This window comes from Streptomyces sp. NPDC030840, assembly GCF_055572015.1.
In genome coordinates this window covers 56,206-111,033 of record NZ_JBVIEE010000024.1, presented here as the reverse complement: position 1 = coordinate 111,033, position 54,828 = coordinate 56,206, and the positions used below count along the sequence as shown (strand labels likewise).

Genomic DNA, 54,828 nt, shown 5'->3' with positions numbered 1-54,828 from the left:
CAGCGCCGGGTCTCCGTCGACGACGCGGGCAGCCCCCCACTCGGGCACTCGTCCCCAGCCCGGCTCTCGCGCTGGGAAGGGCGCCCACTATCCGAGCTTCTCGCCGTTCCGGGCGTAAGTGACGTTGTTTGAGGTCAGCACGAAGCGCTCGATGCGCAGCAGAACGCTTCCCGGTGCCGGATCGGGCAGCAAGTCCGGTGTACAGAGCCACCACCGTGAGGATCCTCGCCACGCTCCTGAAGGCCGACGCGGGGACGGCGAGCGCCAACGGCTTCGACGTCACCACGCAACCGGCGAACGTGCGGGAGTCCATCAGTCTCACCGGTGTGAATGGAGGTACGGCCGGAGGAGCGTCTCGGCAATCGAGCCATTGACTGGATCAGACGGCGACGAGCTCCAGGCCGAAGTAACCGTTACCCACGGAGTACGTCCTCGACCGGCGCCATCCCGAGGCCGCGAACAGGGCGTCGAACTCGGCCAGGTCGCGTTCCATGCCGTTCGTCGTGGTGAGCATGGCCATGTCCGACAGGGTGGCCAGGTCGGGTTTGCCGACCTCGCCGACGACCATCTCGACGACCAGCGCGCGTCCTCCCTCGTGCACGGCGGACCGGCAGTTGCGCAGGATGGTCGTGCACTGGTCGTCGTCCCAGTCGTGCAAGATCGTCTTCACCAGGTAGAGGTCGGCCGGGGGAACCTCCACGAAGAAGTCGCCACCCACTGCGGAGAAACGGCCGGACAGGCCCCGCTTGTCGGCCTCGCCACGGGCGGCCTCAACGACGTGCGGCAGGTCGAGGACCTGCCCGCTCAGCCCGGGGTCGGCCTCCAGCAGCGCGAGGACGAAGTCACCGTTCGAACCGCCGACGTCGACGACGGTGGACACACCGGCGGTGGACACGGCGGCCACGGCACCCTGCGTCACCAGGCCCGACAGGTCTCCCATCGCCTGGGCGAAGAGGGCTGCTTCCTCCGCGTTCTCCGGCTTCGCGTAGTACTCGAAGATCTCCATCCCCAGCGCCTTCTTGGTCTGGGTCTTGCCTTCCCGCACGGCCTCGGGGAAGGTCGCCCAGGACTGCCAGAGCGCCTGGCCGGTCTGGGCCAGCACCAGGGAGCGCATGGAGCCGGGGACCCCGGAACGCAACAGGCGGCCCCGGCCGGTGAGACCGAAACGACGGTCGCCCTCGTAGCTCAGCAGGCCGATCGAGGAGGCCGCGCGCATCAGACGGTACGTAGCCTGCGGATGACTGCCCTCGCGCTCGGCCACCTCCTCGGCCGTCATCGCTCCGTCGGAGAGATGGTCGGCGATGTGCAGCGCCGCTACGCCCCTCAGAACCTGGGCGCGGACGAGGCCGACCAACAGGTCGAAGACAGCGGCGGCATCGGCAGCGGGATCGGCTACGGGACCGCTCGACTGAACATCGGTGCCGAGATTGGTGTCAGACATGACAGCTAGAACCCTTCAGTACTCACCATGGACGGAAGCAATGGAAGCAAGCGCACTGTCTGTGTCTCCGCGCGTTGCGACATCGTTGTCCGCATTGCTCACCTTAGGGAGACCGCGGCGGCGTGCGCTTGTACAACAGCGTCACTCTGATGGAACGTCGGTGCCGGGCGATGCGGGCCGTGGTGGAATCAGGGCGCGAGGGTGCGGCGGTCGTCGGCAGGACGAGGCGAGGTGTTGAGATGAACGACACGGAACACACCGAATTTCAGCCCGACGGACCGGCACCGGGAAGGAAGTTCTTCGTCGACACGACGGCCCCGACTACTGCAACTACACCGACTACCGCGCGGAACGGCTTCGACGTCTTCCGGCGGGCGTGGGAGTCGCAGATCGGAGATGCGCTCCCGCTGCCCCCCTGGGAGCCGGTCGGATCGGGTGAGTTCCGGGTCCGGGTCCGAGCGTCCAAGGTGCACGACACGGTGATCTCGGGCGTCTACGGCGAGTCGATGGCCGGCGGCACCCGGGGCGCCTCCCACCACCTTGAGGACCGGGTCCTGGTGCATGTGCTGGGACGCGGCGAGTGGCGCTTCGTCTCTCCGCGCAACCGGGGCGAGACCGCCGTACCTGCCGGGCAGTTCATCGTGCGCCACAACGGCCCTCCGGCCCGCTTTGAGGTGGCACCGCATTCGACCGCGAAGGTACTGATCCTGCCGGCCACGCCGCTCAGTCCGCTGATCCGCGACCGGGCGACCCTCGGCCCGGCCGACTCGCCCGAACTACGACTGCTCATGGCGTACACCGAGATAGTCGAAACGACGCTCGACGACCTGACCCCCGCCGGTGCACGAGCCGCCCGCAACTCCCTGCTCGAACTGGCCAAAGGGGTGCTCATGCAGGCATTCGACGATACCGAACCCCTGCTGGCCCCCGCGTTGGCCCAGGCGGCCAGGGACATCGCGGACAGCCGCCTCACCGACCCCGACCTCTCCCCCGCGACTCTGGCCCACGAACTCAATGTCTCAGTACGGACGTTGTACCGGGCCTTCGCCGAGACCGACGACTCGGTGGCCGCGTACATCCGCCGCAGACGCCTGGAGCAGTCCCGCCTCGAACTGACCGCGCCGGGCACCCCCTCGAGCGTCTCGGAAATAGCCGCACACTGGCAGTTCGCCGACAGCAGCCACTTCGTCCGCGCCTTCAAGAAGGAGTACGGCCAGACACCCGCCGAATACGCCCGCAGGCAGAAGACCGCGCAGGTCAGGACCGCTCCGCCGACGGGGCCCTCATGACAAGGTCGCGGTAGGGCAGCGTCACCAAGTCGAAAGCGTCCAGTCCCAGTTCCTCCTCCACCTGGTTCAAGCGGTCGGCTGCCTCGTCCCTGTCCTCACCCGTGATCTCGACCTCTGTGAAGATGCCGTCAACGGCCGCGGCGTTGATCGCAACGACCGGGTCGTCCTCACCAGAGCGTCGGCAGACGGTGCGGCTCTTGACCACCCTCACCAGCTCCACCATGCCCAGCGCAGCCGACAGTGAGCGGTGTGCAAGCTGAAGTTGCTGGGCACGGGGCTGGTGTGCGTGTGCATCGGGATGCTCGTGCTGGTCGCTGGCAGGTGACTTTGGTGGCGATCATCGGTGGAAGTGACGGCGCCGGTGGTAAAGCCGTGGCGCCCGCGGCTTCCGGTGCCGGTCGACAGCGACTGCGACAGCGACAGCGGTCTGATCACGGATGCATCCGCGCCCCCTTCAGCACCTTGTCCACCGCGTTGCGCGGGCCGTACACGGACAAGCCCACCAGGTCCAACTCCCCCGTGCCCACGGCCCGTACGGCCGCGCGGTTGTCGCGGTCGTTGCCCGTGGCGAAGAGGTCGGAGGTGAAGAGGGCGCGGGGCAGGGCACGGGACAGCGCGCGTGTGTGGGCGGTGCGCAGCGTCTCCTTGGTGCCCTCGAAGATCAGTACCGGCTGGCGGAACATCGGCAGGTACGAGGTGCCGTCCGCGTCCTCGTACGGCTCGCCGATCACCTCCGGGAGCTCCGAACCCAGGCCGCTCACCAGGAACGCGGTCACGTTCAGGCGCTGCCAGGGCTCCAGATCCTCCCTCAGCAGCACGGCGATCTTGGTGTCGAAGCGGACGGGTTGGACGGGTTGGACGGACGGGACGGAAGGAGCCGGCGGGACAGGCGGGGCAGGCGGGACAGGCGCCAGGTCGTTCTCAGTGGTCATGCGACGACAGTGCCGATCGCCGTGCCGCAGCGTCTTGTACGTTCTTTGCATGCCGCCACAGCACCGGCGGATCCGGCAGATCCGTGACGTCACCGCCTGGCACCCCCGCGTCCCCGGCATCGTGGAGGTCTTCCACGCCCACTACACCGAGTACGCGTACCCGATGCACGTCCACGACGCCTGGACGCTGCTCGTCGTCGACGACGGCGCCGTACGGTACGACCTCGACCGGCACGAGCACGGCACCCCGAACGGCACGGTGACGCTGCTGCCGCCGCACGTGCCGCACAACGGGGAGCCGGTCACGGAGGAGGGCTTCCGCAAACGGGTGCTGTACCTGGAGCCGGGCGCGCTCGACGCGGGCCTCATCGGGGCGGCGGTCGACGGGCCCGATCTGCGGGATCCGCTGTTGCGGCTGCGCGTGGGCCAGTTGCACGCCGCGCTCGCGCACCCCGGCGACGAACTGGAGGCGGAGAGCAGGCTCGTGCTGGTGAGGGAGCGGCTACGGCGGCATCTGCGTCCCCGGTCGGTACGGGAGCCCCGGCCCGCAGGCCTCCCCCTCGCCCGCCGCCTGCGCGAACTGCTCGACGAGCGGACCGCGCGGGGCGTGACCCTCGACGAGGCATCGGCCCTGGTCCATGCCCATCCCGCCCATCTCGTACGGGCGTTCAGCTCCGCCTTCGGGATCGCCCCGCACCAGTACCTCATGTCGCGACGGGTCGAGCGGGCTCGGCGGCTGCTCCTCGGCGGGCAGCCGCCGAGCGAGGTGGCGGCCCTCACCGGCTTCTACGACCAGGCTCATCTCACGCGCCACTTCAAGCGGTTGGTGGGTGTACCGCCCGGCCGTTACGCCCGCGCCGCCGGACTGCGCAGGCCCTCGGGAAGCGTTCGGTGACGCCCGGCCGGCGCCATGTGGTGCGGACGGACAGGACGAAGGGCCCCGCTCTCGCGGGGCCCTTCCACATACGGACGGATCACTCGCACCAGGGCGTGTCGGGCAGCACATGGTCCGCGTAGTCGACGTAGTAACTGGCCATCCAGCCCTCGAAGCCCGGCCTGATGACGTACACCCAGTACGGGTTGCCGCCGACCGTCTGGCTGCCCCGCTTCTGACACCACGCCTCGAACGAGTCACCCGGGTTGACCTGGCCCCGCACGTTGGGGCAATTGGCCACGGACGGGGAGTTGTTGCACCTGGCGTAGTTCGAGTTGTTGTGGCGCACGTTCACGTTGGTGGCCCAGGTCGTGAACGCCCGCTTGACCGTGACGTCGCCGCCGTCGATCACCGCGGGACGCTCCGCGCGAGGCGAGGTGGCCTGGTCCGCGGCGGCCGCGGTCCCCGTGGCCGTCAGGGCGACCCCGGCGGCCAGGGCGGCGGCCGCGGCGAGCGCCCTGCCCGTCCTCGCGCGGCCCTTGCCCTTGTCCTTGCTGTTCGTCGTACCGATCGTCATGGTTGTCCCCATCTCTCGGGTGCCGGACTCGCCTCACCCTCACCCGACGACGTCGGCGTCCGCGAGGCTGTGAAGCCCTGCCTTAAGCCGTCCTGAAGCTCTCGCTTAAAGACCCACGTCAGACTGGCGAAACTCCCCAACCAGGCGCTGATCGGACATTTGTGGCCGGTAACCCGGCTGTTGTACAGCCAACCCACAGACAAACTGGAGTGCGTCGGGGGCGAACGGGGGCTGGGTGACACCAGGGGGACATCGCATGCGTATCCACTTCACCGCCGCGGATCTGTCGCGCGTTCGGGTGGCGGCCGCGCCCGACACGCACTGGGAGACCACGGCCAGTCTCCGCATGCTGCTCGGGCGGGACGGCCCGGCGGTGTTCGACACCTGGCGCAGACACGTACGCAGACGGCTGACGCTGGAACCCCGGGTCCTGGCCCGGCTGTCGTCCTTACCGTACGCACGCCCGAACACCGTCCAGGCGGGCACGGCGGCCGTGTACGACGCCTACCGGCGCTGCGCGCTCGTGCCGTACTGGTCACGCATATGCGCCCGGATCGACGCGGACCGCGCCCTGCGCGCGCAGCACCTCCTCGACCATGGTGTCGAGGGACTGCTCTCCCGTCTGGCACCGGTGCTGCGCTGGCGTCCGCCCGTACTGGAGACGGAGGGCGGGGACGGGCCCGAACTGCACCTCGGCGGACGGGGACTGCTGCTGCAGCCGTCGTTCTTCTGCTGGCGCACACCCGTCGTACTCCCGCCGGAGGGGGCCGGGCGGCCCGTACTGATCCACCCGGTCCAGCACTCCGCCGACTGGATCCGGATCAGTGGACCGGGCGCCGAGGGCGACCCTGCGGACCGCTGCCCGCTGGGGGCGCTGATCGGGCAGACCCGGGCGGCCCTGCTGCAGGCGTTGGGCACCGGATTCTCCACCAGCGAACTTGCCAGGCGGCTCGGTGTCTCCCCGCCCGCGGTCAGCCAGCACATGACGGTGCTGCGGGCCGCGGGCCTGGTCATCAGCACACGACGGTCCAACAGCGTGCTCCACACGCTCACACCCGAGGGGCGCGCCCTGCTGACACTCGGCAGCCGCGCCGACGGGCCGAGGGAACCGGTCGGTCCCCACCCTCGCCCCCACCCGGCCCGGTCGGACGTGTGACCACGCCGGGCGAAGCCGCGTTCCGGACCGCCCTTTGAACAGGACTACCTCGCGCCCTCACCTGAACCGCGGTCCGCGCTGCGCCTCGTACAGGTTGCCGGGCCGTACGGTGTCCGTCGTCCCGTACAGCTCCAGGCGCGCGCGCAGATCCCCCGTGAAGTCGGGGACGTCGATCTGGTCGAACTCGCGGACCGTGTTGACGGCCACCGTCGCGCTGTACGGGGCCAGGCCGTCGATCTTGACCAGTCCGGCGCGCTCGTTCGTCACCCGGATGTTCCAGTGGGTGAAGCGGGCGCCGAAGAGCGGGCCGGAGACGGCGTCGCCGCCGTGGCGGCCGTTGTTGTTGACGGTGATGTCGGTGCGGACGTTCGCGAAGGGCATGCCCCGGTGGGAGTCGAAGGTGCCCATCCGCATGTCGCCGCGCGACCAGACGTTGTACGAGGACAGTCCCTCGACGTTGATGCCGTGCAGTTGGGTGCCCGAGGGGGCCGGGGTGGTGCGCTGTTCGATGGTGAAGTCCTCGATGAGGTTGTCGTGGGAACCCTCGCGGCAGAAGTACGGGTGGTGGGCGCCGCGGCCGGCGACCCTCGTACGGCGCAGGGTGCACGCCGAGGCGGCGACCAGGCCGAAGCCGTTGTCGACGTGGCGTACGACGACGTCGTCCACCCAGCAGTCGTACGCGCACTGGAGCACGACCCCGTTGTGGCCCTTGTCGAGGAGGTGCGGGGACTGAGGGGTCTCCACCGCTTCCAGGGTGAGCCCTTCCACCCCCGCGCCGGTCAGCTCCCTGACGTGGGTGGTCAGGCGCGGGTCCCACTCCGGGCGCACGTCCAGCGGCAGCGGGCGCTCCAGGGTGACCGTCCTGCCGCGCACACGTGTGATGCGGACGGGCCACTCGTACGGGACGTAGGACGTGAGCTTCGTGTGGCGGTCCCAGGGGTACACCTCGGCGCCCGGGCCGTCACCCGCCATGTGCCGCAGGAGGGTGTGGCCGGGGTCGTCGGCGAGGCGGAGGAGGACGAGCCGGCCGGGGCGCAGGCGCGTGGCGTCCGCGACCGTGATCGTCCAGGAACCGCGGGGCGCGGGGCGCACCGTCGTCAGGGTCCGCCACTCGTCGCGCCGGTTGCCGGTCCAGCCCTCGAACGGCCAGGCCCGCGCCCTGATGGCCGTGACCAGGGAGTTCCAACGGGCCTCGGGAGCCAGCCAGATCAGGCCGCCCGCCCAGGACCAGGACGACTTGTCGCCGCCGTAGCGGGAGCCGTACGCGCCGATGATCTCGGTGAGGTTCCTGGTGGCGTGGAGCTTCGTGCGGGTGCTGCCGGCGCCGCGCAGGACGACGTTGTCGTACCCGACGCGGATCAGGTCGTCGATGCGGTACGTGCCGGGCGGGACGAGCACGGTGCCGCCGCCCGCGCGACCGGCGGCGGCGAGGGCGCGGTTGATGGCGGGGGCGCAGTCCGTGGTGCCGTCGGCCACGGCGCCGTGGTCGCGGACGTCGGCCACCAGGGGGCGGCGGGGGAAGTGCGCCGCCCCGCCGTGGCAGCCGGCCCGGCCGACGTACGGGATCTGCGGGTGGGTGAAGGGGGTGCGGGTGAACTCCCGCCAGAGGGCGGGGACCTGGCCCGTCGAGGGGGCGGGTGAGGGTGGGGATGAAGGCGGGGGCGGGGTGGCGGCTGCGGCCACTCCACCGGCCGCCACTCCCGTCGCCGCGCCCGTCGCCGCTCCAGCCGCCACGCCGGTCGCCGCGCCGCCGACGCTTCCGAGGAAGCCTCTTCTGGTCATGCCCTCGCAGGTGTCGCTCATGCCGCCCGCCTTTCAAGAATGTGAATGACGTTCAGATGCGCATTGAGCGTGAGCATGACATGCACAGCTGCGGGCCGGGAAGAGTCATGCACCAACTACAGGGTGCAGCCACAGGTACTCAGCGACAAGGCGGGGTGGCGGAGAGTGCCTCAGCCGTCAGCCCGCTGGGTCAGATGCGTGAACGCGTCCAGGTTGCGCGTCGACTCGCCGCGGGACACCCGCCAGGCGTACTCCTTGCGGATCGCGGAGGCGAAGCCGAGTTCCAGGAGCGTGTTGAAGGGACCGTCGGCGGCCTCCAGGACCGAACCGAGCAGCCGGTCGACCTCGTCCGGCGTGACGGCGGCGAGCGGCAGCTTGCCCGTCACGTACACGTCTCCCAGCGGGTCGATCGCGTAACTGACGCCGTAGAGCTTGAGGTTGCGCTCCAGGAGCCAGCGGTGGACGCCCTCCTCGTTCTCGTCCGGGTGCCGGATCACGAAGGCGTTCAGGGAGAGCGAGTGCCTGCCGACGATCAGCGAGACGGTCGTCGACAGTTTGCGGGTGCCGGGCAGCTTCACCACGTAGGTGCCGGGCTCGGGGCTCTCCCACTCCAGCTCGGCCTCGGTGATGACCTGCTCGATGATCGACGCTGCGTCAGCCATGGGGCGAGCGTACGGGATCACTGGTGCCGGCGCGGTGGGCCGCCTCAGCGGTGGCTGACGTCTCAGGCACGGCGGACGCCTCAGGCACGGCGGACGGTTCAGGCACGGCGAACGGTTCAGGCACGGCGAACGGTTCAGGCACGGCGGACGGTTCAGGCACGGCGGACGGTTCAGGCATGGCGGACGGTTCAGGCATGGCGGACACCTAAGCAATGGCTGGCACTTCAGCGGTAGCTCGTGCCTCAGCGGTACTCGTGCCTCAGCGGTAGCCCTGCCTCAGCGGTAGCTGGCGCCTCAGCGGTGACCGGCGCCTCAGCCATGGCTGGCACCTCCGCCATGGCCGGGGCCTCAGCCGTGATGCGTGCGCAGCCCGCGGCGGTGGGCGTGCATCGCCGCCGTGTAGACGTCCGCCGTGGCGGAGGCCGCCGTGTCCCAGCCGAAGCTCTCGGCGTGCCGGGCGGCGGCCGCGCCCATGCGGTCGGGCAGTTCGGGACGGTCGGCGAACTCGCCCAGCACGCGCGCGTAGTCGACGGGGTCGTGACCCTGGACGAGGAACCCGGTCCGCCCGTCGCGCACCGCGACCGGGAGCCCGCCGACCGCGGCCGCGAGCACCGGCGTACCGGCCGCCTGCGCCTCGATGGCCACGAGCCCGAAGGACTCGCTGTACGACGGCATGACCAGCACGGACGCGGCCCGGAACCAGTCCGCGAGCTGCTCCTGCCCGACGGGCGGCCGGAACCGTACGACATCGGCGATACCGAGCCGCGCCGCCAGCTTCTGCAGCACCTCCGGCTTGGCGAGCCCACTGCCGCTCGGACCGCCCACGACGGGAACGACGATCTTCGACCGCAGCTCGGGCCGCTCGCCGATGAGGACCGCGACCGCGCGCAGCAGCACGTCCGGGGCCTTCAGGGGCTGGATACGGCCGGCGAAGAGCGGGATCAGCGCGTCCTGCGGAAGCCCGAGGCGGGCGCGGGCGGCGGCACGGCCGTCGGCCGGCGTGAAGCGGTCGAGGTTCACACCGGGGTGGACGACGGCGACCTTGGCGGGCTCGGCCTCGTAGTGCCGTACGAGTTCGTCGGCCTCCTCGGCGGTGTTGGCGATGAGCCGGTCGGCGGCGCGCACGATCTGCATCTCGCCGATGACGCGGGCGGCGGGCTCGGGGGTGTCGCCCTCGGCGAGCGCCGCGTTCTTGACCTTGGCCATGGTGTGCATGGCGTGCACGAGGGGCGCGCCCCAGCGCTCGGCGGCGAGCCAGCCGACGTGGCCGGAGAGCCAGTAGTGCGAGTGCACGAGGTCGTAGTAGCCGGGACGGTGGCCGGCCCAGGCCTGCATCACACCGTGCGTGAACGCGCACAGCTGGGCCGGCAGGTCCTCCTTGGCCAGCCCCTCGTAGGGCCCGGCGTCGACGTGCCGTACGAGCACACCCGGTGCGAGCTCCACGGCCGGCGGGAGGGCGCCCGTCGTCGCCCGCGTGAAGATCTCGACCTCGATGTTGATCGCGGCAAGGCGCTGGGCGAGCTCCACGATGTACACGTTCATGCCGCCGGCGTCGCCCGTGCCGGGCTGGTGCAGCGGCGAGGTGTGCACGGAGAGCATCGCGATCCGGCGGGGCCTGCGGTGGGGCAGTCTCAGTCGCGGGGGTGCCGCCGGGGAGCGACGCCCGAGCCTGCTGACGTACTGGCTCACGAGGCGTTCCTCTCTTGCTGCGGGCGCCATGCTGCGGACATGCCGTTCGGAGGGCACACGGCACCCTCCGGAGAGGGGGAACACCGGAGCGGCCCGGCGCATTTCCGCTTTGCCGAATTATTACTGGAGCTCGCTCAACCGTTCGGGGTGCTGCCCCTGCAAGGGGCGCGGGGCTGTGCCGATGTGCGGCTTCGCCGCGTGGGCGCGACAAGCCACAACGGACCCGCGCAGGACCAAGGACATCAAGGGGCAGACGCACCCATGCGGGCCTGGGGGCGCAGCCCCCACGAGGGCAACCCCACCCACGGCACCCGCATACCCTCGTTGCCATGCCCACCCGCCCCCAGGGGACCGTCACGCGCGGAACCACCAACCCCAACCGCCTGCGCCGCATGGACCGCTGGATCGCGGCGAACCACGGCGCCGAACTCCGCCGCGCGGCGGACCCGACGGCGGTCGACCTCGGCTACGGCGCCGCCCCCTGGACCGCTGTGGAGCTGCTCCAACGGCTGCGTACGGCCGCCCCCCGCACCCGCGTGGTCGGCGTCGAGATCGACCCGGCCCGGGTGGCGGCCGCGCGGCCGTACGAGCGGGCGGGGCTGGTGTTCCGGCACGGCGGCTTCGAGGTGCCGGTGGAGGGCAGGCCGGCCCTGATCCGCGCGGCGAACGTCCTGCGCCAGTACGACGAGGACGAGGTGAGCGCGGTCTGGGAACGCCTGCGCGCCCGGCTCGCCCCCGTCACGGCCGGCTCACGGGGCGGTCTGCTGGTCGAGGGCACGTGTGACGAGATCGGCCGCCGTCACGTCTGGGTCGCCCTCGGACCGGAGGGTCCCCGTACGGTCACGTTCGCCACCCGTCTCGGCTCCCTGGACCGCCCGTCCGACCTCGCCGAGCGGTTGCCGAAGGCCCTCATCCACCGCAACGTCCCGGGGGAGCCGGTGCACGCCTTCCTGCGTGACTTCGACCGGGCCTGGGCGGCCGCGGCCCCGTACGCCTCGTACGGCGCACGTCAGCGCTGGATGTACGCCGTCCGCGCCGTGAGCGCCGACTGGCCGGTGCGGGACCGCGCCGCGCGCTGGCGCCAGGGCGAAGTCACGGTGGCGTGGGAGGCCTTGGCGCCGCGCGGCTGACGCCGCGATCGGCAAGTGCCGCCCTGGTGGAACGCGAGCGGTGAGTCGTTCGTCACACAGGGCGGGGAGATCGTCTGCGGACGAGCGGAACGGGGGAGGGAGTTCGTGTCCACCTCTGTCGTATTGCGGCACGACATGGCACGATCCCCCAAGCGTTCGGAAGTTACTGACGATTAATCAGGTTGGGGGCAGAGGTATGGGTGCGGGCAAGCGGAGCCTGACCACGGCGGCCGTGGCACTGGTCTGCGCGGTGACCGTACTGGGAGCACCGGGACTGGCCCATGCGAGCCAGGCGGCCCCCGACCCCGGTTCCTCCCCCTCCCCCTCCACGACCGGCTCGTCCGGCTCGTCCGGCTCGACGGCCGCGACCACCGAGGAACTGGAAGCCGTACGCAAGCAGCTGGACAAGCTCTACCACGACGCGGCGGTGGCCACGGACGCCTACAACGCGGCCGAGGAGAAGGCCGAGAAGCAGTCCGCCGAGATCGTCGAGCTGGCCCACGAGATCGTCAAGGGCAAGGCGAGGCTCGCGAAGCTGAAGGACCTCATCGGCGCCGCGGCCCGCGCCCAGTACCGCGGCGGCGGCATGCCGCCCGAGGTCCAGCTCTGGCTCAGCGAGAACCCGCAGGCCTTCCTCGACGGGGTCGGCCGCGTCCGTCAGGGCCAGCACGCGTCCAAGGGCCTGCTCGCCGAACGGGAGCGCACCCAGCAGGACTTGGAGCAGTACGCCAAGGACGCCTCCGCGCAGTGGAAGAAGCTGGAGGCCAACCGGAAGGCCAAGGCCGAGGCCCAGAAGAAGATCGAGAAGCAGATCGCCGCCGCCGAGGAGATGGAGTCCGAGCTGGAGGCGGAGGAGCGCGAGCGGCTGGCGAAGCTTGAGGAGGAGGCCGCGCGGAAGGCGCAGACCGAGTGGCTCGACTCGGGCGCGATGGACGACGTCAGGGGCAAGGCGACCGAGGAGGGCAAGAAAGCGGTCGAGTTCGCCACGGACCAGATCGGCAAGCCCTACAAGTGGGGTGCCGAGGGCCCCGGGTCGTACGACTGCTCCGGCCTCACCTCCCAGGCGTGGGCCGCCGCGGGCAGGGGCATCCCGCGCACGTCCCAGGAGCAGTGGAAGCAGCTCGACCGCGTCGACGTCAAGGACATGCGCCCCGGCGACCTGATCATCTACAACGCCGACGCCAGCCATGTGGCGATGTACATCGGCGACGGCGCCATCGTCCACGCCCCCCGCCCCGGCCGCACGGTGACGATCGCCGGCGCGGGTTCCATGCCGATCCTGGGAGTCGTACGCCCCCACGCGTGAGCACGACCACCGTGGGTACGTACCGGCCCAACACCCCTGAATCGCAGCGAAAAATCCCCATACAGGACCAACTTTCGCCACGTGCCCCATCCCACGTGACCCTCACCACGGTTCGCTTCCACCGCTCAACCCCGCGCGCGTGACGTTCGTCATCCCCACCGGGGCGACCCCCTGTCCAAGTGCGTTACCGGATGCGGCATATGACGCTGGCCGATTGCCGGTACGTACCCCGTAGCCCATTCCGTTGCGGCGCCGCCTACCGCTATGGTCCCCGTCGGTGGATCGAGGTCCCTCGTTGCCACCGTGCCCTCGGGGGAGGGAAGGAACTCAAGAGGATGCCCGTACCCATACCGCGGCAAAGAGCGATACCGGCCGCGGAAAGTGGTCAGGCGCACGCCGTGTCCGCACCCAGCGGCCCGTCCGGAGGCCCGAACGGCCCCTCCGGCGGCTCGCACGTCCCGTCCGGAGAGGGGCCGGCCCTGAGCACGACGCCCGCCACCCCTGCCGACAACCCCGGCAGCACCGGCAGCACCAGCGGCAGCACTGGAAGCACCAGCGGCAGCAGTGGAAGCACTGGAAGCACCAACCTCACCGTGCTGCTGATCGAAGACGACCCGGCAGGTTCACTCAGCGTGCCCGAACTGCTCGACTCCGCGGGCAAACCGATCCGGGTCCGTACCGCCCGCAACCTCACCGAGGCCGGACGGCTCCTCACCGACGACGTGAACTGCATCCTGCTCGACCTCGCCCTGCCGGCCCCGGGCCTCGGTGGCACCGGCAAGGACGACGAGCTGGCCGTGCTCAAGCACGTCCTGCGGCTCGCGCCCCGGCACGCCGTCCTCGCGCTCACCGCCTCCGGTGACGCCGAACGCGGCGCCGAGGCGGTGCGCGTCGGCGCCCAGGACTACCTCTTCCGCGACGAGCTGGACGGCCGTCTGCTGAGCCGGGCGATCCGGTACGCCGTGGAGCGGAAACGTTCCGACAGGGCCGAGCGACGCCTCACCGAGTCCAAGCTGCGGGCGCAGGAGAACGCCCGCCTGGAGCGCGGTCTCCTCCCCACCCCCCTCCTGGAGGGCTCCTCGCTCCGCTTCGCCGCCCGCTACCGCCCGGGACGCTCCCGCGCGCTCCTGGGCGGCGACTTCTACGACACGGTCCGCACCCCCGACGGCACCGTGCACGCCATGATCGGCGACGTCTGCGGGCACGGGCCCGACGAGGCGGCGCTCGGCGTGGAGCTGCGGATCGCCTGGCGGGCGCTGACGTTCGCCGGGCTGTGCGGCGACCAGTTGCTCTCCACGCTCCAGCGGGTTCTGGAGCACGAGCGCGAGAGCGACGAGATCTTCGCGACGCTGTGCACGGTCGACATCGCGCCGGACGGCCGCAGCGCGGGCCTGTGCCTGGCCGGCCACCCGGCCCCGCTGCTCGCCCGCCCCGGCGCGGAGGGGGCCACCCCGGTGGCCGACCTGCTGCCGTACGACAACAACGGCCCGGCTCTCGGCCTGCTGCCCAACGCCCGCTGGCCGCGTACGCAGATCGAGCTGGGCGGCTCCTGGGGCCTGATGCTCTACACGGACGGTCTGATCGAGGGCCGCGTCGGCAAGGACGGCGAGCGCCTCGGCCAGGACGGCATGGTCGACCTGATCCGCCGCCTGCTCGACCAGGGCCTGGGCGGCGAGGAACTCCTGCAGGCGGCGATGAGCGAGGTCCGTGACCTCAACGGCGGCGAGCTGACGGACGATGTGGCGGTCCTGCTGCTGAGCCGCGGGAACTGACGGCTGCGGAGACGGCGAGGCCGCGGAGCCGGCGAGACGGCGAGACCGCGAGAGACCGCGAGACCCCGAGACCGCGAGACCCCGAGACCCCGAGACCCCGAGACCCCGAGACCCCGAGACCGCGAGGCCCCGAGACCCCGAGACCGCGAGACCCCGAGACCCCGAGACCCCGAGACCCCGAGACCCCGAGACCCCGAGACCCCGAGACCGCGAGACCGCGAGGCCCCGAGACCGCGAGACCGCGAGGCCCCCGAGACGGCGAGACCGCGAGGCCCCCGAGACGGCGAGACCGCGAGAGACCGCGGGACGGCGAGACCGCGAGGCCCCGAGACGGCGAGAGACCGCGGGACGGCGAGACCGCGAGGCCCCGAGACGGCGAGAGCGCAGAAAACGACGAGACCGCGAGACCGCCGAAAACAACTAGGGCGCCGAACGGCTAGGTAGGACCGGCCGTGCGGCGCCCTGCGGTGCTTGCTCGCTCCGGTGTGGCGTGACGTGATGTGAGCCGGGCCGCGTCAGCGGCCGCCGTTGTACGGGCCGTACGGGCCGTCGCTGCTCGATCCGCGGCGGCCGCCGCGCCCGCCGCCCGAGACCTGCCGGAGCGCGGGGCGGACGTCGACGAAGAAGACGATCGTCGCGATGAGGCCGGCGATCTGCAGGAAGAGCATCGGCACGAGCAGGTTCACCGCGACCGTGACGCCCAGGATGATCAGCCAGAACATCTTGTTCTGCTTGTCGGCGGCGCGATACGCGTCCTCACGCGCGATCGCGGCCATCACCAGCGCCGCCACCGCGAGCAGCAGCATGGCGAGGTAGAGCAGCGACATGAAGCCGCCGAATGCCGTCAACAGCACAATGCCCACCACCCGGGTCGAGTCGTCTTACGGCCACCGTACCCGTAGAACGGGCCGCACACCCCAAAGGTGCCCGGCCCGTTCTCGTACAGCTGTCCGCGCCACCGGAGTTCCCGCTCGGGTCCTCGGCCGCTCTCTGCTCCGCCGCTTCGTCGACTACTTCGCCGGAGGCGTGGTCTTCTTGGCGGTGGCGCTCTTCTTGGCGGCGGGGGCCTTCTTCGCCGCGGGCTTCCTGACGGGGGCGGCGGGCGCGGCCTGGGTGGCGGCCGGCTTCGGCTCCTCCTGCTTGACCTCGACGGGCTCCGCCGACGGCTCGACGGCGACCGCGAGCTCCTCGATCTCCTCGGCGGCCTCACCGCGCCAGGTCCGCACGGCCTGCTCGCCGTGCTCGGCCACCTTCTCGTAGGTCTCCCGCGCCTTGACGGCGTACTCGGCGGCGACGCCGACACCCCGCAGGGCGAGGTCCTGGGCGGTCTCACCGAGCTTCTTCAGGTCGGTGTCCAGGGTGCCGATGATCTCGGTGACCTTGACCTGGAGGGTCTCCTGCGCCTCCTTGGCGCGGGCGGTCGCCTTCTCCTGGGCCTCCTTGGCGCGGGCGGTCGCCTTCTCCTGGACCGCCTTGGCGTCGGTGTTGCGCACGGCCTCGATCCGGGACGGGGCCTCGGCGCGGAGCTGCTCGACGATACCGGGCACCTTCTTGGCCTGCTGCAGGGCCAGGTCGGCCGTGCCGGCGGCGAAGTAGAGCGGAGTGGGGTTGCTGAGGGTCTTGCGCAGGTCGTCGGTGATGGCCATGGTGACCGTCCTCCCGTAATGGCTTTCGGCTGAGGGTTTTGGGTTGGTTCGCAGCGGTCCGGCGCCGTGGCCGACCGCGGGTCCGTGCCGGCTTCGAGGGCGGGCCGGCACTTCAGTGCCTCGCGGTCAGCCGGCCGTCTGCCGCGAACCGGCACCGCTGCCGTCGGCCGTGCGGGGGCCGGGGCGTTCGGTGTCCTGGACTTCGTCTGCCCGGACGGCGCGTATCTCGCCGCGCGCGTCCGTCATGTCCCGGGCGTCGTCCAGGACGTCCTCGTCCCGGGCGCCTTCCCGACCGTCTGCGCCGTCTGCGGACGCCGTGCCGGCGATCTCGAAGCCGTTCTCCTTGCGGAACGACTCGTAGATCTGGAGCAGCACCTGTTTCTGCCGCTCGTGCAGCGTGGGATCGGCGAGGATGACTGCGCGCGTCTCCACCTCGTCCCGGTCCCGCTCGGCGTCGAGGATGCCGGCGCGCACGTACAAGGTCTCGGCGGAGATGCGCAGCGCCTTCGCGACCTGCTGCAGCACCTCCGCGCTCGGCTTGCGCAGCCCGCGCTCGATCTGGCTCAGATACGGATTGGACACCCCGGCGGCGTCGGCGAGCTGCCTGAGCGACAACTGCGCGTTGCGCCGCTGTTCACGCAGGTACTCACCGAGATTGCCGACGTTGAGTGATGCCATGCCTCTACAGTGCCGCACCCGCGCTAACTTTTGCAAGCACCCGCTTGCAAAAGTGCGTCACGTCATACAGGGCACGGGTTGAGCCTTGTTCCAGTGCTGCTGAGGGTTCCCCGCTGGACCTGCTCGGTGAAGTGAGCGAGCCCCGGTGGAACTGAACGACGCGGCCCTGGTGTCAGACCGGCCGCCTACGATCCCCGGTCATGACTGATGACGCGCTCGACTACTCCCGGCCCGGTCCGCTCACCCTCCTTGCCGCGAAGCAATCAGCGCTCGTCGAGGAGCTGCCGGACGACCCGGTCGGCATTTGTGCTGCCGTGCGGAGCCTGGTCATCCAGCCGGCCGACGCCGCCGCGCTCGGCGTTTCCGAAGAGCGGCTCGCGGAGAGGAACATCCGGCCAGTCAGCAGGCTGGTCGCCGCGCTGACCGCGCTGGATCCCGCTCCCCTGCACCATGCCCGGACACCCGAGACAAGGGTGGTGGGCACGTGCCGCCACTTCGCCACCATCGCCTGCGCGATCCTGCGGGCGCGGGGCATCCCCGCCAGGGCCAGATGCGGTTTTGGCACGTACTTCGTGGAGGGGCGCGGCGTCGACCACTGGATCACCGAGTACTGGAACGCCGACGAACGGCGCTGGATACGCGTCGACACGGAACATCTCGGCCACGGCTACGTCGAGCGCCCCGAAGATCTCGCACCGGGCGAGTTCCTGTCGGGCGGCGAAGCGTGGATCCAGCACCGCAAGGGCCTGATCGATCCACATCTTTTCGGGGTGGTGGGCACCGATCACGCCTGGGGGCCTGCCGAGATCAGCGGCAACGCGGTCCGCGACCTCGCGGCCCTCTGCAAGCGGGAGATGCTGCCCTGGGACGAGTGGGGCCGGATGACCGAGGCCTACGAGGGCGAGACCGGCTCCGACTACGACCAGCTCATCGATGTGGTCGCCGAGGCTTGTTCCGGAGCGCATCCGGCGGCCCTGGCCGGCCTGTTCGCCAACGAGGACCTCACGGTTCCACGGCACATGATCAGCTGACGTGCCCCACACCACCTTCCCGGTGATCGCGCCGAACGACGCGATCACGGTTGGCGACAACTTGCCTGCGAGAAGCGCGGTACACGCCACCCGGACCTACCTGGGATCTACCTGGGACAGGACAGCCGTCAACGAAATCACCGAGGCCGCTGACACAGTGAGGTCCTCCCGGAGGGGCTCGCCCGCGGCACCGGCGTGCAACGGCGCGGCGGTAATCCTGTCGGAGACCGTCTCCGCCCATGCCCTGGACTGCGCCGAGCGAAAGCGACTCTCGCCAAAGGCGTGACGTCTACCGATGTGGTCCCAGGAAGTCCGTGAACGCTTGCCTGCTGTGCGCGAGCAGCTCGCGTACCGGGGGATTGTGTGCGTTCTTCCAGATCAGGGCGAGCAGCGCCGGCGTTTCGACATCATCGACGGTGCGGGCGGTGAGCCGGTCGCGACAGCTCTCGGCCATCGATTCGCTGAGGATGGCGACGCCCAGTCCGCGGGCGGCGAGGCCGGCGATGGCATCCGCGGCGCTGGCCTGCAGCGCGATCGCCGGCTGGAGGTTCTGTGCGGCGCAAGCCTGGTCGAACACCGCGCGCAGGCCGGTGCCGGGGGGCATGCACACGATCGGGTGGGCCATCAGGTCGCGCAGGGTGACGTGCCTCTGTTTCGCCAAGGGGTGCCCGGCCGGGACCGCCGCGACGAGCCGTTCGCTGATGAGGGTCAGCGCGCCCAGCTCCTCGGGGGTGGCGACCGCCGCCCCGACGAGTGCCAAGTCGACGGCGCCGGTACGCACCCCGTCGAGAAGCCGGTCGGAGCTGTCCTCCAGCAACGAGATCTCCACACCGGGATGCGCCTTGTGGAATGCGGCGAGGGCGTCGAACAGCGGGGTGAGGGTGCAGCCGACCACCATCCCGACGGTGAGCCGCCCCCGGATCAGGTCGGTGACCTCGCCCACTGCCTGGCCGACCGCCCCGGCTGCGGCGAGTGCGGCGCGGGCGTGTTCGAGCGCGGCCTCCCCCGCGACGGTGAGGGTGACGGTGCGGGCCGACCGGTCGAACAGCTCCGCACCGACTTCCCGTTCGAGCTGGCGGATCTGGGCGCTGACGCCGGACTGGCTGATGTGCACCCGCTCGGCGGCACGGGTGAAGTTCCGCTCCTCGGCCACTGCCACGAAGTACTCCAGCTGCCTCAGCTCCATGACTACAGATTCTAGGTAGCAGAGAATCCATCTGTTGGACTTCTGGTCAGCGGGCGACCACGCTGAGAAGCGCTGGATCCCGACACCAGGAGGAACCCATGCCGGAGTACGAGAAGGCCATGCGGCCCGAAGACATCACCCGCTTGTTCGTCGAGCGATCCAATGCCGGTGACGCGGCCGGGGTGGCCGCGCTGTACGAAGAGGACGCGGTGATGGCCTACCCGCCCGGCGAGCTGACGGTGGGGCGGGAGGCGATCCGCGAGCTGTGGGAGAAGGTGCTGGCCAACGGCCCCCGCTTCGAACCGGAACGACCCCTGCCGACGCTGATCAACGGCGACATCGCCCTCACCTCGACCCCGCCGAAGGACGGAGCCGGCGCGCGGGCGCAGGTGGTCAGGCGCCAGCCCGACGGAAGCTGGCTGCGCCTGCTCGACCAGCCCGAGTTCGTCCCGCCCGCCCGCTGACCCGTCGCCTCCGAAAGCTCGCAAGGACGAGGCTGTTGTCGAAGGCTCGACTGCGCCCACCCCGCACGCAAGTTGACGACCGAATAACCGCATTGCCGTTGCCCTCATTCGGCATTACGGTTGCCTCCATGACTGCCGGGTTGGCGGCCTTGTGCCGTGAGCGAGTTGGTTGCCCGGCCTCCGAGTGAGGTCGGGGCGGGCCAGGGGCCCGCCGTCTTTTCTTCCGGGCGTTCGGCCTGTTCCGTGGGTTCCGTGTGACGTTTCCGCGTGCCCGTACGGCGTCGTCGTAGCCGCACGTCCGCCTGGTCCCCCTTCTCAGAGGGCTGTTCTTTCCGCCTCCTCAGAGGGCTGTTCTTTCCGCGCCGCTTGCGCGTTTTCCTGATCCGTACCGCAGGCGCTCTCTCACGCGCCACGCGGCAATTCCGCCTGCCCGAAAACCAGAGAAAGCAGAGAATGCCCAACCACTTCAACCAACCGGTCATCGACGAATTCCGTGCCAACCACGGACAGGTCGGTGGCCCTTTCGAGGGCGCCCGGCTCGTCCTGCTGACCACCACCGGCGCCCGCACGGGCACCCCCCACACCACCCCCCTCGGCTTCCTCCACGACGGCGACGGCCGGATCCTGGTCATCGCCTCGGCCGGCGGCTCGCCCAGGAACCCCGACTGGTACCGCAACCTCGTCGCCCATCCGCGGGTGACCGTGGAGAACGGAGCGTTCACGTACGAGGCCGAGGCCGTCGTCCTGACCGGGGAGGAGCGGGACCGGGCGTTCGCCCGGGCGGTGGAGGGCGACCCGGGGTGGGCCGACTACCAGGCCAGGACGGACCGGGTCATTCCCGTGGTCTCCCTGCGGGAGATTCCCACGGGCGGGCCGCCGAACATGAACGGGAGCTCCCTGGGCGAGCACGTGAGGATCGTGCACGCCGCGTTCCGGCGCGAACTCGCGCTGATCAAGGAGGAGTTGGTCAGGGAGGCGTTGGCCAGGGAGGAGTTGGCCAGGGAGGAGTTGGCCAGGGAGGCGTCGCGCACGGAGCAGGCGGCCGAGGACGGTGGCGGGGACCGCGAGCGTCCCGGTGCCCGCCTCGGCGCTCAGCTCCGCATCAACTGCCTCACGCTCTGCCAGGGACTGCACAACCACCACACCGGTGAGGACGTCGCCCTGTTCCCGTTCGTCGGCGACCGCCACCCCGAGCTGGTTCCGGTCCTCGCCCGGCTGCGCGATGAGCACGAACGGATCGCCGAACTCCTGGAGGACCTCCGCAAGGTCGTCGCCGGCGAGGACCGCGGCGCGGACAGGGACGGGGGCGGGGACACGGGGCCCGGCCACGTCCTGCGTGAGGTGGAGCGCCTGACGGCCGAGCTGGAGGCCCATCTGACGTACGAGGAGGAGCAGTTGCTCCCCGTCCTGGACGCGGCCACCGTCTGAGGTGGACCCGGTGCCGGTGAGCGGCGGCGAGCCCTGGGGGGAGTTGGGCCCGCGGGGGGAGTAGGCAGCCGCTCACCGGCACGTTCGTTCACCGTAGCCACAGGAACGATCACCAAGGTGCACACTCGGTCATGACTCGGTCGCCTTCCCGTAACACGGGCTCCCGAGGGCATCAGCGAGCGGATCGGGCCGGGGCCGCGGTCACCAGGGCAGCGGACGTTCGTGCACCACGTCCAGGCGTGACACGGCCCTGGTGAGCACCACGTACAGCAGGTTCAGCCCGCGCGCCCCCTCCTCCGCGATCGCCGCGGGCTCCACGGCCACCACGTGGTCGTACTCCAGGCCCTTGGCCGAGCCCGCGGCCAGCACGGTGACGCGCGCGCCGGGTTCGCCGGGCCCGGCGGCCGGGACGCCCGCCGCGTCGAGCGCCTTCCGCAGTCGTAGGACATCGGACTCGGACGGCACGATGACCCCGACGGACCCTTCGCGGGCGAGCCCGTCCCGCACGGCCTCGACGGTGGTGGCCACGGCGTCGGCCGTCTCCCGCACCCTCAGCTCGCCTCCCGCCCGCAGCGACCTGGCCTCCGGCACCTCGACGTCCAGGCGCGAGAGGAGCCGGTTGGAGAGCCGTACGACCGTCTCCGGCACCCGGAAGCCGGTCGTCAGCGGCACGATCGCGACGTCCGGCCTGCCCAGGTGCGCCATCAGGTCGGGCCAGGCGCGGGCCGCCCACGGCGTGGTGCCCTGCGCGAGGTCGCCCAGCACGGTGAGCGAGCCGAAGGCGGCCCTGCGGGCGATGGCCCGGCACTCCATCGGCGACAGGTCCTGCGCCTCGTCGACCACGACATGGCCGTAGCTCTCGGGATGCTCGATCAGGCCCGCGACCTCGTCGAGGAGGACGAGGTCCGCGGCCGACCACCGCGCCGACCGGTACGAACGCGGCGGCCGGGCCCACCGGACGGCCCGCTACTCCTCCGCGTCGAGCACCCCGTCCGCGGCCGCGGCCAGCGCCTCGGGGTCGCCGAGCAGCGCGGCGACGACCTCCTCCGGCCGCACCCGCGGCCACAGGGCCTCGACGCACGCGCCGACCGGCCTGGACCGGGAGATCTTCCATGTCCAGGAGTTCGGCCGTGTTCCGGTCCGCCGCTCGGCCTGTGCCTGGACGCAGCGCACGATCCGTGTCCGCAGCCGCTCCCGCCCGACGGCGTACGGGGGCTCCTCGGACCGTACGTCCTCGACGATCCGCCGGAGTTCGTCCTCCGGGACGCGCCAGCGGTACGAACCGTCGGGTACGACGAGGGGGCCGGCCGGTGCGGACGGTGACGCGACGCGGCCGTAGAGCGCCCGGCGCACCACCTCCGCCATGCGCGGATCGTGCTTCACGACGGCGGCCCGCTCGTCGTCCACGGCCGTGACGGGCTGCCGGGCGATCTCCTCGCCGACGGTGGACTGCCGCACGCCGCTCTCACCGAGAGCGGGCAGCACCTCCGCGATGTAGGTCAGGAAGGTGCGGTTGGGGCCGAGGACGAGGAGGCCACCGCGACGGATGCGCTGGGGATACGTGTACAGCAGATACGCGGCCCGGTGCAGGCCCACGGCCGTCTTGCCCGTGCCCGGGGCGCCCTGCACGCACAGGGAGGTGGCGAGGCCGGCGCGCACGAGGTCGTCCTGGTCGGGCTGGATGGTGGCGGCGATGTCGCGCATGGGGCCGACGCGGGGACGCTCGATCTCGGCGGTGAGGATACGGCTGTCCGCTTGCCGCTCCCCGCTGGAGAGGTGCTCGTCCTCCAGCCCGGTGAGGTCGGCGGAGTCGCCCCGGCTGCCGGGAGCCCAGCCGAAACGGCGCCGGACGGCGACTCCCCGCGGGTCGTGGGGGCCGGCCTGGTAGAAGGCGCGGGAGACGGGCGCGCGCCAGTCGACGACGAGCGGCGGAGCGGTCGGCTCCGAGCTGATGCGGAGCCGACCGATGTGGTAGCTCTGCCCGGCGTGATCGCTCTGCCCCGCGTGATCGCTCCGCCCCGCGTGCCCCGTGTCGTCGGCCGCGAAGTCCAGCCGCCCGAAGAACAGCGGCCCTTCGGGCAGTTCGCGCATCTCCTTGGCCCGGCTGCGCAGCCGGTACCCGAGCACCTCGGCATCGGCACCGGAGGCGGACACGTCCTCACCGGTGACCACGTGCTCCTGGGCGCCCTCCACCATGGCGGCGAGGGCGGCGCGGCAGGTGTCGTGGTGGGCGCGTTCCTGGGCGAGGGCGTGCTGGAGGGCGAGTTCGGTCGGCGTCATTCCCCAGACGATACCCAGAAAAAGCAACCGAGTTAAATTATTGACCGTGACTCATTCGCTGGGCCTCACGAGGACACCACGGCCTCCAACCGCGCGAACGCCCGCTCGGCCGCCGCCACCGCGTCCGGCTCGACGTCCTCCACGGCCTCCCCGGCGGCCACCCGGCGCCAGTTCTCCAGCGCGAGCACGCGCTGCACGGCGATGATCTGTCCGGCGGCCACGCGGGCGTCGAGATCCCCGCCCAGCGCCTCCGCCAGCGCGGCCTCGGACCGCTCCAGCTGGGCGTACGCGCGCGCGACCAGGGAGGGGGTGCCGTACAGCAGCCGATGAAAGGCGAGCACCTGGGGATGCCCGTTCAGCCCGGTGACGGGATCCCGACGGGCCAGCCCCTCCAGGAACCTCGCCCGCAACGCGTCCACCGGCGACTGCCCCTCCCCCCGCTCCCCCACGACCCGCGCCGGCTCCCCCTCGTGATCGGCGATCCGGTGCAGTACGAGGTCCTCCTTGGCCGGGAAGTACCGGAAGAGCGTCGGCTTGGAGATCTCGGCGGCGGCGGCCACCTCGGCGACGGACACCTGGTCGAACCCCTTCTCCAGGAACAGCCCGATCGCGATGTCGGACACCACCTGGTACATCCGCCGCTTCTTGCGCTCCCGCAGGCCGGTCTCGGTCATACCTCGAGGCTACGCAGAGGCCAGGACTTCTCGGCCGCGGCACCACCATGTGAGCACGCCCTCGAGCTGCGGCAATGATCCGAGGGGCACGGCCCCTCGGACACAGAAGCCCTGCAGCCGCCATGCGGTCCGCCCGATCGACTCGGCCGAGGCGTCCGTCTCTGAGATCCGCGCTCCCCTGATCACTTCGTGAAGACGGAGTGCACCACCCACAACAGCTGTCGGCCGCCTACCGAGCGTCCGCGCCACTCCTCTCGGTGACGGCCGCCAGTTCGTGCGCGGCCTTCCAGAACGTGTCGAAGAGCTCCCGGCGACGGGTGATGACGGCCCGGGCACGCTCTCCGTCGTCCCAGCGCCAGCGTGTCAGCAAGGAATCGTACCCGAGGAGATCCAGAAGCCGACCGTCCGTGACACCGCCGTTCCCCTGGGCTGACAGTCCAGCCTGGTACTCGTCCCGGCGCAGCTCGATCTTGTCGTAGATCCCCTCGAAAGCCTGGTCATCATTGATGAGGTAGAGCTTGAGGGAGGGCGACATGTGCATCACACGGAATTCGACGGACAAACTGCCCTGCCCCTTGTCCCCCATCCTGCCGATCAGGGCCTTCAACACGGACTCGTAGCTCTCGATCTGCCGCACCAGGCTCCGCCTGAATCCAGGCGCATCGGCGACCTTTCCGTCGGGACCCACCAGTCCCGGCACCTCAATGGGTTTCGTGAAGTCGGGAACCAGGACCCGGAGATGCACGGACCGCCCCGTATTGGGCGGAAGACGTTCCAGCAGACGCTTCAGCGGAGCGGCGAAAGTCTCTCCGGTAAAGCCCATCGCAGCGAGGTGCACCTCACCTCCGCCGTGCAGAACCTCCTGGAATTCTGCTTCCAGATCGGCCGGCGTGACCACTTCGCCCGCTTGAGGACGCAGCGCCGCGTTCAGGTGCTGCACTTCTTCGGTGAGCCGCTGGATCGTGTCGTGCAGGCTGTCCGTACCCTCCAACTGCGTTGCATGCGCCGCGTTCAACCGCTGAACCTCGGCGTAGAGCACGTAACCCACGAGGCTCAGCAGCGCGCCACCGATGTAGACCTTCCCTTCGAGCGCGTCTCCCACCGGCTTGACGAACTGTGCCACCAACCCGACGAGGAAGACGCCCAGAAGCAGGATCCTGGTCACCGTGCTCTCCGCACGTTCCCAGCCCGATGCCAGTCTGGTACTCAGCGACGGCCTTGCGTTTGACACCAAGTCCCCCTGTCGGCGCCCGATTTCAACTGAGCCTGCCCATGGTGCCTGGCTCCGAGGGCCGTCAGGAAGGGGACTGCGGAATCATTACCGACAACAAAGCGAATCGCGACATGACGAGGCCCGCTCCTGCGGCCCAGAGCGACTTCGCCGCCACCTCATCCTGGACATAACCGACGAAAGCCACTTTGGCCTCGCGTGCGGCGTACAAATCCGTCTCCGTGTCTCCGACCATCACGGCTTCGTGCGCGTCGGCGCCGAGATCTCCCAGCGCCCGATACAGACAGTCGGGATCGGGTTTCAGCAACTTCGGGTTGTCCGTCCGGCCGTGCACATGACCCGCAAGGTACCCGTCGAGACCCACGCGGCGCAGATACACGTCCACAGCAGCCGGCGAGTTGTTGGTCGCCACCGCGACCCGAACCCCGGCCTCCACCAGAAGGCGCACCAGCGCGGCCGCGCCTGGAGTGGGCGGCGCGACGGCGGCCGCAGTCATCTCGGCCTCGACCAGCCGCTCTTCCAACTCCACGACCAACTCACTGCCCGGACAAGCCCGGTCCACGGCGCGCAGCACGATCTGGGGATCGATGGACTCACGATCACTCCTGCTGAGAAGACCCGCAGCTCCGCGCTCGGCGACAAGGCGCCGAAGCTCACGGGCCACCGGCGCCGACGAACCGTCGGGGAACAGCCGGCACAGCGGCCCGTCGAAGTCGAAAAGGACGCACCGCCCGCCATCGACTTGTTCGACCAACTCACGCAGCAGTACGGGGTCGTTCAGCACATGTCGCCCACGCTGCTCATCGTCCGCCACGCCATCCTCACTCCGTCATCGTGTCTGCGCGCCGGCACCACAATGCCACCTGCGCAACGCGGCCACCGTGTCCTTCAAGTCCGGCACGCTCACCAAGCGCAAGGGCTCTCGGGCCCGTCCCACCGCACTGCGAATCCTCCGCCCCGCTTCCAGGAATTCCTCCTCCTCGGGGCTCCCCGGCAGGTTGAGTGCCGCACGCATGATGTCGGGAAACACCGACTGGGCATATTCAAAGGCCGTGTACACAGGCAAGTCGGCGTCAACACCGGCGGTCAAGTCGCTGTAACCGGCCCCGTTCATCGCCTCGAACCACATTTCCGTCACACGAACCCGGTCCTGCTTCCCGTACCTCATGCGTACCAGGTGCGTCGCCAGGTCATGCACGGGATCACCAAAGAGCGCCAACTCCCAGTCGATCACCGTGAGTCGCCCTCTTCGGAGCACGACATTGGCCCGATGGAGGTCAGAGTGAAGGAGCCTGAAGGGACGTGAGGTCAACCGGCCATGGCGTCGCTTGAAGTCCGCCATCACGCCTTCAGCAATACCCATGTCAGCAAAGAGCGAGCCGAAGCGGTCCCGATTGGCCTTGTACACCCGCTCGTCCGAGAAGTCGACCAGCCAGTGAAGAAATCCCACGCTGTCCCCGTCCTCCGGCCATCCCTCGGGGCGAGGCGGCAGTTCGGCCACCGGGACTTGTGCGGTTCTGACGAAGAACTCTGCGAAAGACCGCATCAGTGCCTCGTCGACACGGCCGTCAGGGTTCTCGTCACCGAGCACCTTGCCCACCCGGTAAGCGTGAACGGACCGGTCTCCCAGGTCGAGTAGACATCGCGGAACTTCGCGGAGATGGCGGCACACGACCTGCAACACATCCGATTCGCGCTGCCACGTGCGCGGCACCACTTCCACCGCCTTCCGCGGCACCCTGTACTTGATACGGGCGAAGGGCCTGGTCCCCAGCAAGCAGGCCACCAGGATCCCGAGCGGCAGAATGTGATTGACGTTGTGATGCCCCAGGAGCACCTCACCGCTGCCTCGCCTCCGGCGTGACTCCACGAGGCGATGCACGAGCGCCCTACGCGCTCTGGGTGACAGAGGGGACAGCATGGGCGGAGGTTAGCGTCTCTGCCTGAGGTCTCGTGCACCGGGTGACCACATGTCCGGAAGGCCACACGGGTCAACCCGTTCGGCCGCACCCGGTACAACTACTCACATTCTCACAGCTACTTCACAACTGGGTCCAAAGTCTCCCACAATGCATCAAACCACTCCCTTGAGGTTGCGACGAACAGCTGGTCTCGTTCGCCTTGCTGGACATGGAAGGAGAAGAGCGGCGACTCTGTCCCACGGGCATCCCGCAACTCCAATTCGACCCCGCCCACCTCTTCTTTCTTCTTCTCACCGATGATGTAGTAAGCAAAGAGGACTTCGGCGTCGTTGAGCAAGTAAAGCTTGTTGAAAGGCGTGCCGTCTCCCGCCCGGAACTCCACGGACGCGGGGATCTCGTAGGCGTCACGAAGTTTGCGGAACTGTCCCTCCAGAACCGTGATCTGACGCTCATGCTGTTTTACGGAGCGTCCATGCACCGCATCGTCGATCCCTTGGTCATGGCCCCAGCCATCGAAGGGCGCGGGGTAGTGCCGCTTCAACTCCTTCGGGGGAAGGACGATGCGGGCAGTGACAGACCGGGGGCGTGCTTCTCCCGTCTCGATCATGCGCATGGGAGCATCCATCGACCACATCAGCGTCTCGGCCGTGAGGCAGGCCGCATCGATCCGGACGTGCGGCTCCGAGAAGGCGTCCACAAGTCGCGGGGCCAGACCGGCCATTGCGCTCCGAGGTTTCCCAGGAGGCAGACGGCGTGGCTCCGCCACCCGTGGCGGGGTGCCCTTGCTGACGTGGCTGAGCAGGCCGTCTTCCTGAAGCCTCCGCAAGGCTTGCCGCACAGTACCCCGCTCCACGCCGTACTGCTCAGCAAGCTTGGCCTGGGTCGGCAACTTGTCGCCCGCGCTGAGTTCTCCGCGCTGGATGCGCTCCCGCAGTTTGTCGGCCACATCTGCGGGCGAGAGCCTCTTGCCGCTGTTCACCGCACCGTTCTCCTGGTCTCGACCGCCCACCAAGTCATTACAACTTTACGGTGATGAGCAATCAACTCCGCCATCCCTCAGAGGCCCTTCCACAAGGCGCATTCCGACAGGGGGGAACACGCTGGACATGTCGGTCCGCGGCCCGACGACGGCTGCACTCCCTCATGGTGCTGTCGGGCATCGCGGCCGGGAGAGTCCTGCGCCCTTGGGGCACCACGGCCGGATGAGCAACACTGGCTGGCATGGCAGCGACGAGACACCTGAACGACGATGCCGCCGCATTGTGGGGGCTGCTCAACGGGACGCGAGCGGTCCTGTTCGACTTCGACGGGCCTGTGTGTGACCTGTTCGGAGGCGTGTCAACCTCCCCCATCGCTCACGAAATCAAGGTCATGGCACGGAAGACGTGGGGCCGTCTCAACGAGGAAGTGGAGAACTGCGACGACTCCCACGGCATTCTTCGCCACCTCAGGGGCATGTACGACCGGTCGGCCACGCGGTCACTCGGCCAGGACCCGCTCGACCAGGCGGAACTCATCGTGGCGGGCCAGGAACTCAGCGCCGTGGAGACGGCTGTTGAGACCCCTCTCATCGGAACACTGCTGGATCTGTTGCACGAGCTCGGCATCCGTATGGTCATCGTGAGCAACAACGCCGAGCTGCCGATCCGGGCGTACCTGAAGCGTCATGGGCTGGAGGAGAGGTTCGAGAACGTCTTCGGACGGGACCCCCATAACGCGGGTCTCATGAAACCGGACCCCGACTGTGTGCAACGCGGACTCAGGTACCTGGGTGTCCCGGCCGTTTCATGTCTCCTCGTGGGGGACCAACCGAGCGACCTCGAAGCAGCCCGATCGGCCGACACCAGCCTTCCCTTTCTCGGCTACACGCAGGACAGGGCCAAGGCATCGGGCATGGCGGCGAACAAGGCGAACGCCGTGGTCGACTCCTACCTTCCCCTCATCGAGGCCGCCGAGAAGGTCCGGAACGCGCGCTGGGCGAGCCGGTATCAGGCCGGCTGACCGACCAGCAGGTCCCAGGCCCCGTCGAACCAGGACTGCATGCCGTTCACGAACACGGTCCCCTGCGAGGAGCGGTCGTCGTCCATCATGTGGTGCGTCAGCGTGGCGCCCAGTCCGAACACGTCGGTGGCCTCGATCTCCCTGCCGTCGTCCAGCACGATCCTGCGCTTGAAGGGCACGTAGGGTCCGTGCAGCGCGTCCACCTTGTTGATCAGGTACAGCTTGAACAAGGGCGCCACCTCGAGCTGGCGGATCTCGAAGTCCACGGAGGACACGAGCTTCATGGTCCGCAGATCGCTCAGCACGGTGCGCAGCGACACGGTGTGCCGACGCGTTACGGCCAGCACGCGCTCCCTGAGGATGTCGTCGTGCACGCCGTCCTTGGACCGCCAGTACGGGAACTCCACCGACTCGGAGGGCAGCAGCATGCGCAGCGCGATGCGCTCCGGACCGATCTGTCCGGCCCGGATCCGTTCCGCCTGCGTCCTGACGTGCGCGTCGAGGGACTCCGAGGTCAGCGTGTAGACGTCCAGGATCACTTCGGACTGCTCGAACGCCTCGCTGATATACGGCCCCAGGGTGACCGTGCCGCCGGGCCGCGCGCACCTCGTCGGCGAATGGATCCGCTGGTTCCTTTTGACCACCCGAGACCCGCTGCCCTGCCGGGACTCGATCCAGCCCTCGCTCTTCAGTTCTTTGAGCACCCGCTGCACGGTGTCGCGCGACACGCCGAACTCCTCGGCCAGTTCACGCTGCGACGGCAGCCGTGACTGCACCGGGTAGACGCCCTCGGCCAAGCGAGTCCGCAGCTCGCCCGCGACGCGCTCGAACTCCTTGCCGCCCCCATACTCGCCCTTCACAGGGCGTCCGTACCTCGCCCAACCGATCAGCAAACCAGCCTCGGGCCGAGCGAAAGGCGCTGTCGGACACATCGGCGGCCAGGCTGAGTGGCTGGCCCTCAGCCCTCAGCCCTCAAAAAAAGTTGCCGTTGCTCCTCGCCTGACGCCGCATTCAGGCCCGAGCCGTCAGCGCGAGTTGCACCTGCTGCAGGGAGCTCACGATGTTTTCGCGCCGGACTCCGGCCGCCAGCAGGGCGCGGAGCTTGACCTCATTTCGCGCGTACCCGAGGAACGACACGCGGGCCTTCTGTGCCGCCACGAAGTCGGAGGGTGCGTCGCCGATCATCAGGGAGTCCGACGGGTCCGCGCCCATGGCGTTCAGCGCCTGATGCAGGTAGTGGGGGTCCGGCTTCATCAGGTCGATCCGCCGTGTGCGGCCGTAGATGTAGGGGAAGCAGTCGGTGAGGCCGCGGCTCTCGATGTAGCGGGCGGCCGCGAGCGCCGCGTTGTTCGTCGTGATGGCGAACCGGGCTCGCGACGCCCAGGTCCTGATGAGCGGGTCCGCGTGTGCGGTGGGGTACGCCGTCGGAACCGCGAGCAGTTCCTGCCGGGTGAGCCATTCCTCGAGCTCGATGATCAGGTCCCCTTCGGGAAGCCGCAGGGAGACCCCGCGCAGGACCGTCTGCGGATCCTGTGTGCGTCGCTCCTCGCTGGTCAGCAGCCCGCCCAGGCCGCGCCCCTCGACCAACTCCACCAGATCCCTGGCGACCTGGTGCGCCGGATGGCCCGCGAACAACCGGCATATCGGCCCGTCCAGGTCCCAGAGCACGAAGCGGACGGGGGTGATCAGTTCTCGCAGGTTGTCCGTCTCCACTGTCACCCGCTCAGTCTGCGCTGTATCAGAAGTCACTAGGAGAGTGTCAGGTCCGAGGTGATGGTTTCCCAGAGGGCATCGAACCACCGCTGCGATTCCTCCACGAACGCGGAGTCCCGTCGCCCCTCACGCTTCTCGAAGGAGAAGAGGAGGGACTCGGTGCCCAGGACGTCGTACATGTCCAGGGATCCCGTGTCCGACGGCTCCTCGCGTCGAGTGATCATGTAGTACGCGATCAGCGCCTCCGACTCGTTCAGCAGGTACAGCTTCACGGGTGGAGTGAAGGGCAGCGCCCGGAACGTGACGTTCACGGCGATGCCGTGCGAGGAGCGCAGGGAGCGGAGGTTGTGACGCAGGACGTGGCCCTGGGCGTTGCGCTGGGCCAGCCAGCGGTCGTGGACCGGGTCGGCGTCACCGTGTTCCCCGACGGAGATCGGGAAGGCCAGGTTGATGTCCCGGGACGGCAGCAGGATGCGGACGTCGATGGTCTCGGGGCGGACGCGGCCCTCGTGGATCATGCGGAGGGGCTCGCCCAGGGCCAGCATCAGGGTCTCCGCCGTCAGGCATGCCGCGTCGATGCGGACGTGCGGGGCCGAGAACGCCTCCGCCAGGCGGGGGGCCAGGCCCACCATCGTCGGCTGGGGCTCGTCGTGGGTCGGGGCCGGCTCGGCGATGCGGGGCGGGCTGCCCTTGCTCACGTTGCTGAGCAGACCGTCGTTCTGGAGTGCGCGCAGCGCCTGGCGGACCGTGCCGCGTTCCACGCCGAACTCCTCGGCGAGCTCGGCCTGGGTGGGCAGGCGGTCTCCGGCCTTGAGCTCTCCGGCGCGTATGCGGTCGCGCAGGGCGTCGGCGATCTCCTGTGGTGAGAGCCTTCTGCTGCCGTTCACTGCAACGTTCTCCTGAGTCACGACCAAAACGTACAACTCCCACCCATCTTTGGGGAGTTGTTTTGAAGTTGTTTGTGGATGCCGACCAAGTGGGAATAACTTAGTCGAAGTTGGCTGCCAACTTGGCCAAGTTGGCGGAAGTTTTGCCTCCTCTCGCAGCCTGTTGGCATGTAGCGGACCGCAGCAAGTGCGCATACGACGCCCCCGCGTCACCCCGGTTCCGTCCCCCGCTCCACCGAAACGCCCCGAAGGAGGAACTCCCCATGCCCGTCCTCGCCCTCATCTCCACGGTCTTCGTCATCGGATTCCAGGAGCTCGTCCAGTGGCGCTACGGCCCCATGGGCATCGTCGGCCTCCTGCTCCTCACCATAGGGATCAAGGCCAACAGCCCCACGTGCAGCTCCCTCGGGGCGCTCGTCCTGGCCCTGATGGTCGCCGGGCCGGCCCTGTGAGCAGCGACGATCCCAGCCACCATCCCCGCCCGAGAACGCCACAACCCCCCACCCGCGTCCCCTGTGGGAGACGGTCAACTCGTGAGCAGCAGCTCCGAACTGATCGTCTCCCACAGTGCGTTGAACCACAGGTGTGACTGTTCCACGAAGGCCGTGTCCCGTGGACCCGCCCCCTGCCGGAAGGCGAACAGCATCGACCGGGTGCCCTCGGCGTCGTACGTCTCCAACTGTTCGCTGTCCACCTCCTGCTCCCGTCGTTGCACGGTGTAGTACGCGAAGAGCGCCTCCGCGCCGTTCAGCAGGTACAGCTTCACCGGCGGGGTGAAGGGGAGCGCCCGGAAGGAAACGTGCACGTCGATGCCGTGCGTGGTGCGGAGGGCGTTCAGGTTGTGCCGCAGGACCTGGCCCTGCGCGTTGCGCTGCGCGAGCCAGCGGCGCTGCAGCCGGCCGTCGGAGGCGTCCTCCACCGGGGCCGGGAACGCGAGGTCGATGTCGCGGCTGGGCAGCAGGACGCGGACGTCGATCCTGGCCGGTTTTGTTCGCCCCGCGTGAATCTCGCGCAACGGCTCGCCCATGGCGAGGTTCAGCGAGACCGATGTCAGGCACAGCGCGTCGATCACGACGTGCCGGGTGTCGAAGGCGGCCGAGATACGCGGGGCGAGCGCCACCATCGTGGGCTGGGGAGGGGCCTCGGGGCCGGCCAGGGCCTTTACGGGGATCGGAGCCACGGTGGCCGGGCTGCCCTTGGAAACGTTGGTGAGCAGTTGCTCCGACTGCAGAATGCGCAGCGCCTGGCGTACGGCGCCCCGCTCCACACCGAACTCGTCGGCCAGCTTGGCCTGCGTGGGCATGCGCTGCCCCGGCCTCAGTTCGCCGGACCTGATCCGGCTGCGCAGCTCGTCGGCCACCTCGCGGTGGGACCTCTGTGGCCGTTGTGACCTCTTCCGCCCATTGACGGCGGCATGTTCCCCGTCCACGACCGAACCCTACAACTTCGCGCCATCTTTGGGCAGTTCAAGGGAAGGTGGTTATGAGACGACTCCAAGCGGAGATAAGTACGGTGGAGTTGGTCGCCAACTTGAGCAACATGGTCAAACTTGACGGGGGGTTGGTCACAAAAGGTGACCAACGATCGCTGAGGGTGACTTGGTCGAGCAGGTGGGCGCCGTCGTCTCGTCCCGAAGGAGGGACGTTCCGGAAGGAGGGACCGTCATGCCGCTCATCGCCATCGCCGCCGCCGCCCTCGCCGTCGGGTTCGAGCAGCTCATCGAGTGGAAGTACGGCCCGATGGGCATCATCGGCGTCCTCGCCCTCACCGTCGGGCTCAAGGCCAGGAACACGCTGATCAGCGGTATCGGAGCCGTACTGCTCGTGATGCTGCTGGCACCGTCCGGCTGAACGGCCGACAGTCCGGCGGCCGGGCTCCCTTCCGGAGGGGAGCCGGGAGCTCGGCCCGCCCAGCACAGCCACAACCGAAGAGCCCAGCCACAGTTGAACAGCACAGTGACAACCGAACAGCACAGCCACAACCGCACCACAACTTCATACGGGGAGCTACCACAACTGCACAGCTACGGATACGGATTCAGCACCACAGCAGTGCCAACCGCGGTACCAACCGCGGTACCAACCGCGGTACCAACCGCGGTATCGACAGCAGTACCGGCACACCACCCGCACGGAAGGAGCACCGCTTCAGAAGATGTCCGGGCACCACGGTCGCCTGGACGTACGCAGCAGGGCGTCGGCAACGGAGGCGGCGCCCTTCCGCTGCTCCCGCACCCGGCCGAGCGCGGCAAGCCGCACCGCCGACTCGTCACCAAGCCACAGGGCGCCCAACTCACCAATATCCAGGGTGAGTTCGGCGCTCTCTCGCGTGGGCGCGCAGGAAGCCCCGTCCGGCCCCGCCTCCAGCCGGTACCGGCCGCCCGCCGGCCCCGTCCCGTCGACGACTTCGAGGACGAGCGTCCCGGTCCCCGCGTACGTACGCGCCTCCATGGCCCGTACGACGTCCAGCACCCGCACCCACAACCAGTCCGCCTGAGCGGAGATGCGGGCTGCGCGCGGGTCGGGGAAGAACAGCGGCAGCAGGTCGTCGGGGGCCCGCATGTCCGACGTGACCTTGATGATCCAGTCGATCGAGCACAGGTAGTGCCACAGGGCGCGTTCGGCGGCCGGGGTCACGGCGATCAGCCAGTTCACCTCGGCCGTGTTCTGCGGCTGTTTGTCGAACCAGTTGTCGTCCGCCTTGTACGAGACGAGGCCCTCGACCTCGCCGGCCGCCGAGCGGTACACGGCGTAGAAGGGTTCCGTCCAGGGCGTGCGGTCCAGCAGCACGGCTCCGGTGTTGGTCTGCCACCAGCGGTCGTCGCGGCTGACGGCGCCGGGCTGGGTGCGGCGCAGGCGCTCGTGCAGTTCGGGGCCGAGCTTGCGGACGTCCGCGCCGTCGACGAGGTCGATGCGGCCGCCGTCGTCCGGGCCCGACCAGCGGGGGTCGAGGCCGGTGCGCGGGACGTCGACGGTCCACCGGGCGGCCCAGGTGGCGGGGCCGAAGCCGTAGCGGCCGTATATCGGGTACTCGGCCGCGATGAGCGTCGCGACGACGTCTCCCCTGTCCTTCGCCGCCTTCAGGTCCTGGGCCATCATGCGGGTGAGGATCCCCCGGCGGCGGTGGGTGGGCGAGACGGTGACGTTCGATACGGCGTCAGCGGGAACGGGGCTGCCGCCCACGGCGGTGATCTGCTGGGGGAAGGACCGGAAGGTGGCGACGCAGCGGTCGCCGTCGAAGGCCCCGAGGGTGCGCTCCGGGATGATGTACGACGCGCGGTCGGCGATCTCGGTCTCCGCGACCTTGGGGGGGCGCAGGAACCCGGTGTTCAGGGCGCGGGTCCACTCGGGGATGTCGTCCCTGGTGAGGCGGCGTATGTCGATGGTGTCCGGGGAGCGGGTCATGGTGCCACGGTAGGAGCGCCGGGACGGGGGTGTCGCGCGGATTTCGCCCCCGCCGCCCTTACCCGTCCCATGCCTGGTGGCTGCGCCCCCAGACCCCCTTTCCGGCCGGAGCCCCTTTTCGTCGTGACGGCCTCGTCCTCAGGCGCCGGGCGGGCTGGAATTCCGGAAGTCGTACGCGGCGAAGTCGGTGACCCGGCGGTAACCGAGGCGCTGGTACAGGGCGTTGCTCGTGGGGTTGGCCGCGTTCGTGAACAGCACGACCTCCCGGGCGCCCGCGGCGAGCGCCGCGCGGCTGACCTCGACCGTCACGGCGCCCGCGTAGCCGCGACCGCGCCGGTGGGCGGGGGTGTAGACGGGGTCCACCCGGACCTGACCGGCGACCATCGGGTTGACGCCCGCCATGGAGACGGGCGTGCCGTCCGGGGTCTCCCAGTAGGTGTAGTGCTTCTCGGCGAAGCGTGTTCCGGCCCAGGAGCCGGCGTCGATGGTGACAACTTCCCCGACGTCTGCGGCGAACTCTCGGCACCAGCGCATGAGGTGCTCCTGGTCCGGCTCGCCTACGAGTCGGCCCCGCCCCTCCGGGAACGGCTCGGGCGGAGTGAGCGTGCCGAGGCGGTAGAGGTGGAGCCGCGCGCGGAGCGTCGACGTGGCGCCCGCGTGCCGCCGCCAGGCCTCGGCGAACGCGGTGGCTGTGTCATGGTCCGCGGTGACACCGGCGAGGGGGTGGCCGAGGCCGGCCAGGTGGGCGGCGAGGGTGTCGGCCTGCTCGGAGGAGAGGGTGGTGAGGCTCAGACGGCGGGACGGAAGGCGGTAGAAGATGGCGCGTACCTCGCCCCCTGACTCCAGCCGGCCGAAGACGGTGGCTCCGGCGCCGTACGCGTTCGCTCCGCGCGTCCGCAGTTTCTCGATCACCGTCAGCGGCGTGGTGTGCAGGGCGGGGCGCGACCGTAGGAACTCTCCGCTTCGGGCGAGGAAGTCGTCGAGGTCTTCGGTGAGGTGCCAGTCGTCAGGGCGCATACCTCAGACTTCATGATGCGGAGGAAACGCGAACGCCGGAGGGGCTGCTTTCAGCCGCTCCGGCGTTCGCGGGCGAATCCCCTCAGATCCCTCAGGCCCCTCAGAGGAGCAGGTCGTCCACCTGTGCTTCCCCGTCGCGGTACCGGCGGGCGATCTCCGCGCCGCAGTCGTCGGCCGTGTGCTGCAGCTGCTGGCGGCGGCGGGAGACCTGCTGCTCGTAGCGGACGAGGCGGCCCAGGCCCTCGGCGAGTTCCTCGTCCGTACGGGCCTGGAGGTCGGACAGCTCGACCTCGGCCAGCATGTCGGAGGCCAGGGCCCGGTACTCCTCGCGGTGGGGGGTGCCCACCGTCACGTGGCGGGCGGAGGAACGGTGCCGGGCGGGCGCGTCCGTGAGGATCTCCGGGAGCCGGTCGACGAGACCGGAGGGCGCCGCCGCGCCGCCCCGCCGGGCCAGCTCGGCCCGCAGGATGTCGATGCGTCCCTGGAGCAGCCGCCGTACGTAACTGAGGTCGGCCTCGTCCCGCTGCGCGTCCCGGCGCATGGCCCGCAGGTCGGACAGCCGCAGCAGCGCCACATCCCGGCTGGACTGGTCGGGGGCCACCGGTGTGCTGCTCGTGCGCTGCACGGGCGGGCGGTGTGTGCCCCCGACGGCCCACTCCACCCACTCCACCGGCCACTGCCCCGTACTGGTGTTCGTACTTGAAGTGCTCATGTGTCTCAACCGTCCCCTCAGCCGGCGCGGTGCACCCCACGCACGCACCGCAACACAGGCATCGTGCCACCCAAAGTGGCCGCTATGTGACCTAGTGCCCCTGATCAGCCCCAGATGCGGGGTTAAGAATCAAAAGGATCATTAAGGATGATCGCCCGAGTCACTGGGTCAGTCGTATGGTCGCAACGAGCCTGCCGGGGTCCCGTCCAGCACTCTTCCCTGGCCTCGTCAATACCCCCATACGAGTGATGCGTCGTCGCGCGGCATCATGGTCCCCATGCGTGCGGTGGTACAGAGGGTGGACGGCGCGAGCGTCGTCGTGGACGGAGAGACGGTCGGCGCAATCGAGGGCGAGGGCCTGTGCGTCCTCGTCGGGGTCACGCACGACGACACCAAGGAGAAGGCCGTCCAGCTCGCCCGCAAGCTCTGGTCGATCCGGATGCTGCAGGACGAGAAGTCGTGCAGCGACATCGACGCGCCGCTGCTCGTCATCAGCCAGTTCACGCTCTACGGGGACGCCCGCAAGGGCCGCCGCCCCACCTGGAACGCGGCAGCCCCCGGAGAGGTCGCCGAGCCGCTCGTCGACGAGGTCGTCGCCCAGCTGCGCGCCCTGGGCGCGACGGTGGCCACGGGCCGCTTCGGCGCGAAGATGCGCGTGGGGCTGACGAACGACGGCCCGTTCACCGTGCTGCTGGAGATGTGAGACCGCGAGGGGCGGGCCTCAGGGGCTCGGCCTCAAGGGCTCGGCCTCAGGGCTCGACGACGACCTCCTGCGCAGCCGCCGTCGTGTCGGCCATCAGCGGCGCGTCCACCGGCACGTTCCGCTTGACCAGGGCCAGCGCCACCGGGCCCAGCTCGTGGTGGCGTACGGACGTGGTCACGAAGCCGATCTTCCGGCCGTCGGGGCCCTCGTCCGCCAGGCGGATCTCCGTGCCGGGCGGCGGCAGGTGGACCTCGCTGCCGTCGAGGTGGAGGAAGACGAGCCGGCGCGGGGGCTTGCCCAGGTTCTGGACGCGGGCGACGGTCTCCTGGCCCCGGTAGCAGCCCTTCTGGAGGTGGACCGCGCTGCCGATCCAGCCCAGCTCGTGCGGGATCGTCCGGTGGTCGGTCTCGAAGCCGAGCCGCGGGCGGTGCGCCTCGACGCGCAGGGCCTCGTACGCGAGCAGCCCGGCCGGCGGGCCGGCCTTCTCCGCGTACGACTCCAGGTCCGTACGCGGCAGGAAGAGGTCACGCCCGTACGGTGTCTCGCGGACGACGGCTCCTTCCGGGGCCTCGGCGATCGAACCGGCCGGCAGATGGACGACCGCGACGTCGGCGGTCCGGTCGGCGACCTCGACCCGGTAGAAGAACTTCATCGACTCCAGGTACGCGATCAGCGCGTCCTGCGTGCCGGGCTCGACGTGCGCCCAGACCCGCTCGCCGTCGTCCACCAGGTACAGCGCGTGCTCGATGTGGCCGTGCGCGGACAGGACGAGCGCCTCGGTGGCCTGGTGCGGCGGAAGGTCACTGACGTGCTGGGTGAGCAGCAGATGCAGCCAGCTGAGCCGGTCCTCACCGGAGACGGTCAGGACCCCTCGGTGGGAGAGGTCCACGAATCCGGTGCCGTCGGCGAGGGCGCGCTGTTCGCGGAACAGGTCGCCGTAGTGGGCGGCGACGCCTTCGTCCACGCCCTCGGCGGGGACGGCGCCGGGCAGGGACAGCAGAGGACTCTTCATACGGACAACCCTACGACGTGGTAGTTGAACCCTTCAGCTTCATCGAACAGTCCTCGCACCGGCCGAAGATCGCGAAGTGCTTCATGTCCGTGTCGAAGCCGAAGGTCTCGCGCAGCTTGGCCGTGAAGTCGGCGGCCACCTCGACGTCGGCCTCGATGACCGTCGTGCAGTCACGGCACACGAGGTGGATGTGGTGGTGCCGGTCGGCCAGGTGGTACGTCGGGGCCCCGTGCCCGAGATGGGCGTGCGAGACCAGCCCGAGCTCCTCCAGGAGCTCCAGGGTTCGGTACACGGTGGAAATGTTGACCCCCGACGCCGTCTTCCTCACTTCCACGAGGATGTCGTCGGGGGTCGCGTGCTCCAGGGTGTCCACGGCTTCGAGGACAAGCTGGCGCTGCGGCGTCAGCCGGTAACCGCGCTGCCTGAGGTCGCTCTTCCAGTCGGTGCTCACCACACTGGAAGTCTAGGACCAGTCGGGCGGAGGGCCCGCGCGAAGAGACCTACTCGATGAGAAGGCCTACTTGAAGAAGGCGATCCCGTCGTCCGGCATGTCGTCGGGCAGGGCCTTGGCCCAGCGCTCGACCTCCTCCGGGGTGACGACCTTCTTCAGGTGCGCCGACATGTAGGGGCGCAGCTCGACCTCGGGGGTCTGCTTCTCGCCGACCCACATCAGGTCGCTCTTGACGTAGCCGTAGAGCCGCTTGCCGCCCGAGTACGGACCCGAGACCGCCGTGCGCGCGACCGCGTCCGTGACCAGGTCGATCTGCGGCTTCTTGTCGGCCAGCTCGCCGTACCAGACCTCGACGACACCGTCGTCGCGGACCATCGTCACCTCGACCTTGCGCTCGGCGTCGACGCGCCAGAAGCCGGACTCCGTCTCCAGCGGCCGCACCTTGTTCCCCTCCTGGTCCAGCACCCAGGTGCGGGAGTGGTACTCCAGGAAGTCCCGGCCGTCGTGGGTGAAGGTGACCTCCTGGCCGAAGTTGCACTTCTCGGAACCGGGGAAGTCGTGCACGCCCGCGCCGGCCCAGTTGCCGAGCAGGAAGGCGAGGGGGACGAGGTCCTTGTGCAGGTCGGACGGGATCTCGATCATGAGCAGCTCAGAAGTCTCGTACGTCTGTGAGGGGGCGTCTGTCAGGGAGGGTCAGCGCTGGCCCTGGTACAGCTTCTTCACGGCCAGCCCGGTGAAGGCGAGGACGCCGACGGCGACCAGGACCAGCAGGACTTCGAAGAAGATCTCCACGGGGTGCTCCTCGATTGAGCGGGGGCTGTGCGTGTACGGGGCCGGCCCCAGCTTACGCGGCCGGGGCCCGGGCCCTGTATCCGAGGTCGGCCCTGGGCTGCCGGGGCAGGCCCGGGGGCCGGTTCCCCGGTGCGGCTCAGCCGAGCAACTGGCTCTGGAGCACCACCGTCTGCTGGAAGGGAACGGCCTTCGCCGCGCCCTTCCCGGACTGGACGACCAGCGCCAGGGTGTCTCCGGCGGAGAGGTACGCCTGACGGACCTGTTCCTTGCCGTACGGCTTGGTCTCGACGTACGCGGCCCGCTCGATGTCGTCGACCTCGGAACGCCCCGGGAACTTCTCGTCCCGGACGATGATCCCCTCGGCCCCGCGCACCTCGTACGACGGACTGTTGTACGCGGTGAGCTCCTCCGACACCTCGTCAGCGACGGCCGCCGTGTTGAACTGCAGCAGATAGATCCGCGTGTGCGTGCCGTCGGGCATGGTCCAGCCACGAGCGGCGATGTGCCGCAGGCCGAAGTCGGTGAGCAGCTGGCGGAGCATGTCCAGGTCGTCCTCCGGCGCGTACTCCGCGAGGAAGTCCTTCTTCGCCAGCCAGCCGTCCTCACCGCGCAGGGCCTTGTCGGCCTTCGCGCCCTTGGGCGCAGGCAGTACAAGTTCCCGCAGGTCGGCGTAGTGGGCGCCGGCCTTGTTCGTGTCGGCGAAGGGGGCGGGGCTGCCGGACGGGAGCGGCGGTCTGGTCAGCCGCGGGTACTCCCAGCGGCCGTCCGGTTCGGTCGCGAGGCCCGGCACGTCCGTGCGCTCCATGCGCGTGACGCCGTACGCGGCCGCCGTACCGGCCGCGGCGAACACCACGACGGCGGCCGTCCAGCGCAGCACGGCCCGCAGGACGCGGCGGTCCTTCTTCGCCGGCGGCGCCACCGGGAGTTCCGGCTGCGGCGGTACGAGTGGCGGCGCCGCCGGCATGGGCGGCACGACGAACGGCTGCTGTTCGGTGCTGGGCTGCTCGGTCATACCGCCTCCCCCGGCTCGGTGATGCGGCCGAGCTGGTCGCCCACGAGTCGCGCGACCGCCTTGGTGTCCAGTGACTTGACGCCGTACGCGCTGGCCGTGACCAGGACGTCGCCCTGGGCCGCGAGGCAGAACATCGCGTCCAGGTCCACGTCGGCGTCCTTGGGCGTCAGGAAGCACTGGGCGTTCCTGTGACCCTCGATCTTCGGCCCCTTGCGGAAGACGTCCAGGATGCCGAGGAACTCCTTCTGGGCGGCGGCGCTGTTCCTGACCGCTCCCCTGTCCATCCGGACGAGCTCGATGCTCACGATGAGGGCGTCCTCGGAGGAGAGCGAGTCGCCCGTCCCGAGGTAACTGCGCATCGCCATGCCCTGGATGTCCTGCTTCTCGATCTCCCGCTCCAGCTGTCGGCGCTGGGAGCGGGGCAGGTCGCGCAGCGACTCCTTGCGCAGGTCGGTCGCCTGGCCACCGCCGAGTGAGGCGTCGGAGCCGAACTCCGCGATGTCCGGGCCCCGGGTCCAGCGGTCGTCGTACGGCAGCAGCATCCCGGCGAGTCCGGTGGCCTCGGGGGCGTTCTGCGCGTCCGCGGTGGTCTTCGGGAACTTCCACACGGGGGCGCCCGCGTCCCGGTCGGCGGCGTCCACGGTCACCACGGTGTAGCCGACACCGGCGATCACGGCGGCGGCCAGCAGCACGGACCCGGCGATCGCGGCGACACGGCCACGCCGGACGGGCCGCTTCGCGGAGGCGGCGGGTACGTCGGCGGGTACGTCCACGGCGGTGGCGGCGGGGACCTCCGCCGCGGTGGCCACGGCGGCCAGGGCCGTCGTGGCGCCCTCGGCCTCGACGGCACCGACCTGGCTTTCCGGTCTCTCGGCGTTCTCGGGGCTCTCGCTCACAGCCGCTCCATCTGCCGCTCGGCCAGGTCCATGATCTTCGCCTTCGGTATCGGCCTGGTGTCGCTGACCCATATCTCCATCTCGATGTCACCGCGCCAGGCGTGCGCCTCGGCCGTGTAGTACGGCAGGTAACCGGGCTCCCTCTCGGGCGTGCGGTGCACGAACGCCTTGCCGTCGCCGGTCCCGGGGATCGCCCAGCTGTCGGTGTCGCCCTCGCGTTCGGCCCAGCCGTACGAGTTCTCGGTGTAGTTCGAGGCCCCGAGCCTCTCCTCCTGGTGGTACTGCACCAGGCGGACCTCGACGGTGTACGTGCTGCCCACCCGCCAGCCGGTGACGGCCGCGCGGCGGAACTCCTGGTCGATGAGCCCGAGGAACGCGTCGTCCGGCTCGTTGAAGAAGCTCGCGTAACCCGCCAGGTCCTCCCACCCGTCGACACCCGTCAGGTACTCGGCCTCGGTGGCACCCTTCGGCTTCTTCAGCAGCAGCTTCCGCAGGTCACCTTCGGACTTCACCTTCCAGTCGTCCAGGGCCGACAGCGGTTCGGGACCCTTGCCCTTGGCCTGGGGCAGCACCGGCTGCGACAGCGGGGGCAGCGCGGTGGGCTCACGGCCGGCCTGGACGAGATACCCGCAGCAGGTCCCGGCGACGAGCCCGAGCACGGCGGCCCCGGCGATCAGCAGCGTCGTACGGCCCCGGCGTCGCGGCCGCGGGGCGGGAGCCACCACGGGCACATCAGGCGCATCAGGCATATCAGGTACTTCGGGTGCATCCGCGACTTCCAAGGCGTTCCCCCACAGACGGTGAAGCGCGGATTCCGCATCCGCGCACAGGAGACCCATGGCCCACGCAGGGGGTTGCGCCGGGATTGGTTACGATTCGGACTCCTGCTCGGCCTACTATGCGGTCATGGCGAAGAAGCTCGTGATCAAGGTGACGGCGGGGGCTGACGCCCCCGAGCGCTGCTCGCAGGCGTTCACCGTGGCGGCGGTGGCCGTGGCCAGTGGTGTCGATGTCTCCCTGTGGCTGACCGGTGAGTCCGCCTGGTTCGCCCTGCCGGGCCGCGCCGCCGAGTTCGAGCTCCCGCACGCCGCGCCCCTTCCCGACCTGATCGACTCGGTCCTGGCGGGTGGCCGGCTCACCCTGTGCACCCAGTGCGCGGCTCGCCGCGACATCTCGGAGAAGGACGTGATCGAGGGCGTGCGCATCGCGGGCGCCCAGGTGTTCGTCCAGGAGACGATGGCGGACGAGACGCAGGCGCTCGTCTACTGAGACGGGCGGTTCGGTCCGCGGTCAATTCCCGGTCAGTCCGTGGTCAGTCCGCGGTCAGTCCGCGGTCAGTCCGTGGTCTCCACCCACAGACAGAAGGGGTGCCCGGACGGGTCGAACAGCACCCGTACGTCGTCCTGGGGCTGGTGGTCGGCGAGTACGGCGCCCTCGGCGACCGCGCGGGCCGTCTCGCCCGCCAGGTCGTCGACCTCGACGTCCAGGTGCAGCATCATCTGCTGGTCGCCGGGCTCGCGACTCGGCCAGACGGGACGGACGTACTCGGGCTCGGTCTCGAAGGCGAGCGAGACGCCGTCGCCGTCAGCGGGCCCGATGAGCACCCAGTCGGGTTCCTCGCGGCGCACCTCGTATCCGAGGAGCCGCAGATAGAAGCCGGCCAGCTCGTGCGCGTCATGCGCGTCGAGCACAACGGTGGACACCCGTGCGTTCGGCATGACCACCTTGCTACTACCGGCGCTTCTTCCCGTCCAGCTCGTCCCACCACTCGTCGGACTGCGGGTCGCCGGAGGGGGCGTCCCACCAGCGGTCCTCGGGACCCCGCCGGTTGGCGACCATCGCGGCCAGCGGCGGGATCACCATCGCCACCACGCACATGCCCACGGCCACCGGAACCGACCAGAGCCGTACGACTCCCCAGGCCAGGACGAAGAGCGCGAGACACGTCCCCATCATGGCGAAGTAGAGACGGCGCCGGCGTTTGTACATACCTCCAGCGTAGGTCCGTACACGCCAAAGAGGCCGCACCTCGGGCGTACGACCCGTAAGGTGCGGCCCCTTGGCCGTCACGTGCGATCAGGCCGCGTCAGGCCGCGTCAGACCGCCTCACCTCGCCTCAGACCGCGATCGCGACCTCCGCCAGGCCGCCCTTCTGGGCGACGACGGTGCGGTCGGCGGTGCCGCCGGGGACGAGGGCGCGCACGGTCCAGGTGCCCTCGGCCGCGTAGAACCGGAACTGGCCGGTGGCGGAGGTGGGGACCTCCGCGGTGAACTCGCCGGTCGAGTCCAGGAGACGGACGTAGCCGGTCACCGGCTCGCCGTCGCGGGTGACCTGCCCCTGGATGGTGGTCTCACCGGGCTTGATCGTCGAGGCGTCGGGGCCGCCGGCCTTCGCTCCACACATGTCGTTCTCCAAAAGGGGTCTGACCGGAGGAAGGCCGGTCGGGATTTGCGGGTCTCTTCGCTTGCTGCCGATCGCTTACTGCGGGTCCTACTTGTTGGCGCCGAGCTCGATCGGCACGCCGACGAGGGAGCCGTACTCGGTCCAGGAGCCGTCGTAGTTCTTGACGTTCTCCACACCGAGCAGCTCGTGCAGCACGAACCAGGTGAGCGCGGAGCGCTCGCCGATCCGGCAGTAGGCGATGGTGTCCTTGGCCAGGTCGACGTTCTCCTCGGCGTAGAGCTCCTTGAGCTCGTCGTCCGACTTGAAGGTGCCGTCGTCGTTGGCGTTCTTGGACCACGGGATGTTGCGGGCGCTCGGGACGTGACCCGGACGCTGCGACTGCTCCTGCGGCAGGTGCGCGGGGGCGAGCAGCTTGCCCGAGAACTCGTCGGGGGAGCGGACGTCCACCAGGTTCTGCGAACCGATCGCGGCGACCACGTCGTCGCGGAAGGCGCGGATCGAGGTGTCCTGCGGCTTGGCCTTGTACTCGGTCTTCGCCCGCTCGGGCACCTCGGAGCCGTCGACCAGCTCGCGGGCGTCGAGCTCCCACTTCTTGCGGCCGCCGTCGAGGAGCTTGACGTTCTCGTGGCCGTAGAGCTTGAAGTACCAGTAGGCGTACGAGGCGAACCAGTTGTTGTTGCCGCCGTAGAGGATCACCGTGGTGTCGTTGGCGATGCCCTTCTCCGACAGGAGCTTCTCGAAGCCCTCCTGGTCGATGAAGTCACGGCGCACCGGGTCCTGGAGGTCCTTGGTCCAGTCGATCCGGATGGCGTTCTTGATGTGGTTCTTCTCGTACGCGGACGTGTCCTCGTCGACCTCGACGATGGCGATCGTCGGGTCGTCCAGGTGCTCCTGGACCCAGTCGGCGTCGACCAGGACGTCGCTGCGGCTCATGCTCTTTCTCCTCCGGGGCAGTTGCGGCGGGGCTGTGCGTGGAGACTTCGGGGTGCGGGCACGCGGCGGGGCCATGAAAGCCATGGATCCGGTCGGCCTGCGCGGCGCACGGGTGGCCCTGAGTGAAGTCGAAGGGCCGGGGAATCGGGAGGCGACACTCCCGGTCAGACAGCGCGACAGAGCATGGCGGCGACGCGGCACAGGTCTACTGCCCGCCGCTTCGTGAGGTCCGCCTGTCGCTGCTTCATGCGCTCGATCGTAGGGACGGACAGGCGGGCATGTCACCGGTGCCTCACATAGTGAGACGGGATCGTCCGGGATATGGGAAGAGCGGGCTGCTCGGGCGGCTGCCGTCCGGGCTCGGGTCCGGCCCGCCGACCGTCACATCTACTGTACGGACGGCCTTGTCTCGCCTGCCGGACAGCGGGCGGACAGCGGCGGACAGCGGCCGGACGGCGTGGATGGGCCTCGCTGGACCGTGCTACCCAGCCAGCCGGACGTCCGAACCCTTCACCGTGATCTCCACACCATCCTTACCGCCCTGCACCTTGTCGAGCTTGATGCCGCCGGGGAGGTCGTCGATGTTCTGCTGGAAGTCGGTGATCGAGCGGACCGCGTTCTCGGCGAGGTCGATGCCCAGGTCGGGGATGGAGTCGGCGCGTACCTCGACGGTGTCCCCCTTGACGCTGACCGTGCTGAGGACGGAGACCGGCTTGGGCAGCTTGTTGCCGAGGACGGTGGCCTCGATCTCGACCTTGATCTTGCCGTTGCCGCCGGCGGCGAGGCCGACGACCTTGGCGGAGACGCCGAGGCCGAGGTCGGTGGGCTCGGACTTCGCGGCCTTGAGGAGTTCGCCGTACGGGATGGTCGCCGTGCCGGTGGCGGTCCTCGCGGTGGCGGAGCTGTAGTCGCCGGAGAAGACGACGCCCCGCATGTCGGCCTTCATGTCCGAGATGCGGATCGTCTCACCGCCACTGCCCGTGGCGGCCTCGTAGTCCTTGAGGCCGACCTCGACGTCGTCCAGTTCACCGCTCGCGACCTGGGTGAGGAAGGGGAAGCCCTTGATGGACACGTCCGGGGTGGTGGACAGGCCCTCGGTGGTCCGCATCCTCTCCGCGGCCTCGTCCTCGGCGAAGTTGACCGCGACGCGGTCCGCGATCACGAACAGGCCGCCCAGGATCACGACGAGGATGAGCAGTATTCGCAGTGCGCGCATGTCTCGGTGTTCCCCACGTTCCCATTCGGCGGTCACTCGGTCGTCCGGTCCGGTTCTCCAGGCCGGTCGTGTCGTCCGGTCACTCGGTTGTCCGGTCGTGCGTCGTCCGGTCGTGCGTCGTCCGGTCGTCAACGGCCTGAGTAGCCGTCGAGGGTGAGCGTAATCCGGGCGGGTCCCGCCGGGGAGCCGTTCTGCGGGGTTGTTGATCATTTGTAGCACTGTGCCGGGGGCGGCGACCGCGCGGTCAGAACCAGTGCAGGCAGTGCGGGGAGCGGTCGGCGCGGAAGAGGGCGTCAGCGAGGGTGGCCGCGCCCGGGCGGTGGGCCCGGACGTGTCCGGCACGCACCAGCGTGCTCGGGGCGGTGCCGCCGAGGTAGACCGAGCCCAGGTCGCCCACGTCCAGGGACAGCTCGGGCTCGCGGTCCGTCGGAACGCAGTCGGCTTTGCCGTCCCGGACGGTCAGCAGGTAGCGGCCGCGCTCACCGAGGAACGGGTCCTCGACCTCCAGGACGAGCTCACCGTCCATGAACCAGCCGCGCGCGGTCAGCGCGCGCGGGACGTCCAGCAGCCGCACCCAGAGCCAGTCCATGACGCCGCTCACCTCGCCGGCGCGGAAGTCCGCCAACTGCCAGCGCAGCGGGTGATCGGGCGGGACGTGCTGGGACACGACCTGGGAGACCAGGTCGTGTCCGAGTACGAACCGGGCGAGGGCCGTGAAGACGGCGTCGTCGGCGGTGATGGTCTCGTCGACCGTCAGGGTGCCGGACTCGACCGCGTAGCTGGCGTACCCGTCCGGGGCGCCGTCGGCGTCACGGTGGACGGCGACGTAGCGCGGCGCCGGCGAGATCGGGGGCTGCCCCGCGCGCAAGGCCCACCAGCGGTGCGGCCGGGACAGCGCGCCGGGCTGGGCGCGGCGGTACCGGTCGTAGACCTCTTCGAGGATCTCGCCGCACTCGGCACGACGCAGCACCTCGACCGAGCCGCTGCCCGGGCCGCTGCCCGAGCCGTTGCCCGTGCCGGTCGCCGATGCGCCGGCCACTCCGCGCCCCCGGGGAACGGCGAGGGCGGCCTGGTGGCGCGGCACCGTCAGCCGCGCCGTGTGGGTCGCCGGGCCGTAGCCGAACCTGCCGTAGATCGGAGCCTGGGAGGCCAGCAGCACGGAGAGGACCTCCCCGCGGGCCCGCACCTCGGTGAGCTGATGCCGCATCATCGCGCTGAGCACGCCCCGGCGCCGGTGCGAGGGCAGGACGCCGACAGCGGTCACTCCGGGGGCCGGAACGAGGGTCTCACCGGGCAGGGTGAGCTCGAAGGAGTGCGTGGCGGCGGTGCCGACGGGCCGCCCGTCCGACGTCAGGGCGAGCAGGCAGCGGTCCGTTTCGAGCGCCGACCACCACAGTCCGCCGCCCTCGACCGGGGTTTCCGGGAAGCGCCCGAACGCGGCATGGACCGTGTCGACGAAGACGTCGAGGTCCTCATCGGTGGTGGAACGTATCTCCATCGCTGCCGCCGCCTCCTCGGGATGCCCCCAGTACCACGACTCATGGTGTCGGGCCACAGTGCAGCGTTGACTCGTGGCCGGGGCAAGCGAATTACGGCCGTCGGCGGCGGTCGTGAGCGAGGCGTCAGGCGGTGACGGGCCGCCCGACTAGCCCAGCGCCCGCCCCAGCACATACACCGCCGGAGCCGCCGCCGTCAGGGGCAGGGCCACTCCCGCGGTCATGTGGACGAAGCGCGACGGGTAGTCGTACGCGGCGACGCGGTGGCCGATCAGGGCGCAGACGGTCGCGCCGAGGCCGAGGACGGCACCCGACGTGCCGAGGTCCGTCATGCCGCCCAGCGCGAGGCCGGCACCCGCGCCCGCCGCGAGGCCCAGGAGTACCGAGACCACCGTCGGCAGAGGCAGCGCGCGGACCACGATCGCGACGGCCACCGCCCCCGCGCCCACCGTCACCGCGTCCGCCGCGGCCGCGAGATGCCCGGCGGCGACGATCGACAGGGCGGCCGACGCCACCGTGGCCATCAGGCCGTACATGCGCTCGTCCGGGTCGGCGTGGCTGCGCAGCTGGAGGACCAGGGCCAGCAGCACCCAGACACCGAGCGTGCCGAGGATCGCGGCGGGCGCGTTCTCCCGGCCCGCCACCAGCAGCGCCACGTCCGCCGTCAGCGCGCCCGCGAAGGCCAGCGCGATGCCCTGGCGGGCGGGCCACATGCCGTTCAGCCGGAACCAGCCGGCCGCGGTCACCGCCTGGAGGATCACCAGGGGGACGACCAGGGCGTACGACCCGATCGGCGCCGTCACCGCGAGCAGCGCCCCCAGCACGGCCGTGATCAGCGCGGGCTGCGCGCCGGGCTCGATGATCGGCGACCGGCCCTCGGCGCGGGCGCGCTGGGCGTCGGTCACCCGGGAGTTGCCGGTGAGGGTCGGAGGGCCGTAGGCGGGTTCGTCCGGGGCCGTGGGGGTGGGCTGTGCCGGGGGCATGGCGGCCGAGTCGTGCGGCTGGGGCCGGTGCGGCGGGGCCGGTTGCTGCTGCCATCCCGGCCCGGCCGCCTGCGCAGCCGCGCCCGTAGCCGGCGGCTGTCCGTAGCCCTGTGGCGGCAGGTACGCCGTCTCCGTCACGTCCACCGCGGCGACGGGCGGCTGCACCTGGGTCTCCCAGGTCTGGCCCTCCCACTGCTGGGTGTACTGCTGGGCGTGGGCGGCGGCGGCCTGCGCCTCGTCGTGCCCCTGCCAGGCGGGCTGCTGGTCGTACCCCGACTGCTGGTCGTACCCCGGCTGCTGCTGACCGGGCTGAGGCTGCGGGTGGCCGGGCTGTGGCTGCTGACCGGGCTGCGGGTGGCCGAACTGCTGCTGGTGCTGACCGGGCTGCTGCTGGTGGTGGCCGGGCTGCTGCTGGTGGTGGCCGGGCTGCTGCTGGTGGTGGCCGGGCTGCTGCTGGTGCTGATACGGGTCGTACCCCTCGTACGGGGCGCCGTACGGCTGGTTGCTCATGATCGCGTCACCCTCCTGCGAACGGCGGGAGCACCTCGACCGTGCCGCCCTCGGCCAGCCGTACCGTCTCATGTCCGCGGGTGCCCACGGGGTCACCGTCGATGAGGAACGAGCATCGCCGCAGGACGCGGACGAGTTCGCCGGGGTGTCGCTCGCGGGCCGCGTCCAGCGCCTCGGCGAGCGTGACCGCGTCGTACGGCTCCTCGGCGACTCCCGCGGCGGCCTTGGCGGCTGCCCAGTAGCGCACCGTGCCCTTTGCCATCTCGTCCCTCAATCGGTTGTGGTGAACACGGTCAGGCTATCGGGAGGACTTGGGAGCGGCCGCCGCCCAGGCGCCGATCCGCTCCAGCAGCCCGTCGTCCGCCGCGTTCTCCGCGTGCCCCATCCCCGGCTCCAGCCACAGTTCGCCGTGGTCACCGGCCGCCGCGGCCAGCATCCGCGGATGGTCGACCGGGAAGTAACCGTCCAGGTCCCCGTGGACGATCAGCAGGGGCGTGGGCGCGATCCTCGGCACCGCCTCGACCGGGGACAGGGGGACCGGGTCCCAGTGCCTGTGATGGATGCGGGTACGGAACCCGTAGCGGCCGACCACCCGGCCCGCCGGGTGCATCACGAGCCAGTGCACCCGGCGCATCGGTGCCGTACCCCGGTAGAACCAGCGGGCCGGCGCGCTCACCGACACCACCGCGTCCGTGTGCGCTCCCGCGCCCCCCGCGTGCTCCGCCGGCTCCGGTGCGCCGTGCAGCGCCGCGTGCCGCAGGACCACCGAGCCCCCCATCGAGAAGCCGACGGTGGCCACGCGCGTGTGCCCGAGTTCCCGCGCCCAGGCGACCGCCGCCGCCAGGTCGAGCACCTCGCGGTCGCCGACCGTGGAGCGTCCGCCCGAGGCTCCGTGGCCGCGGAAGGAGAAGGTCACCACGGCTCCGTGGCGGGCGAGGGCGCGCGCCACCCGGCGTACGTGCGGGCGGTCCACATCGCCGGTGAAGCCGTGGGCGACGACGAACACCAGGTCACCGGGAGGTGGCGCCTCGGCGTCGTATACGACGGCTGCCGGTTCGTATACGGAATCGATCGTCACGCCGTCGAGAGTGCGTAGAAACCTCCGCAAAGGGGCGCGAGAGGCCGTCTCGGAGTTCGGGAAGGAAGGGGATCGCATCACATGACCTGCCGGACCAGTGCTCCTGTGGGCTATTCTGCTGGGCAGAGGACTCGGGCAGCGTAGCCCCCGGGTCCTTTTGTGCTTTCGGAAGCGTTGTATACGAGGCGGGAAACCGCAGGTGTACGGGCCGTCGATCGCGCACGCGGGTCCCGGGGGGCGGGGGACTCGCACCGCAAGGCAGCACGCAAGGCAGCACCAAGCAGTGCCGCAAACGTCCTCGCAGGGACCGAGGAGGAACCAGACGTTATGGGCGAGCGAACCGTGCACGAATCGATGACGACCCGGGCAGGTGGAGCACGATGAGCTCTCTGCTGCTCCTGACCAATGCCCTCCAGCCGTCGACGGAGGTGCTTCCCGCCCTCGGTCTGCTCCTGCACAACGTGCGAGTGGCTCCCGCGGAAGGACCCGCTCTCGTCGACACCCCCGGTGCCGACGTCATCCTCATCGACGGCCGCCGCGACCTCCCGCAGGTCCGCAGCCTGTGCCAGCTGCTGCGTTCGACCGGGCCCGGCTGCCCCCTCATCCTCGTCGTCACCGAGGGCGGTCTCGCGGCCGTCACCGCCGACTGGGGCATCGACGACGTGCTGCTCGACACCGCCGGCCCGGCGGAGGTCGAGGCGCGGCTGCGGCTGGCCATGGGCCGCCAGCAGATCGTCAACGACGACTCGCCCATGGAGATCCGCAACGGCGACCTGTCGGTGGACGAGGCGACCTACAGCGCCAAGCTCAAGGGCCGCGTCCTCGACCTGACCTTCAAGGAGTTCGAGCTCCTGAAGTACCTCGCCCAGCACCCGGGCCGCGTCTTCACGCGCGCGCAGCTGCTGCAGGAGGTCTGGGGCTACGACTACTTCGGCGGCACGCGGACCGTCGACGTGCACGTACGGCGGCTGCGGGCGAAACTCGGCCCGGAGCACGAGTCGCTGATCGGGACCGTCCGCAACGTCGGCTACCGCTTCGTCACCCCGGAGAAGGTGGACCGGGCCGCGGACGAGGCGAAGGCCAAGGCGGCCCGGCCGAAGCCGGAGGACGCGGACGAGCCGGCGCACCTGGACGCCGCGGACGCCGCCGAGGTGGCCGCGGACGCGTAGGTCCGTCCGACCGGTGCGGGGTGAACCCGGCGGGCCGCGCAGGTTACCGCCGGGTTGAACCAGGTTGAGACCTGTACGCCCTGCCCAGAGGCTTGCAATCCGCGTAGACTCCGCCCGTGGCCAAGGTGACTCGGGATGACGTGGCGCGACTTGCGGGGACTTCCACCGCCGTCGTCAGTTATGTCATCAACAACGGACCCCGGCCGGTCGCCCCGGCCACGCGCGAGCGTGTCCTCGCCGCGATCAAGGAACTGGGGTACCGGCCCGACCGGGTCGCCCAGGCCATGGCGTCACGGCGTACGGACCTCATAGGCATGATCGTGCCGGACGCGCGCCAGCCCTTCTTCGGGGAGATGACGCACGCGGTCGAACAGGCAGCCGCCGAGCGCGGGAAGATGGTGCTCGTCGGCAACACCGACTACGTCGCCGAGCGCGAGGTCCACTATCTGCGAGCTTTCCTCGGGATGCGGGTCTCGGGGCTGATCCTCGTCAGCCACGCGCTCAACGACAACGCGGCGGCGGAGATAGAGGCGTGGGACGCGCGGGTGGTGCTGCTGCACGAACGGCCCGAGGCGATCGACGACGTGGCCGTGGTGACCGACGACCTGGGCGGTGCCCAGATGGCCGTGCGGCACCTTCTGGAGCACGGCCACGAGTACGTGGCCTGTATGGGCGGCGTCGCCGAGACCCCGCTGATCGGTGACCCGGTCTCCGACCACGTCGAGGGGTGGCGGCGTGCGATGCAGGAGGCGGGGATCTCCACGGAGGGGCGCCTGTTCGAGGCGCCGTACAACCGCTACGACGCGTACGAGATCGCTCTGGAGCTGCTGGCCGGGGCCGACCGGCCGCCCGCGATCTTCTGTTCCACCGACGACCAGGCGATCGGTGTGCTGCGGGCCGCGCGGGAGTTGCGGATCGAGGTGCCCGGGGAGCTGGCGGTGGTCGGGTTCGACGACGTGAAGGAAGCGGCGTTGACCGATCCGCCGATGACCACGGTGGCGACGGATCGTACGGGGATGGCTCGGGCCGCGGTCGATCTCGTGCTGGATGACGGGGTTCGGGTGGCCGGGTCCCGTCGTGAGCGGGTGAAGCTCTTTCCGTCGCGGTTGGTTGTGCGGCGGTCTTGTGGGTGTGGGTAGCGTTGTCGGGGTTTCGGCGGTTTGCTGACTGCGGGTTCGTTGTGGCTTGTCGCGCCCACGCGGCGGAGCCGCACATCGACACAGCCCCGCGCCCCTTGAATGCGGCGGCCCGCACCCCTTTCGGGGTGCGGGCCGCCGCATGTGCGGGTGAGCTCAGAACAACAGGTTGTACTGGTTGAAGCCCGTGCCCAGGCTGATCCTCGACGAGAACAGGTCGCTGGACGCCTTGCCCGTGCCGCGGTACAGCCACAGCGTGCCGTCGGTGCCGCGGGCCATGACGTCGGCGATGCCGTCGCCGTTCACGTCGCCGTTGGTGACGTAGGACGTGAAGTTCCAGCCCGTGCGGGCCTTGATACGGGCCGACCAGGGGGCCGAGGACTTGCCCGTGCCGCGGTACAGCCACAGGGTGCCGTCGGTGCCGCGGACCAGGAGGTCGGCCTTGCCGTCGCCGGAGAGGTCGCCGCGGCCCATCAGCCTGACGCCCTTCCAGGCGCCCGAGACGACCTTGATCTTGCTGTTGAACTGGCCGTTGCCCTTGCCCGGGTACAGGTAGACATTGCCGGACGAGTCCACCGCGACGAGGTCGGGGCGGGCGTCACCGGTCAGGTCGCCGGGGACGGCGTACGACTTGTAGCCGCCCCAGACCGAGCTGATCTGCATCCAGGTCCACTCCCAGCTGGAGTGGTCCATGTAGCTGCGGTACAGCTTGCCGTCCGTCTTGTCCCGGATGATCAGGTCCTGGTAGAAGTCGCGGTCCAGGTCGGCCTGCAGGGCCCAGCCGGCATACTCCCAGCCGTTGCCCTGGTACTCGCGGGGCGCGAGCGACGTACCCTTGCTGGCCTGCGCGAACAGGTTGCCCGACGGCGTGCGGGCCAGCAGGTCCGCGCGGCCGTCGAAGGTCAGGTCGGTGTCGTCGATGCGCGGCTGGGCCGCCCATGTGTACGAGGAGACCTTGGTGAAGACGGGGTAGGCGCCCTCGGCGGTGCAGCCCTCGACCCCCCAGGAGACGATGCCGGCGATCTTGCCGTTCACGACGAGCGGGCCGCCGGAGTCACCGTTGCAGGGGGTGTTGGTGCCCTCGTCGCCGCCCGTGGCCGGGGTGCCCGCGCAGACCATCGAGCCCTCGGCGAAGTAGTCCTGGCCGAGCACCGACCGCATGGCGGTGTCGCAGGTCGAGTCCGCGACCATCGGAAGGCTCGCCTTGCGGAGCTTCGGGGACAGCTCGGCGTCCTCGCCACCGGAGGTCAGGCCCCAGCCGTACACCGTGCCGGTGGTGCCGGGGGTGTAGAGCGAGCTGTCGTTGGAGGCGGCGAGACGCAGCCAGGACCGGTCCAGGGGACGGTCCAGGGTGAGGACGGCGACGTCGTTCCTGATGGTCGCCTCGTCGTATTTCGGGTGGCTCCACTGGCGCCAGACTCCGGCGACGTCGCCGGTGGAGGCGTCGAGCAGGTCGGTCGTGCCGGAGATCACGGAACCGTTCTGCGCCCAGTTCAGGCCCGCCACGCAGTGCGCGGCCGTGAGGACCTTGTTCGGCGCGACGAGGGTGCCACCGCAGAAGTAGCTCTCGTCGGCGGCCTCGTCGTAGGTAGTAGAGCTGCACCATCCAGGGGACGCTGGAGATCGTCGTCTCCGTGCCGCCGACGATGAACGGTGACTGCTCGGTGGAGTCGGAGGACTCGGGAGACTCGGTGGACTCGGAGGAGTTCGCGGAATCGGAGGACTTCTTGTCCGCCTCGGCCGCTTCCTCCTTCGCCGCCTTCATGGCGCGCTCGCGCAGTTCGGCGTCGGAAGCGGTGGGCTTCGGGGCGGCGCTCTCCTGCCGGGCGATGCCAGGGGCGGGCAGGCCGGCCGGTCCGTCGGCCGCGCTCGCGGGCGTCGCGAGGGCGCCGGCACAGCTCAGCGCCAGCGCGAGAGCGGCCACGGGCAGTGCCGTGACCACACGTCTCCGGCGGCCGCGCAGGGCACGTATCACTCAGGGCTCCTGGGGTGCGAAAGGGGTAGTAGGGCCCGAGAAGGGCGTACTACGCGACGCGCGGGCCACTCCTGCCGTACGTGACGTACGTCAGTGGGCGAAACCGCGGAGCCCCCCTCCGGCGCGGATGATCGTAGGCACTACATGTCCCCCTGCGCACTGGTGTCACAGAGGGACG

56 protein-coding genes and 2 pseudogenes are annotated in these 54,828 nt (G+C 70.1%); 17 read left to right on the top strand and 41 right to left on the bottom strand.

The genetic code is table 11. The annotated features are described in order from the left end of the window. Positions 1–203 precede the first annotated feature (203 nt). Positions 204–326, top strand: a pseudogene (locus ACZ49J_RS36745) (ABC transporter ATP-binding protein); the annotation flags it as partial. A gap of 53 nt (positions 327–379) precedes the next feature. Here the strand turns inward: ACZ49J_RS36745 and ACZ49J_RS36740 are convergent. Next, entirely contained in the window at positions 380–1,441 is a 1,062-nt protein-coding gene (locus ACZ49J_RS36740) for a methyltransferase (protein WP_467455119.1), read from the bottom strand. A gap of 239 nt (positions 1,442–1,680) precedes the next feature. Between ACZ49J_RS36740 and ACZ49J_RS36735 the strand changes: the two genes are divergently transcribed. Continuing rightward, positions 1,681–2,730 (top strand): helix-turn-helix domain-containing protein, encoded by a 1,050-nt coding sequence (locus tag ACZ49J_RS36735; RefSeq protein WP_467455120.1) that lies wholly within the window; start codon positions 1,681–1,683, stop codon positions 2,728–2,730. On the opposite strand, the gene ACZ49J_RS36730 is transcribed toward ACZ49J_RS36735, so the two are convergent. Together ACZ49J_RS36730 and ACZ49J_RS36725 are read right to left on the bottom strand one after the other, a co-directional pair. Next, a complete protein-coding gene (locus tag ACZ49J_RS36730) occupies positions 2,699–2,953 on the bottom strand; it encodes a hypothetical protein (RefSeq protein ID WP_467455122.1) in 255 nt (84 codons plus the stop codon). The two genes, ACZ49J_RS36735 and ACZ49J_RS36730, sit on opposite strands and share 32 nt — an antisense overlap. Before the next feature lie 208 nt (positions 2,954–3,161). After that, positions 3,162–3,662, bottom strand: coding sequence for a DUF2000 family protein (locus ACZ49J_RS36725; RefSeq protein ID WP_467455123.1), 501 nt, complete (start codon positions 3,660–3,662; stop codon positions 3,162–3,164). A 49-nt stretch (positions 3,663–3,711) separates the two neighbouring features. On the opposite strand from ACZ49J_RS36725, the gene ACZ49J_RS36720 reads away from it, so the two are divergent. Next, entirely contained in the window at positions 3,712–4,557 is an 846-nt protein-coding gene (locus ACZ49J_RS36720; protein ID WP_467455124.1) for an AraC family transcriptional regulator, read from the top strand. A gap of 79 nt (positions 4,558–4,636) precedes the next feature. On the opposite strand, the gene ACZ49J_RS36715 is transcribed toward ACZ49J_RS36720, so the two are convergent. Then, on the bottom strand, positions 4,637–5,113 hold the full coding sequence (locus ACZ49J_RS36715; RefSeq protein ID WP_467455125.1) for a hypothetical protein: 477 nt from the start codon (positions 5,111–5,113) through the stop codon (positions 4,637–4,639). Between the two features lie 256 nt (positions 5,114–5,369). On the opposite strand from ACZ49J_RS36715, the gene ACZ49J_RS36710 reads away from it, so the two are divergent. After that, positions 5,370–6,269, top strand: a complete 900-nt coding sequence (locus tag ACZ49J_RS36710) for an ArsR/SmtB family transcription factor (protein WP_467455127.1) — start codon at positions 5,370–5,372, stop codon at positions 6,267–6,269. 57 nt (positions 6,270–6,326) lie between these two features. Here the strand turns inward: ACZ49J_RS36710 and ACZ49J_RS36705 are convergent, their stop codons facing one another. From ACZ49J_RS36705 to mshA, 3 genes are all read right to left on the bottom strand, one after another. Further along, positions 6,327–8,072, bottom strand: a complete 1,746-nt coding sequence (locus ACZ49J_RS36705; protein ID WP_467455128.1) for a glycosyl hydrolase family 28-related protein — start codon at positions 8,070–8,072, stop codon at positions 6,327–6,329. Between the two features lie 149 nt (positions 8,073–8,221). Next, positions 8,222–8,713 (bottom strand): type III secretion system chaperone family protein, encoded by a 492-nt coding sequence (locus ACZ49J_RS36700; protein WP_467455129.1) that lies wholly within the window; start codon positions 8,711–8,713, stop codon positions 8,222–8,224. Positions 8,714–9,061: 348 nt separating this feature from the next. Continuing rightward, positions 9,062–10,402, bottom strand: a complete 1,341-nt coding sequence (gene mshA, locus ACZ49J_RS36695) for a D-inositol-3-phosphate glycosyltransferase (RefSeq protein WP_467455130.1) — start codon at positions 10,400–10,402, stop codon at positions 9,062–9,064. 329 nt (positions 10,403–10,731) lie between these two features. Here mshA and ACZ49J_RS36690 point away from each other — a divergent pair, with 329 nt between their 5' ends. From ACZ49J_RS36690 to ACZ49J_RS36680, 3 genes are all read left to right on the top strand, one after another. Further along, complete coding sequence (locus ACZ49J_RS36690; RefSeq protein WP_467455132.1) at positions 10,732–11,532, top strand: class I SAM-dependent methyltransferase; 801 nt, start codon at positions 10,732–10,734, stop codon at positions 11,530–11,532. 196 nt (positions 11,533–11,728) lie between these two features. Continuing rightward, positions 11,729–12,838, top strand: a complete 1,110-nt coding sequence (locus ACZ49J_RS36685) for a C40 family peptidase (RefSeq protein WP_467455133.1) — start codon at positions 11,729–11,731, stop codon at positions 12,836–12,838. A gap of 200 nt (positions 12,839–13,038) precedes the next feature. Continuing rightward, complete coding sequence (locus tag ACZ49J_RS36680) at positions 13,039–14,610, top strand: PP2C family protein-serine/threonine phosphatase (protein WP_467455134.1); 1,572 nt, start codon at positions 13,039–13,041, stop codon at positions 14,608–14,610. 515 nt (positions 14,611–15,125) lie between these two features. On the opposite strand, the gene ACZ49J_RS36675 is transcribed toward ACZ49J_RS36680, so the two are convergent. From ACZ49J_RS36675 to ACZ49J_RS36665, 3 genes are all read right to left on the bottom strand, one after another. Continuing rightward, a complete protein-coding gene (locus ACZ49J_RS36675; protein WP_467455136.1) occupies positions 15,126–15,464 on the bottom strand; it encodes a DUF2516 family protein in 339 nt (112 codons plus the stop codon). Positions 15,465–15,620: 156 nt separating this feature from the next. Further along, on the bottom strand, positions 15,621–16,256 hold the full coding sequence (locus ACZ49J_RS36670; RefSeq protein WP_467455138.1) for a hypothetical protein: 636 nt from the start codon (positions 16,254–16,256) through the stop codon (positions 15,621–15,623). A 126-nt stretch (positions 16,257–16,382) separates the two neighbouring features. Next, complete coding sequence (locus ACZ49J_RS36665; RefSeq protein WP_467455140.1) at positions 16,383–16,934, bottom strand: helix-turn-helix domain-containing protein; 552 nt, start codon at positions 16,932–16,934, stop codon at positions 16,383–16,385. A 200-nt stretch (positions 16,935–17,134) separates the two neighbouring features. Between ACZ49J_RS36665 and ACZ49J_RS36660 the strand changes: the two genes are divergently transcribed. Beyond that, positions 17,135–17,965, top strand: coding sequence for a transglutaminase-like domain-containing protein (locus ACZ49J_RS36660; protein WP_467455141.1), 831 nt, complete (start codon positions 17,135–17,137; stop codon positions 17,963–17,965). A 289-nt stretch (positions 17,966–18,254) separates the two neighbouring features. On the opposite strand, the gene ACZ49J_RS36655 is transcribed toward ACZ49J_RS36660, so the two are convergent. Next, entirely contained in the window at positions 18,255–19,151 is an 897-nt protein-coding gene (locus ACZ49J_RS36655; RefSeq protein WP_467455142.1) for a LysR family transcriptional regulator, read from the bottom strand. Between the two features lie 98 nt (positions 19,152–19,249). On the opposite strand from ACZ49J_RS36655, the gene ACZ49J_RS36650 reads away from it, so the two are divergent. Together ACZ49J_RS36650 and ACZ49J_RS36645 are read left to right on the top strand one after the other, a co-directional pair. Beyond that, positions 19,250–19,615, top strand: coding sequence for a YybH family protein (locus ACZ49J_RS36650; RefSeq protein ID WP_467455143.1), 366 nt, complete (start codon positions 19,250–19,252; stop codon positions 19,613–19,615). 453 nt (positions 19,616–20,068) lie between these two features. Then, complete coding sequence (locus ACZ49J_RS36645) at positions 20,069–21,043, top strand: nitroreductase/quinone reductase family protein (protein WP_467455145.1); 975 nt, start codon at positions 20,069–20,071, stop codon at positions 21,041–21,043. 201 nt (positions 21,044–21,244) lie between these two features. Here the strand turns inward: ACZ49J_RS36645 and ACZ49J_RS36640 are convergent. From ACZ49J_RS36640 to ACZ49J_RS36615, 6 genes and pseudogenes are all read right to left on the bottom strand, one after another. Beyond that, positions 21,245–23,323 (bottom strand): annotated as a pseudogene (locus ACZ49J_RS36640) (HelD family protein). Positions 23,324–23,388: 65 nt separating this feature from the next. Then, positions 23,389–23,997 carry a TetR family transcriptional regulator gene (locus tag ACZ49J_RS36635; protein WP_467455147.1) on the bottom strand — a complete coding sequence of 203 codons (609 nt, stop codon included), beginning with the start codon at positions 23,995–23,997 and terminating at the stop codon, positions 23,389–23,391. Positions 23,998–24,226: 229 nt separating this feature from the next. Beyond that, positions 24,227–25,162, bottom strand: a complete 936-nt coding sequence (locus ACZ49J_RS36630; RefSeq protein ID WP_467455148.1) for an ATP/GTP-binding protein — start codon at positions 25,160–25,162, stop codon at positions 24,227–24,229. A 130-nt stretch (positions 25,163–25,292) separates the two neighbouring features. Further along, the gene (locus tag ACZ49J_RS36625) at positions 25,293–26,042 is read right to left on the bottom strand and encodes an HAD family hydrolase (protein WP_467455149.1); all 750 of its coding nucleotides are present in this window, start codon (positions 26,040–26,042) and stop codon (positions 25,293–25,295) included. 15 nt (positions 26,043–26,057) lie between these two features. Beyond that, positions 26,058–27,149 carry an aminoglycoside phosphotransferase family protein gene (locus tag ACZ49J_RS36620; protein WP_467455151.1) on the bottom strand — a complete coding sequence of 364 codons (1,092 nt, stop codon included), beginning with the start codon at positions 27,147–27,149 and terminating at the stop codon, positions 26,058–26,060. Positions 27,150–27,265: 116 nt separating this feature from the next. Beyond that, the gene (locus ACZ49J_RS36615; protein ID WP_467455152.1) at positions 27,266–28,129 is read right to left on the bottom strand and encodes a winged helix-turn-helix domain-containing protein; all 864 of its coding nucleotides are present in this window, start codon (positions 28,127–28,129) and stop codon (positions 27,266–27,268) included. Between the two features lie 242 nt (positions 28,130–28,371). Between ACZ49J_RS36615 and ACZ49J_RS36610 the strand changes: the two genes are divergently transcribed. Continuing rightward, a complete protein-coding gene (locus tag ACZ49J_RS36610) occupies positions 28,372–29,151 on the top strand; it encodes an HAD family hydrolase (RefSeq protein ID WP_467455153.1) in 780 nt (259 codons plus the stop codon). Here the strand turns inward: ACZ49J_RS36610 and ACZ49J_RS36605 are convergent. The 3 genes from ACZ49J_RS36605 to ACZ49J_RS36595 all read right to left on the bottom strand — a co-directional run bounded on the left by ACZ49J_RS36605 (position 29,139) and on the right by ACZ49J_RS36595 (position 31,778). Next, positions 29,139–30,011 (bottom strand): GntR family transcriptional regulator, encoded by an 873-nt coding sequence (locus ACZ49J_RS36605; RefSeq protein WP_467455155.1) that lies wholly within the window; start codon positions 30,009–30,011, stop codon positions 29,139–29,141. The genes ACZ49J_RS36610 and ACZ49J_RS36605 overlap by 13 nt on opposite strands. A 151-nt stretch (positions 30,012–30,162) precedes the next feature. After that, positions 30,163–30,870: an HAD family hydrolase gene (locus ACZ49J_RS36600; protein WP_467455156.1), complete on the bottom strand. Its 708-nt coding sequence runs from the start codon at positions 30,868–30,870 to the stop codon at positions 30,163–30,165. A 29-nt stretch (positions 30,871–30,899) separates the two neighbouring features. Beyond that, positions 30,900–31,778 (bottom strand): GntR family transcriptional regulator, encoded by an 879-nt coding sequence (locus tag ACZ49J_RS36595; RefSeq protein WP_467455158.1) that lies wholly within the window; start codon positions 31,776–31,778, stop codon positions 30,900–30,902. A 236-nt stretch (positions 31,779–32,014) separates the two neighbouring features. Between ACZ49J_RS36595 and ACZ49J_RS36590 the strand changes: the two genes are divergently transcribed. Beyond that, complete coding sequence (locus ACZ49J_RS36590) at positions 32,015–32,203, top strand: hypothetical protein (RefSeq protein ID WP_467455159.1); 189 nt, start codon at positions 32,015–32,017, stop codon at positions 32,201–32,203. A 74-nt stretch (positions 32,204–32,277) separates the two neighbouring features. Here ACZ49J_RS36590 and ACZ49J_RS36585 read toward each other — a convergent pair whose 3' ends face one another. Then, positions 32,278–33,180 (bottom strand): winged helix-turn-helix domain-containing protein, encoded by a 903-nt coding sequence (locus tag ACZ49J_RS36585; RefSeq protein ID WP_467455160.1) that lies wholly within the window; start codon positions 33,178–33,180, stop codon positions 32,278–32,280. A gap of 235 nt (positions 33,181–33,415) precedes the next feature. On the opposite strand from ACZ49J_RS36585, the gene ACZ49J_RS36580 reads away from it, so the two are divergent. Continuing rightward, positions 33,416–33,601 (top strand): hypothetical protein, encoded by a 186-nt coding sequence (locus ACZ49J_RS36580; protein ID WP_467455161.1) that lies wholly within the window; start codon positions 33,416–33,418, stop codon positions 33,599–33,601. A 297-nt stretch (positions 33,602–33,898) separates the two neighbouring features. Here ACZ49J_RS36580 and ACZ49J_RS36575 read toward each other — a convergent pair whose 3' ends face one another. From ACZ49J_RS36575 to ACZ49J_RS36565, 3 genes are all read right to left on the bottom strand, one after another. Then, positions 33,899–35,155 (bottom strand): GNAT family N-acetyltransferase, encoded by a 1,257-nt coding sequence (locus ACZ49J_RS36575; RefSeq protein WP_467455163.1) that lies wholly within the window; start codon positions 35,153–35,155, stop codon positions 33,899–33,901. Between the two features lie 138 nt (positions 35,156–35,293). Beyond that, a complete protein-coding gene (locus tag ACZ49J_RS36570; protein WP_467455164.1) occupies positions 35,294–36,172 on the bottom strand; it encodes a GNAT family N-acetyltransferase in 879 nt (292 codons plus the stop codon). A 100-nt stretch (positions 36,173–36,272) separates the two neighbouring features. Next, entirely contained in the window at positions 36,273–36,884 is a 612-nt protein-coding gene (locus ACZ49J_RS36565) for an RsiG family protein (protein WP_467455165.1), read from the bottom strand. 277 nt (positions 36,885–37,161) lie between these two features. Here ACZ49J_RS36565 and dtd point away from each other — a divergent pair, with 277 nt between their 5' ends. Then, positions 37,162–37,587 (top strand): D-aminoacyl-tRNA deacylase, encoded by a 426-nt coding sequence (dtd, locus tag ACZ49J_RS36560; RefSeq protein WP_467455166.1) that lies wholly within the window; start codon positions 37,162–37,164, stop codon positions 37,585–37,587. 46 nt (positions 37,588–37,633) lie between these two features. Here dtd and ygfZ read toward each other — a convergent pair whose 3' ends face one another. From ygfZ to ACZ49J_RS36530, 6 genes are all read right to left on the bottom strand, one after another. Continuing rightward, positions 37,634–38,599 (bottom strand): CAF17-like 4Fe-4S cluster assembly/insertion protein YgfZ, encoded by a 966-nt coding sequence (gene ygfZ / locus ACZ49J_RS36555; RefSeq protein ID WP_467455168.1) that lies wholly within the window; start codon positions 38,597–38,599, stop codon positions 37,634–37,636. Between the two features lie 10 nt (positions 38,600–38,609). Next, entirely contained in the window at positions 38,610–39,053 is a 444-nt protein-coding gene (locus ACZ49J_RS36550; RefSeq protein WP_467455169.1) for a Fur family transcriptional regulator, read from the bottom strand. A 63-nt stretch (positions 39,054–39,116) separates the two neighbouring features. Further along, entirely contained in the window at positions 39,117–39,692 is a 576-nt protein-coding gene (locus ACZ49J_RS36545) for a heme-binding beta-barrel domain-containing protein (protein ID WP_467455170.1), read from the bottom strand. Positions 39,693–39,978: 286 nt separating this feature from the next. Next, the gene (locus tag ACZ49J_RS36540; RefSeq protein ID WP_467455172.1) at positions 39,979–40,854 is read right to left on the bottom strand and encodes a hypothetical protein; all 876 of its coding nucleotides are present in this window, start codon (positions 40,852–40,854) and stop codon (positions 39,979–39,981) included. After that, a complete protein-coding gene (locus ACZ49J_RS36535) occupies positions 40,851–41,750 on the bottom strand; it encodes a hypothetical protein (RefSeq protein WP_467455173.1) in 900 nt (299 codons plus the stop codon). Before ACZ49J_RS36535 ends, ACZ49J_RS36540 begins: the two co-directional genes overlap by 4 nt. After that, a complete protein-coding gene (locus ACZ49J_RS36530; RefSeq protein ID WP_468351607.1) occupies positions 41,747–42,499 on the bottom strand; it encodes a hypothetical protein in 753 nt (250 codons plus the stop codon). Before ACZ49J_RS36530 ends, ACZ49J_RS36535 begins: the two co-directional genes overlap by 4 nt. A gap of 157 nt (positions 42,500–42,656) precedes the next feature. On the opposite strand from ACZ49J_RS36530, the gene ACZ49J_RS36525 reads away from it, so the two are divergent. After that, positions 42,657–43,019 (top strand): DsrE family protein, encoded by a 363-nt coding sequence (locus ACZ49J_RS36525; RefSeq protein ID WP_467455174.1) that lies wholly within the window; start codon positions 42,657–42,659, stop codon positions 43,017–43,019. Between the two features lie 65 nt (positions 43,020–43,084). Here the strand turns inward: ACZ49J_RS36525 and ACZ49J_RS36520 are convergent, their stop codons facing one another. The 10 genes from ACZ49J_RS36520 to ACZ49J_RS36475 all read right to left on the bottom strand — a co-directional run bounded on the left by ACZ49J_RS36520 (position 43,085) and on the right by ACZ49J_RS36475 (position 50,448). Then, entirely contained in the window at positions 43,085–43,468 is a 384-nt protein-coding gene (locus tag ACZ49J_RS36520; RefSeq protein WP_467455175.1) for a VOC family protein, read from the bottom strand. Between the two features lie 13 nt (positions 43,469–43,481). Beyond that, on the bottom strand, positions 43,482–43,739 hold the full coding sequence (locus tag ACZ49J_RS36515; protein WP_467455177.1) for a DUF3099 domain-containing protein: 258 nt from the start codon (positions 43,737–43,739) through the stop codon (positions 43,482–43,484). A gap of 127 nt (positions 43,740–43,866) precedes the next feature. Continuing rightward, complete coding sequence (locus tag ACZ49J_RS36510; protein ID WP_009189358.1) at positions 43,867–44,154, bottom strand: DUF1416 domain-containing protein; 288 nt, start codon at positions 44,152–44,154, stop codon at positions 43,867–43,869. Between the two features lie 87 nt (positions 44,155–44,241). Continuing rightward, the gene (locus tag ACZ49J_RS36505; RefSeq protein WP_467455178.1) at positions 44,242–45,087 is read right to left on the bottom strand and encodes a sulfurtransferase; all 846 of its coding nucleotides are present in this window, start codon (positions 45,085–45,087) and stop codon (positions 44,242–44,244) included. A gap of 164 nt (positions 45,088–45,251) precedes the next feature. Continuing rightward, positions 45,252–45,335: a putative leader peptide gene (locus ACZ49J_RS36500; protein ID WP_350807544.1), complete on the bottom strand. Its 84-nt coding sequence runs from the start codon at positions 45,333–45,335 to the stop codon at positions 45,252–45,254. 233 nt (positions 45,336–45,568) lie between these two features. After that, positions 45,569–46,303, bottom strand: coding sequence for an LmeA family phospholipid-binding protein (locus ACZ49J_RS36495; RefSeq protein ID WP_467455179.1), 735 nt, complete (start codon positions 46,301–46,303; stop codon positions 45,569–45,571). A 244-nt stretch (positions 46,304–46,547) separates the two neighbouring features. Continuing rightward, on the bottom strand, positions 46,548–47,801 hold the full coding sequence (locus tag ACZ49J_RS36490; protein ID WP_467455180.1) for a GNAT family N-acetyltransferase: 1,254 nt from the start codon (positions 47,799–47,801) through the stop codon (positions 46,548–46,550). Positions 47,802–47,948: 147 nt separating this feature from the next. Next, positions 47,949–49,292, bottom strand: coding sequence for a hypothetical protein (locus ACZ49J_RS36485; RefSeq protein ID WP_467455182.1), 1,344 nt, complete (start codon positions 49,290–49,292; stop codon positions 47,949–47,951). 7 nt (positions 49,293–49,299) lie between these two features. Next, positions 49,300–49,554: a MoaD/ThiS family protein gene (locus ACZ49J_RS36480; RefSeq protein ID WP_467455184.1), complete on the bottom strand. Its 255-nt coding sequence runs from the start codon at positions 49,552–49,554 to the stop codon at positions 49,300–49,302. A 36-nt stretch (positions 49,555–49,590) separates the two neighbouring features. Beyond that, a complete protein-coding gene (locus ACZ49J_RS36475) occupies positions 49,591–50,448 on the bottom strand; it encodes an alpha/beta hydrolase (RefSeq protein WP_467455186.1) in 858 nt (285 codons plus the stop codon). Between the two features lie 302 nt (positions 50,449–50,750). Here ACZ49J_RS36475 and ACZ49J_RS36470 point away from each other — a divergent pair, with 302 nt between their 5' ends. Together ACZ49J_RS36470 and ACZ49J_RS36465 are read left to right on the top strand one after the other, a co-directional pair. Further along, the gene (locus ACZ49J_RS36470) at positions 50,751–51,539 is read left to right on the top strand and encodes a response regulator transcription factor (RefSeq protein WP_467455188.1); all 789 of its coding nucleotides are present in this window, start codon (positions 50,751–50,753) and stop codon (positions 51,537–51,539) included. 116 nt (positions 51,540–51,655) lie between these two features. Further along, positions 51,656–52,678 (top strand): LacI family DNA-binding transcriptional regulator, encoded by a 1,023-nt coding sequence (locus ACZ49J_RS36465; RefSeq protein ID WP_467455189.1) that lies wholly within the window; start codon positions 51,656–51,658, stop codon positions 52,676–52,678. A 153-nt stretch (positions 52,679–52,831) separates the two neighbouring features. On the opposite strand, the gene ACZ49J_RS36460 is transcribed toward ACZ49J_RS36465, so the two are convergent. Next, on the bottom strand, positions 52,832–54,391 hold the full coding sequence (locus ACZ49J_RS36460; protein ID WP_467455263.1) for a trypsin-like serine protease: 1,560 nt from the start codon (positions 54,389–54,391) through the stop codon (positions 52,832–52,834). Between the last annotated feature and the right edge of the window lie 437 nt (positions 54,392–54,828).

Excerpts from the sequence above, each read along its gene's own strand:
- ACZ49J_RS36740 (WP_467455119.1), bottom strand. The coding sequence starts at position 1,441 with ATGTCTGACACCAATCTCGGCACCGATGTTCAGTCGAGCGGTCCCGTA.
- ACZ49J_RS36735 (WP_467455120.1), top strand. The coding sequence starts at position 1,681 with ATGAACGACACGGAACACACCGAATTTCAGCCCGACGGACCGGCACCG.
- ACZ49J_RS36730 (WP_467455122.1), bottom strand. The coding sequence starts at position 2,953 with ATGGTGGAGCTGGTGAGGGTGGTCAAGAGCCGCACCGTCTGCCGACGC.
- ACZ49J_RS36725 (WP_467455123.1), bottom strand. The coding sequence starts at position 3,662 with ATGACCACTGAGAACGACCTGGCGCCTGTCCCGCCTGCCCCGCCTGTC.
- ACZ49J_RS36720 (WP_467455124.1), top strand. The coding sequence starts at position 3,712 with ATGCCGCCACAGCACCGGCGGATCCGGCAGATCCGTGACGTCACCGCC.
- ACZ49J_RS36715 (WP_467455125.1), bottom strand. The coding sequence starts at position 5,113 with ATGACGATCGGTACGACGAACAGCAAGGACAAGGGCAAGGGCCGCGCG.
- ACZ49J_RS36710 (WP_467455127.1), top strand. The coding sequence starts at position 5,370 with ATGCGTATCCACTTCACCGCCGCGGATCTGTCGCGCGTTCGGGTGGCG.
- ACZ49J_RS36705 (WP_467455128.1), bottom strand. The coding sequence starts at position 8,072 with ATGAGCGACACCTGCGAGGGCATGACCAGAAGAGGCTTCCTCGGAAGC.
- ACZ49J_RS36700 (WP_467455129.1), bottom strand. The coding sequence starts at position 8,713 with ATGGCTGACGCAGCGTCGATCATCGAGCAGGTCATCACCGAGGCCGAG.
- ACZ49J_RS36690 (WP_467455132.1), top strand. The coding sequence starts at position 10,732 with ATGCCCACCCGCCCCCAGGGGACCGTCACGCGCGGAACCACCAACCCC.
- ACZ49J_RS36685 (WP_467455133.1), top strand. The coding sequence starts at position 11,729 with ATGGGTGCGGGCAAGCGGAGCCTGACCACGGCGGCCGTGGCACTGGTC.
- ACZ49J_RS36680 (WP_467455134.1), top strand. The coding sequence starts at position 13,039 with ATGACGCTGGCCGATTGCCGGTACGTACCCCGTAGCCCATTCCGTTGC.
- ACZ49J_RS36670 (WP_467455138.1), bottom strand. The coding sequence starts at position 16,256 with ATGGCCATCACCGACGACCTGCGCAAGACCCTCAGCAACCCCACTCCG.
- ACZ49J_RS36665 (WP_467455140.1), bottom strand. The coding sequence starts at position 16,934 with ATGGCATCACTCAACGTCGGCAATCTCGGTGAGTACCTGCGTGAACAG.
- ACZ49J_RS36660 (WP_467455141.1), top strand. The coding sequence starts at position 17,135 with ATGACTGATGACGCGCTCGACTACTCCCGGCCCGGTCCGCTCACCCTC.
- ACZ49J_RS36655 (WP_467455142.1), bottom strand. The coding sequence starts at position 19,151 with ATGGAGCTGAGGCAGCTGGAGTACTTCGTGGCAGTGGCCGAGGAGCGG.
- ACZ49J_RS36650 (WP_467455143.1), top strand. The coding sequence starts at position 19,250 with ATGCCGGAGTACGAGAAGGCCATGCGGCCCGAAGACATCACCCGCTTG.
- ACZ49J_RS36645 (WP_467455145.1), top strand. The coding sequence starts at position 20,069 with ATGCCCAACCACTTCAACCAACCGGTCATCGACGAATTCCGTGCCAAC.
- ACZ49J_RS36635 (WP_467455147.1), bottom strand. The coding sequence starts at position 23,997 with ATGACCGAGACCGGCCTGCGGGAGCGCAAGAAGCGGCGGATGTACCAG.
- ACZ49J_RS36620 (WP_467455151.1), bottom strand. The coding sequence starts at position 27,149 with ATGCTGTCCCCTCTGTCACCCAGAGCGCGTAGGGCGCTCGTGCATCGC.
- ACZ49J_RS36610 (WP_467455153.1), top strand. The coding sequence starts at position 28,372 with ATGGCAGCGACGAGACACCTGAACGACGATGCCGCCGCATTGTGGGGG.
- ACZ49J_RS36590 (WP_467455159.1), top strand. The coding sequence starts at position 32,015 with ATGCCCGTCCTCGCCCTCATCTCCACGGTCTTCGTCATCGGATTCCAG.
- ACZ49J_RS36580 (WP_467455161.1), top strand. The coding sequence starts at position 33,416 with ATGCCGCTCATCGCCATCGCCGCCGCCGCCCTCGCCGTCGGGTTCGAG.
- ACZ49J_RS36575 (WP_467455163.1), bottom strand. The coding sequence starts at position 35,155 with ATGACCCGCTCCCCGGACACCATCGACATACGCCGCCTCACCAGGGAC.
- ACZ49J_RS36570 (WP_467455164.1), bottom strand. The coding sequence starts at position 36,172 with ATGCGCCCTGACGACTGGCACCTCACCGAAGACCTCGACGACTTCCTC.
- ACZ49J_RS36565 (WP_467455165.1), bottom strand. The coding sequence starts at position 36,884 with ATGAGCACTTCAAGTACGAACACCAGTACGGGGCAGTGGCCGGTGGAG.
- dtd (WP_467455166.1), top strand. The coding sequence starts at position 37,162 with ATGCGTGCGGTGGTACAGAGGGTGGACGGCGCGAGCGTCGTCGTGGAC.
- ygfZ (WP_467455168.1), bottom strand. The coding sequence starts at position 38,599 with ATGAAGAGTCCTCTGCTGTCCCTGCCCGGCGCCGTCCCCGCCGAGGGC.
- ACZ49J_RS36545 (WP_467455170.1), bottom strand. The coding sequence starts at position 39,692 with ATGATCGAGATCCCGTCCGACCTGCACAAGGACCTCGTCCCCCTCGCC.
- ACZ49J_RS36540 (WP_467455172.1), bottom strand. The coding sequence starts at position 40,854 with ATGACCGAGCAGCCCAGCACCGAACAGCAGCCGTTCGTCGTGCCGCCC.
- ACZ49J_RS36530 (WP_468351607.1), bottom strand. The coding sequence starts at position 42,499 with ATGCCTGATGCGCCTGATGTGCCCGTGGTGGCTCCCGCCCCGCGGCCG.
- ACZ49J_RS36525 (WP_467455174.1), top strand. The coding sequence starts at position 42,657 with ATGGCGAAGAAGCTCGTGATCAAGGTGACGGCGGGGGCTGACGCCCCC.
- ACZ49J_RS36520 (WP_467455175.1), bottom strand. The coding sequence starts at position 43,468 with ATGCCGAACGCACGGGTGTCCACCGTTGTGCTCGACGCGCATGACGCG.
- ACZ49J_RS36515 (WP_467455177.1), bottom strand. The coding sequence starts at position 43,739 with ATGTACAAACGCCGGCGCCGTCTCTACTTCGCCATGATGGGGACGTGT.
- ACZ49J_RS36510 (WP_009189358.1), bottom strand. The coding sequence starts at position 44,154 with ATGTGTGGAGCGAAGGCCGGCGGCCCCGACGCCTCGACGATCAAGCCC.
- ACZ49J_RS36505 (WP_467455178.1), bottom strand. The coding sequence starts at position 45,087 with ATGAGCCGCAGCGACGTCCTGGTCGACGCCGACTGGGTCCAGGAGCAC.
- ACZ49J_RS36500 (WP_350807544.1), bottom strand. The coding sequence starts at position 45,335 with ATGAAGCAGCGACAGGCGGACCTCACGAAGCGGCGGGCAGTAGACCTG.
- ACZ49J_RS36495 (WP_467455179.1), bottom strand. The coding sequence starts at position 46,303 with ATGCGCGCACTGCGAATACTGCTCATCCTCGTCGTGATCCTGGGCGGC.
- ACZ49J_RS36490 (WP_467455180.1), bottom strand. The coding sequence starts at position 47,801 with ATGGAGATACGTTCCACCACCGATGAGGACCTCGACGTCTTCGTCGAC.
- ACZ49J_RS36485 (WP_467455182.1), bottom strand. The coding sequence starts at position 49,292 with ATGAGCAACCAGCCGTACGGCGCCCCGTACGAGGGGTACGACCCGTAT.
- ACZ49J_RS36480 (WP_467455184.1), bottom strand. The coding sequence starts at position 49,554 with ATGGCAAAGGGCACGGTGCGCTACTGGGCAGCCGCCAAGGCCGCCGCG.
- ACZ49J_RS36475 (WP_467455186.1), bottom strand. The coding sequence starts at position 50,448 with ATGCGATCCCCTTCCTTCCCGAACTCCGAGACGGCCTCTCGCGCCCCT.
- ACZ49J_RS36470 (WP_467455188.1), top strand. The coding sequence starts at position 50,751 with ATGAGCTCTCTGCTGCTCCTGACCAATGCCCTCCAGCCGTCGACGGAG.